Source organism: Pseudomonas sp. NPDC096917 (assembly GCF_044762555.1).
Classification (GTDB): Bacteria; Pseudomonadota; Gammaproteobacteria; order Pseudomonadales; family Pseudomonadaceae; genus Aquipseudomonas.
Genome location: NZ_JBIWEO010000012.1, coordinates 115,344 through 173,014, shown reverse-complemented (window position 1 = coordinate 173,014; position 57,671 = coordinate 115,344). Strand labels below are relative to the sequence as shown.

Sequence of the window (57,671 nt, the reverse complement as noted above, 5' to 3'; positions counted from 1 at the left end):
GCGCCACTAAAAAAGGCAGCCATGCCCCCAAGTGGCGGAACCGCAAACGCCATATCAGCACCATCCCGAGCATCACGCAGGCACGCTGAACCGGCACCTCAAAACCGGCCAGCAAGCCGTAGCCCAACGCCCCTGCAAAGGCCAGACCGCAGGCCCAAGGCAGCCATGGCAGACGCCGCGGCCACAGACCGTAACGCGCCAGCAAAGCGACCAGACCGTAAATCAACCCGGCAAACAGACCGATATGCTGGCCCGATATCACCAGTAAATGCACCGTGCCGGTCGCTTGCAGCAGCGCCCAGTCCTCGCGACTCAAGCCCGAGCCGTCGCCCATGACCAGCGCCGCCAGCCAAGGTGCTCGGCCATTGGCATCGCTGCGCAGCAACCGCTGACGCAAGCCGTCACGCCAGGCATGACGGGCTGGCGCCAATAGCTGGCCATCTTTGATGGTGCCTGTGGCACCCACTCGTTGCGCCAATAACCAGGCCTGAACATCAAAACCTTGAGGATTCAACAGCCCTTTGGCACGTTTGAGACTGACCGCCAGTCGCCAACGCTCGCCACTGTTGACCGGTGGCCCGCCGTACCAGCTCAGGCGCAGCGTAGAGGGCAGTTCAGCATGCCGTGATTGCGCGCCTTGTAACTCAAAGCGCACGGACATCCCTGAGCGCTGCGGCAAGCCGACAACCCGCCCCTCAACCCACAGCGTTCGACCATCCAGCGCGGGTGCCAAACGCTCATCCAGCGCCCACTGCCCCGAAACACAGGCCCACCCCAGCCCCAACAGAAACAATCCGGCCGGGTAAATGCGCAAGCCCAACAGCAGCAGTCCCGCTCCCAGCACCAACAGCACCCACTCAACGGCGGGTATCACCGGTAAAAAGCGCAACGCAATCAAACCCGACGCCAGCGCCAACATCCCTGTGTGCATAACTCGATCCAAAGTCATCCTTGCTTTCGGATTAGTCGTGAATACGCATCGCAGACTAAAAAATTGTCACAAAGTCTGAATAGTCACCCTGCAAAATTTGGGCATACTGCCCCCTTGCTCCGAGCGAGAAGCCTATGCCACGGCGGTTAATCAAACGTTTCATGCCAGATCCGGCCCGCATAAGGGAACACAAATCCTTACGCTTCTTGGGCACCCTGCTCCATGACCCTAACCTCTGGCACCTCAATCGCCATTCGGCCTCACGGGCGATGGCTGTGGGTATTTTTGCAGCCTTTATCCCCATCCCCTTCCAAATGCTGCTGGCCGCCTGCCTGGCGATCACGGTGCGCAGCAACATGCCGATATCGGTCAGCCTGGTGTGGCTGACCAACCCAATTACCATGCCCCCGGTTTTTTATTGCACCTACCAACTCGGCGCTTGGCTGATGGACGTCCCCCCGCGCAGCTTGCCCGATGAACTGACGTGGGAATGGATCAGCAGCCAGCTTTCGACCGTATGGCAGCCGTTTTTGTTGGGTTCAGTGGTGTGCGGCGTGGTGCTGGGAGGGGGGGCTTACGGCCTCACCATGCTGTACTGGCGATGGTGGGTGAATCGGCAATGGAAACGCCGGAAAAACAATCGAAAAGGTTAATGCGTCTGTAGCCGGTAGGAGCGAGCTGGCTTCGCGATCTTTAAAAGGATCAAAAGCTCGCTCCTACTGGTTTAATCCCCGGTTACTGACGCATCCCGCGACCGCTGACCAGCAGCTTCGCGCAAGCGATGTACAACACGACAGTCGCCACGACCATAAAGGTCAGTGCCACGCTGATCTTGATGTCCGAGACACCCAAAATGCCGTAGCGGAAGGCGTTGACCATATGCAGCACCGGGTTGGCCAGCGACACGGTTTGCCAAAACGGCGGCAGCAGGGTAATCGAGTAAAACACCCCGCCCAAGTAGGTCAATGGCGTCAGCACGAACGTCGGAATAATCGAAATATCGTCGAAGTTGCGGGCAAAGACGGCGTTAATGAAGCCCAGCAACGAGAAAATGGTCGCCGTCAGCACCACGACCACAATGGTCAGGCCCAAGTGATGCACTTGCAAATGGGTGAAAAACAGCGACAGCAGTGTCACGATCACCCCGACCATCAAACCGCGCAGAATACCGCCCACGGTAAAACCGATCAGAATGGTGTGCGGCGACACCGGCGATACCATCAACTCCTCAATGGAGCGCTGGAATTTGGCGCCGAAGAAGCTCGAGACCACATTACCGTAGGAGTTGGTGATGACTGACATCATGATCAAACCCGGCACGATGTACTCCATATAGGTGAAACCACCCATATCACCGATTTGTCGACCGATCAGGTTACCGAAGATGACAAAGTACAAAACCATGGTGATCGCAGGTGGCAGCAAGGTTTGCGGCCAAATGCGGGTAAAGCGGCGTACTTCACGATAAATGATGGTGTTTAACGCAATCAGGTTGGGGCGCAGCTCCGAGCTCATATCGCCACCTTCGTCAGGTTTTTCTCGACCAACGACACGAACAACTCCTCAAGGCGATTGGTTTTATTGCGCAGACTCACCACTTCGATGTGTTGCGCGGCCAATTGAGTGAACAAACCGGTAATGCCGACGACTTTGTCGACTTGTACTTCCAGTGTGGTGCCATCCAGCAATTGGCTCGGGTAACCGATCAAGTGCGGAGCGACCGCCAATGGATTTTTCAAATCAAGCAAGAAGGTCTCGACATGCAGCTGCCCCAGCAACTGGCGCATGCTGGTGTTTTCAACAATGGTGCCGTGGTCGATGATGCCGATGTTGCGGCACAACTGCTCAGCCTCTTCCAGGTAATGCGTGGTGAGGATGATGGTGGTGCCCTGCTCATTCAACTCAGTGAGAAAGGTCCACATCGAGCGACGCAGCTCAATGTCTACACCCGCCGTCGGCTCATCGAGAATCAGCAGACGCGGCTCATGCACCAGTGCACGGGCAATCATCAGACGGCGCTTCATGCCACCTGACAATGAACGCGAAGGCGTATCGCGCTTGTCCCAAAGCCCTAACTGCGTCAGGTACTTTTCGGCGCGTTCCTTGGCGATTTTTGCCGGAATACCGTAGTACCCCGCTTGGGTCACGACGATGTCGAAGGTCTTTTCAAACTGGTTGAAATTGAACTCCTGCGGCACCACGCCAATGCTGCGCTTAAGCGCAGCCGGATTACGGTCCAGGTCATGGCCAAAGATGTTCACCGTGCCACTGGTTTTGTTGACCAGGGTCGAGAGAATACCGATGGTCGTGGACTTGCCGGCTCCGTTAGGGCCAAGCAAGGCGAAAAAGTCACCTTCGGCAACATCCAGATCGATACCACTCAGGGCCTGGAAACCGTTGCCGTAGGTTTTGGTTAGCTGCCGTATGGACAGAGCGGAACTCATATCGGATTACGCACCAAGATGGGGGAAAGAGGGATGACTCAATAAGGGCGAACTGTCAGTAAGACAAGTCCGACAAAGCCGTTAAACACGTTGCATGGTGCTTGGCCTCGTCGCACAAGTACAGTCGCCCGTATTAATAATGGCTATTAAGTCAACGCAGTCATGACTGCATTGCGGTAGGCCGGACGCCGCTTCAAGCCCTCATACCAGGCTTGCAGATGCGGCAATGACGGGCGTTCGATGGGCATTTCGAACCAGGCGTAGATGAACGACCCCAGCGGGATGTCACCCATGCCGATTTCATCGCCCGACAGGTAAGGCTTTTCAGACAGCGCCTGTTCAGGGACAGCCAGCAACGCGGCGCAGGTTTTGATTGAGGCATTGATTTTGTCCCAATCCTGCTGCTCGGCCGGCGTGCGCAAGACACCCCAAAACACATCACGGAAGGCACCCGCGAAAGACGACGTGGTCCAGTCCATCCACTTGTCAGCCTGCGCACGTACCCGAACATCCGTCGGGTACCACGATGTATCCGATCCGTATTGAGCGCTCAGGTACCGCACGATGGTGTTCGATTCCCACAGCACAAAACCATCATCATCGATCACAGGGACTTGGCCATTGGGGTTCAACGCCCGGTATTCAGGGCTGTTTACCACTCCAAATGCACCACCCGCATCTTTTCGGACATACGGCAGCGCCAACTCTTCGATACACCACAGAGCTTTTCTGACATTTGACGAATTCTTGCGACCCCACACTTTCAGCATGATGCAACTCCTGATTGATAGACGCCGCAGCAGTCTACGCCGTGAAGATGAACTGCGCCTCTTGAACAGGGTCACTATTGAACGACCTGGCTCAAGAGTTGCGACTAAGCTCACATGGGTGCCCGCTTGGCTTCACGGAGGATTGGATATGCTTTTGTTGTGGATTGTGGTTTTGATCGTTGGCGTAGCCTGGTTGGCTCATCGCCGCGTTGCGCCCCTGACGGCGATTGCCGTGGTAGCGATTTACCTGCTGATAATGGACTTCTTCAGCCATGCGCCGATCTGGGTGTTGGTGCTGTTGTGGGTGTTGCTGGCAGCACCTGCGGCCTTGTTGTTATTGCCTGATCTGCGACGCAAGCTATTCACCGCCCCGTTGTTCAGCTGGTTTCAGAAAACGCTGCCGCCGATGTCGCAAACCGAACGCGATGCCATCGACGCGGGGACCGTATGGTGGGATGGCGAACTGTTCAGTGGTCGCCCTGACTGGAATCAGTTGCTGGCTTACCCCAAGGTGCAGTTGACCGAAGAAGAACAGGCGTTCATCGACGGCCCGACCGAAGAACTGTGCGCGATGGTCAGCGACTGGAAAATCGGCCAGGCGATGGATCTGCCCCCAGAGGCGTGGGCCCATATCAAAACCCACGGTTTCTTTGCACTGATCATTCCCAAGTCGTTCGGCGGCAAGGGGTTCTCGGCCTACGCCCACTCACAGGTCGCGATGAAACTCGCCACCCGCAGCGGCGACCTGGCATCGACCGTCATGGTACCCAACTCGCTCGGCCCGGCAGAATTGTTGCTGCACTACGGCACCGACGAACAGCGTAACCACTACCTGCCGCGTCTGGCCCGCGGCGATGACATTCCGTGTTTTGCTCTCACCGGCCCGTTGGCAGGTTCGGACGCAGGCGCGATGCCCGACACCGGGATCATTTGCAAAGGGCAATGGCAAGGCGAAGAAGTTATCGGTCTGCGCCTGAACTGGGAAAAGCGCTACATCACTCTCGGCCCCGTCGCCACCCTGCTCGGCCTGGCGTTCAAGGCACACGACCCTGAGCACTTGCTGGGCGACAAAGAGGACCTGGGCATCAGCCTGGCGCTGATCCCCACCGACACTCCCGGCGTTGAAATCGGCCGTCGACACTTGCCGCTGGGCGCCGCATTCATGAACGGCCCGAACTCCGGCAAAGACGTGTTTATCCCTCTCAGCTACCTGATTGGGGGCCAGGAGATGCTCGGTAAAGGCTGGATGATGCTGATGAATTGCCTGTCGGTCGGGCGTTCAATTTCGCTGCCGGCAGTCGGCACGGGCGCGGCCAAGTTCACCAGCCTGGTGACCGGGCAATACGCGCAGGTGCGCGAGCAATTCAATGTGCCGTTGGCGGCTTTTGAAGGCATTCAAGAAGCCTTGGCGCGCATTGGCGGTAACGCTTGGCTGATGGACAGCGCGCGCATGCTGACCGCAAACGCGGTGGATTTGGGCGAGAAACCCTCAGTGCTGTCGGCGATCCTCAAGTACCACCTGACCGAGCGCGGCCGCGAATGCATCAGCCATGCGATGGACGTGCACGGGGGCAAAGGCATCATCATGGGGCCTAACAACTACCTGGGCCGCAACTGGCAGGGCGCGCCGATTTTCATCACCGTGGAGGGGGCCAATATCCTGTCGCGCAACTTGATGATCTTTGGTCAGGGCGCGATACGCTGCCACCCGTTCGTGCTCAAGGAAATGGCCCTGGCCGCGCGTGAAGACCGAGATCAAGCCCTGATCGAGTTTGACGATCTATTGCTCAAACATATCGGCTTTGCCGTTAGCAACGCGGCCAGCACGCTGGTCTTGAACCTGGGTCTGGGACGCTTTGAACACGCCCCTGGCAACCCATTGAGCCAAGGCTACTTCCGTGCCTTGAATCGTCAGGCCGCGGCCTTTGCGCTGCTTGCCGACCTGAGCATGATGCTGCTGGGGGGCGAGCTTAAGCGCCGCGAGCGTTTGTCAGCGCGCCTGGGCGACGTTTTGAGCCATATGTACCTGGCCTCTGCCGCGCTCAAGCGTTATCACGACCTCGACTCACCCGAGTACCTCAATCCTCTGTTCCAGTGGGCCATGGAAGAAAGCCTTGGCCATTCGGAGCGGGCCCTGGACGAACTGCTGAAAAACTTCCCGAGTCGGCCTCTGGGCTTCTTGCTACGCGGGGTTGTGTTCCCGCTTGGCCGCCGCCACACCGGGCCATCCGATGCACTGGACGCGGAAGTCGCCGCCGTACTGGGCCGCGCCAAAGGCGATCCGACTCTGGAAGCGGTACTTGCAGGCTGCTACCGCCCGCAATCACCGGAAGACGCCGTGGGCGCCCTGCAACACGCGGCAGACCTGTTGAATGCGGCCCGTCCGCTGCACAAAAAACTCCACGAAGCGCTGAAAAGCGGTCAGCTCAAACCCGTACCGGGCGAATCGTCCATCGACACGGCGCTGAACGCAGGCGTGCTGCAAGCGGGCGAAGCTCAAACATTGCGTACTGCCGAAGCTGCTCGCCGCAAGGTGATTGATGTGGATGACTTCTCCAAAGAAGAACTCACTCACAGTGAAGGAAAAATACGCTAGCAGGACAGCGGGCGCACAGAGCTTTATACTCTCGCGCCCGTTTTGCTTTAGAGGACGCCGTGATGGCTACCAACGATCTCAACCATAACCTCGCCCTGCTCGATATGTTGCGCAGCATTCTGGTTGCTGTCGGTGATGCCGAACAGATTCCGGAAGAAAGCCACGCACTGTTTATCGAACGTTTCGATGAGATGAAGAGCGGTTTGCTGACCGATTTTGACAGCAGCCAATACTTGGGCCAGGACATCCTGTGCCAAGTGATTGAACGTTACCCACAAATCGGCCACCTGGTACCCCGTGACCTGTTGTGGTTTTTCGGCGGTGCGTGCTTTAACTACTTGTCCGATGAAGAGTTGAACATGTATGAAGCGCTGGAAGAGCGCCGCTATGAGGCCGAACAGAATGGCGAGCCGTTCGACTGGAATCAGGAAAAGCAGTTCATGGCGCTGCCCACCCACGAAGACAGCCCGCAACATTAATTGAACGACTGAATGCTCAAGACCTGTCCGGTGAACCGCGCAGGTCTTTTTTTTGCCACGAGCCCAATGCTGGCTCTTGCGCCAGGCGCTCCACCAGATAGTCGATAAACACCCGCATCTTGGGCGGCAAATAACGCGAAGGGCTGTGCACAAGCCACCCGCCGCCATGGTAGGACGCTATAAAGTTCCAGGCTGGCAGCACGTGCACAATCAGGCCCTGCTCCAGCGCCTGTCGCGCAGTGAAGTAAGGCAGGCTGCCAATTCCAATATGCTGCAACACCGCATCCAGCCTCACGCCCGTGTGATTGGCCGCGTAACGGCCCTTTACCCCGACCGTCACCGTTTTACTGCCTTGCTTGAATTTCCAGCGTGCATCCGCCGGGGTTTCCCCCAGATAAACACAACTGTGCTCACGTAAATCCTCGGGTTGCCGAGGCGTGCCGTGTTCCGCCAGATAGGCAGGCGTTGCGCACAGCAAGTGCTCGATTGCAAATAAATGGCGGCCCACCAGCCCTGGAGGCGGCTGATCGGTGATACGAATGCTCAAATCGACATTGTCATCAATCAGATCGACATGCCGGTCCTCCAGAATTAATTGCACATCGATCTTGGGATAGCGCCGCAAAAATTCGGGCATGTGCGGATGGACCACGTATCGGCCAACCGCCTTGGGCACGCTGACCCGGATCAACCCTTCAGCCTCCTGGGTGTAACGGCCACTGAGATCCATGACTGATTGTGCCGCCCCCACCACCTCCTGGCAGCGTTTGAACACCTCCTCGCCGGCATCGCTTAGACGCAGCTTGCGCGTGGTGCGCTGCAACAAACGAATCGCCAGGGCTTTCTCCAGACGGGCAACACTGCGACTGACAGCAGAAGGCGAAGTGTCCAGCTGACGAGCGGCTTCGGAAAAACTCCCGACCTGGACCACCCTCACGAAGATCACCATTTCAGCCAGTAATGAAAGCGGTAGATTTATGCTCACAACGCACAGGTCCATTGAAAAATTGACGGATTATCACGCACAGAGCCAAACCCTATACTAAAAACAGACAACGATCAGGACCACCCCATGACTCAACGCCTCTTTTTTACCAGTGACGCGCTCAGCGCCGATGTCGACGTCATTGACTGCACACCTTGTGAAGAAGGCTTTGCCGTCACCTTGCGGGCAACCCCTTTTCATCCTCAGGGCGGTGGACAACCGTGCGACATCGGCTACATTGGCGACGCCAAAGTGGTCAAGGTCTTGCAGCAGCAAGACAGCATCATGCATTACGTCACGCAGGCCATTGAAACGGGGCCCGCACGGGCAGAGGTTGATTGCGCGCGCCGAGAGTTGAACGCCCGCCTGCATTCCGCCGGGCATTTAATCGGTGTCTTCGGTGAGCAGGCGGGCTGGATACCGAGCAAAGCCCATCATTGGCCAGGTGAATGCCGGGTCAGCTTTACCCCCGGTGAACACGCACAACCCATCGACGCCCAGCAGATCCAGCAACGTCTGGAGCAATGGATCCGTGCTGATCTACCACGGCATGTGCGAGTGGATAACCAGCAGCGTGCTGTCCAATTTGGCGACTTGCCGAGTTATCCGTGTGGCGGCACCCATGTCAGCTCCCTGGCCACGTTGGGCGCCGTCAACGTTATCTCGGTTAACCTCAAGAAAGGCGTGTTATCGGTCCGTTATGACCTGAATTGACTATTCAGCCGATAAGAACAACTGCCTCGCCAAGTCGGGTTCCAGCTTGGCGCGGTAGACCGCGACGTAATCCTTGGAACTTTGAGCCTTGGCATAGAGTGATTTATCACTGAAGGTGCGCTGTTCAGCCGTTTTCAAATGCGCAACATCAAACTCATTGCTCGGGGTTTGCAGGGTCTTGTAATGGAAATGTGCATACCACAACTCTTTTCCCTGCAGATCCTTGACGACATATTCCTGAAGATAATCTTTTCTTTGACCTTTGGTTAAATGCTTCCTGGGCCCAATCCGGACAATCTCTATTGCATTCTGGTTTTTTAAATAGTCGACGTTGGCCCCCGTGGGTGGGAGGCGTTTGATAATACTGATACGCAGGTTACGACCCTCCTCTCTCAACCTGGCGGCCCCCTCTTTGAGGTTGTGGCTCAGCGCATTGGCACCCACTCTGCGCTCATCACTCAACGTCTCAACTTCGGCGCTGGTGGCCTGGACCATGCTGTCCATCTGCATGGCCACTTCCTCGAGTGACATTGCCTTGAACTCCAGGATTTCCTGGATTTCGACTGGAATCCTCGTAAATTCAGCGCTCGCGCGGGCGCTGGCTATCGCGTTTGTGAATTGCCCCAGCAATGTTCGGGCGTCGCTTTCAAGTTTGGTTAAGGTCTTGACATGAGTAGCTTGCAAGGTCGGTGGCCGTTGGGGCGCAATCTCCTCCCACTCTCCACTTTGCACCCTGCGATAGGAGTGCACTTTTAAGTTGTCCACCCCCTCAATGACATCGACAATCTCTTCTGCCGAGTCCGAGCTTGAATGGCGCAGCGTGCCGACCAGCAACTGTTTTTTATCGGTCTTGATAATGCGCTGCTTTTTTTTCGAACCCTGCCCGGAGGCATGATGACTGACCTTGCGACTCGGCCCCGGCCTCGGCTCATCAGGTTCGGAGGATGAACTTTCAGAGTCGATAATCACTGCCGCCATTTGGTATTCCGCATACTCGCGCAAGGTCTTGAGCACATTGATCATGGGCGCAAGGTATTCATTTCGTAAGTGCTCAGAATTTAACTCCAGCAGACTCTGGCACACGGCCTCTGTCGCGTCATAGCGCTGCAGTGCATTGTCCAAAAAAGCCAGATGTTCAGAGGTATAACCTTGTTGCTCACGCCCCAGGTTAAATTGAGACCATGCGGTATCTACCAGTGCGCCTTGGCCGAACAGGTCAAACGCCGATTGTTCTTCAGGTAACAGGTTTTCACTTCCTCGGCGTATCAGTAACTCACACAGCGTTTCTAAATAGGTCGGAGCCCAATGCCGATCAAAGTTTTTAGCATTGGGCCCGTTTACTATTTCCGCCAATGGGCTGCTTCTGGGCAGCGGCCTCTTTCCAACATGCTCCAACGCCTCAACTTCAATGAGAGAGTTTTTAAAAAGACGCTGCTCAACCCGCTCTGTGGTTTTCAGCTTTCCAACCCACTGTTCATAGGAGGCTGTCTGCCCACCTGCCATATCATCCAACACGCTCTTCAACGACGATTCATAATCAGGCAGAGAGTTACGCACGGGAAGTTCTCGCAAGTATTCTTCCAACATATTTTGAAACTTGAATGATCTGAGGGCCAGGCGTGCCCATCTTTCCTGGGTGTTCGCCTCATGATGATCAATGGCAATGACTTTATGCGCTGCATCCGTTAACCGATTAAGCTCTCCAATACTTTCCCGCCACTGGATCAATTCAAGCTCATACCGATCTAAACTTGCCTCTCTGCGCTCAGGGTTTGTCTCAAGCATTTTTTCCAGCGTATCTGCTGCCTTTGCTCGGCGACTCAGCTCGTTCTCTATCGTTTTTGCCTGATTCAACAACAACGTGACCTTTTCAACGTTTTTGGCCTGCTTCGCCAGAATCCTTTTATTAGGCCCGCCTCCGCGCAACCCCAACCGTAAATCAAGGTTCCACTCACCGGAAGGGCTGCTTTTAAGACGAGGACCTGTCGTTTGCGGGTCGTGCTCATTACGTATCACTACACCGTCTGCATCCGTACTGACGAAATACGTTTTACCCTCTAATTGCACACAGTACTGATCTTGAAGTTTGATCAACCCTTTTAGCCCGCCCTCCTCTATCCGCGTGCCTTGAGTCAAATCAACCTCCACTGCAAACGCATCCAGTGCAGCCTGCAGCGCAGGGGTCAGGCGCATTGACGAACTGAACCAGGAGTAATCCATGGCGGAGTACTCGGCGATGGTTTGCGGCGTATGGCGGTCAGGCAGTTTTTTCTGAATCAGCGCAGATGCCTCCAGGGTTAAGCCCGGCTCAGGCTTCTTGTCGTTGTAAACCGAGAGCATCGGTTCATCCAACGGCGCTTCATGGCGCCATTTTTCGTTGGCAGTGGCGCGAAAATTCAGCCCTTCGTGCAACAACGCCATGCTGATGTTGAACAGCAAGTCGACAACCGTTTGCATGGCTGCCTCTTTGTCACCTTCGAGTCGGGCCTGCAGGCCGTTATCAAGGCTTAGAAGTGTCTGAAAAATCCATGCAGCTTTCTGCAGGGGCCCGCTGATGAAAAAGGTCAAGCCATTGAACAGACTCCAACCGTAACGTTTGATCGAGGCCCAGCGCCGCTCAGAAGCCGACACCGTTTGTTTGTCTGCCAAGGTGATCAATGCCTGGGCATGAGCCTGATACATCGCCTCAAAGTAATCACCGACGATACGCTGAGTACTCAAACTCGCCGGGCTTCTGGGCAACAACGCTAAAAACCCTTCGTTCAACACACTCTCAAGGTGAGGCCGTTTGAAACCGCCGTCGGCATAAAAACCATGCGCGCTGTCTTCCATCCAAGCCAATACGCTTTCCTGAAGCTCACCCGGCTGTCCGATAGCTTCCAGCAGTGCGGCCCAGCTCGCAAACTCCAGCAGGGGGTCAGCCGTTAAAGGCCGATAAAGGATAAAAGGCCCGGCATCAAGATCATCGGGGCCCAGCAGATACATATTGGCCACAAGGTCAATGGCTGATCCTTCGTAAGCATGGAACCCCAAAGGCCGGACACAGACATTGCAATTATCCACTGCCAGCCCGTTATCAGGCCGCATGAGGCGCGCCACTGTTTGCCAGCCTTGAGCGGTAAATCCGGCTTGGACCTTGATTTTTTTCTCAAGAGCCAGCATCGACAATTGCACGCTGATCTGCGATTTGAATAAAGCCTGACGCTCGTCGAGTCCGGCTTCATCGTCAATCAACAAGCGTTTGATGAGTTCGATGTAATGGGTACTTATATCCAGCTCATCAATCAGGTTTTTAACGTAACTGCCTGTTAGCCACTGTGGCACCGGTCTATCCCGGCTGTCCTGAACGTCAACCAGCCCGACTGGCCATCCACCTCTATAGCTCAACGCGAAGTCGACAAGGGAGGTACGGGCTTCGTTGAACTGCGGCATTTGCAGGTTTTCAACGGTCAGTTCGACGACCTGAATGTTCGCCACATCGACCAGATCCTCGGGATGATCGAGATTAAGCCGCTGCGTCAGCATCTGCAGCGCATAGGTGGGTAAAGCATCAATGCCTTCAAGAAAGGTGCGGCCCTTGGTTTTTTGTTGCCAAAAAATGTGGGCCGACAACAACTCGCTGTATGACAACTGATCGTCGGGTTCAGCCTGCTGCAACCACGATGGCAAGTTCTCAATGACATGCTCAAGGTAGCTACGCTCTTGCGGATTAAAGAGCGGGATATGGCCCCCCGCATCATCCAGCGCCCGTACAAGCCGCGGCACACTCCAGCGTTCGGCTTGGGCGGTTTGCCCCAGTCTGGCAATCGTGTGCAGTTGCGCATCGATCAATGTCAGCGTCAGCGCTTCAAATACATCCCCCTCAGGCTCATACAGGGTCCATGTAAATAAAGACGCCTGAACTCGCTCACTGACATGTGGAATAAAACTGGCGCCCAACCATTGCAGTGAACGAAATTCCTCAACACCACGCTCAGGGCAATAGCTGAGAATAAAAGAGCGATCGGCCATATCCCGGGTGACGACCAATGTGCCCGGCAATTGAAAGCGCTGCGGCCCTGTTCTCTCTGTGCTTTGAATGTTGACCAGATAAGCGTGCAAAGGGGTTTCAAAAGAACGATTCAACCGCTCGGTTTTATCCGGGAATGCGCTGATAACGGCCAATGAAACCGCTTTTTCATTCGATAGCGCAGGCACACGGTTGCGATTGGAGGTTGTCGAGTTCAATCCCGCTTTCAGTGATCGAGACAGCCATTGAAAAGGACTCTGCTTACCTTCATGCCGCTCACTCCAAAACGCTGCCACGGCCTGTTGGTAGGCCCCGATCAGCATCGCTGAATGCTCATTGATAATGGCCTGCAAGCTGTCCATGCTCACTCGCTGAGCAGGCGGGTTCTCGGTATCGCGACTGGTTGTAAGACGGTGCTCGCCCTCTATCAACGTGAAGGGCGAGTCGTCTATGAACCGCTGAATCATGACCTCGTCCGGGGCCATAAAGCGATAATGCCGAGGCTGGGGGTTGTCGGAATCAAAAGCCGTCAACGGTTCTGCCAACGCTAAATCAGCAGCAGTGGCAAGCAATCCCGGGAATTTAGTGTCCAGTGCTTTTTTGAACACGTCTTTGACCACATCCTGAAAGCTGGGACGCGAGCCAAAATCCTCGGCTTTAAAACTGCTTAATACTGAATACGCCGCTATAAGATCGGGGGTTTTTGAGAGCTCGTTCATGGGGGTTCATCGCGTCAGTTAACAGAAAATGGCTTAGCCCATACCGTCGCGGCGACTAAGCCTGTTTCTGTGATTTAACGCATGAACGCCTTACCCAAGGTGGTAACGGGGTATGTTAATGGCGAGCGTGAGCGTGATGGCGTTGAACAAAACGGCCCACGTAATCATCGGCCGGAAACTGCAATATGTCTTGCGGGCTGCCGACTTGAATTAACTGCCCGTCCTTGAGTATCGCAATGCGGTGACCAATCCGCAGGGCTTCTTCCAGGTCGTGAGTGATAAAGACAATGGTCTTTTGCAGGGTGCGTTGCAGCTCAAGCAGTTGGTCTTGCATCTCGGCACGGATCAGCGGGTCGAGTGCACTGAAGGCTTCATCCATCAGGATGATGTCCGTATCAGTGGCCAGTGCACGCGCCAATCCCACGCGCTGGCGCATGCCCCCTGAGAGCTGGTGAATAAACGCCTGCTCGTACCCTTGCAACCCCACCATCGAGATCCAGTGCCGCGCACGCTCATGGCATTGCGCCTGGCTTTCGCCACGCACCTTCAAACCATAAGCCACGTTGTCCAGGACATTGCGATGGGGCAAAAGGCCAAAGCTTTGAAACACCATGCTGATTTTTTGCCGGCGAAATTGGCGCAAAGCCGGCATGTCGTACTCAAGGATGTTTTTGCCCTCCACCAGAATCTGGCCGCTGGTCGGGTCAATCAGGCGATTGAAATGGCGCACCAGCGTCGACTTGCCCGAGCCGGACAACCCCATGATGACGAATATCTCCCCCGCATGAATCGACAACGACAGGTCGTTGATAGCCACCACGCTGCCGGTTTCAGCCAATACCTCGTCCTTGCTTTTACCGGACTTGATCAGTGCCAGGGCTTCTTTTTCACGCTTGCCGAACACCTTGAATACGTTGCGTACATCAATCTTGGGGATCACACCGTCACTCATCTTTTGCACCATGCCGTGGCCGGCCATAGGCTTGGGTAATGCGGTCGATGACCACAGCCAAAATCACGATTGCCAGCCCGGCTTCAAGCCCTTTGCCTACGTTAAGCGTCTGAATGCCCACCAGCACGTCTTCGCCCAGACCACGGGCACCGATCATCGAGGCGATGACCACCATCGACAACGCCATCATGGTGGTCTGGTTAATACCGGCCATGATGCTCGGCAGGGCCAGCGGCAATTGCACGCCAAACAGTTGTTGCCAGGGGTTGGCGCCAAACGCGTTGATCGCCTCCATCACCTCACGATCAACCTGGCGCAAGCCCAGATCGGTGAGGCGGATCAGCGGCGGCACCGCATAAATCACGGTGGCAAAAATCGCCGGGACTTTGCCCAGTCCAAACAGCATCAACACGGGAATCAGATACACGAAGCTGGGCATGGTTTGCATGATGTCCAGCAGTGGCATCAACACCGAGCGCAGACGATTGCTGCGCGCTGCCAGAATGCCCAGCGGAATGGCGAGCAACACCGAAATCACCGTGGCCACCATCATCAGCGCCAGGGTTTGCATCAGCTTGTCCCATAGCCCGACTGCGCCGACCAAAAACAGCAAGCCGACGATCACCAACGTGCTGAGGACTTTGCGCGTGGCGTGCCAGGCAATCACCCCGATAATGAGTAACATCAGCCACCACGGGGTCATGCGTAGCAGGTTTTCGAGGTTAACAATGGCCCACAGCAAGGTGTCGGAGATGTGCCGAAACACATCCCCGTAGTGGCTGACCAGCGAGTCCACGGCGTCATTGACCCATCCAGCGATGGAAAACGTCAGGTTTTCAGGAAACATGCAGTACTCGTGTTCAGTGAATTAATTGGCTTTGAGCGCCGCGTCGACCTTTTGCGCGGCATCGGCGCTCACCCAGGAGCGCCAGATCTGCGGCTGTTCACGTAGAAAAGCTTCGGCGGCCTTGCGCGGTTCGATGCGTTTTTCGCTCATTTGGGCCAAGGTCTGGTTCAGCAGATCGATAGGGAAATCGACTTTTTCATAGAACTCGACCAACTGTGGGTACTGAGCCTTGAAAGGTCCAGATACGCCAATCGCCAGGTGCGCCGGCAACGAGCGGGTGCCTTTAGGGTTCGGGTTATTGACGTCAGCCAGGGTTTTCCAGGCTTCGGCATCAAACGGTGGCTCTTGCAACTTGATCAGCTTGTAGCGACCAATCAGCGGTGTCGGAGACCAGTAGTAGAACAACACCGGCTTGCCACGACGAATCGAGGAACTGATTTCGGCATCCAGCGCGGCGGCTGAGCCGGTGCGAAAGTTTACGAAATCCTTGTCCAGACCATACGCCTTGAGCTTCTGGCTGTTAACAATCTCGGAGGTCCAGCCGCTTGGGCTGTTCAGAAAACGCCCGCGACTCGGGTCTTCCTGGTCTCGGAACACGTCCTTGTAACGGGCGAGGTCGTTGACCGACTGCAAGTCCGGAGCCAAAGGCTTGATGCCTTTTTCCGGGTCGCCCTTGATCACAAACTCAGGCACCCACCAACCTTCGCTGGCGCCTTTGACGGTATCGCCCAAGCCATAAACCTTGCCTTCGGCCTGCGCCTTGATCCACACCGGACTGCGCCCTGCCCACTCTTCGCCAATCACCTGAATATCATTTTTGGCCAACGCGGCTTCTAGGCTGACGGTGCTCCCAGGTAAGGTATCGGTCGGAAAGCCGTAGCCCTTTTCAGTCAAAATACGCAGGACCTCGGTGATAAGACTGCCGCTTTCCCAGGTGATATCACCAAAGTGAATCGGCGCGGTTTTAGTGTCAGCCAACACCGGCTGGCTCAAGATCCCAAGTGCCAGCAGCGAGCCACCGAGCCATTTTTTAAGGTTATTCATACGGGTTCTCTTGTCATGAAAAGGGGCAAAAGTATAGGCCGCGTCATTTTCAGCGTAGCTGCGCAATCACCAGAGCGGCACAAAGGGTTAAACCAGCACGTCATAACCTGCCACGCGGGCCTCACGCTGATAGTCGAGAACGACCTGATAATCGGCTTCGCTGGCCGGCAGCACCTCCTGTAATCCCAAGGTGGCACTTACGTGTGGCAACTGCTGCAAGGCAAGGTTCATTGCCTCGCGAATGCGTTCTGCCTCAACACTGCCGCAGCTAAGCGCGGTGATGTATGGCAGGCTCGGGCTAAGTGCTGTACGCGCCACAATCCGCAGGCCCGCGACCTCGGTCGGTGCATAACGGGCCAGATAGGCGAAAGTCACACTGTCAATTGACGCAAGGTCTGCCCAACCTTCGCGTACCCAGCGCAAGCTTTGCTGATGGGCGCCGCTGATCGCCACCGAGGCAAAAAATCGCCCTGCCTGCTGCAAGGGCGCCAGCCGGTGGCGAAACAGGTTCATGCCGCTGTTGGAATGCCGATCATTGATCACCCCGCGGCTGCCTTTGAAATCGGCCAATTCAGTGCGCGGGTCGGTGTCACGGCCAACGATCACGCTGCAATGCATCCCCGCACTGCTGTCCGGCCATTCATAACGGGGGCGGCCCACCACCTGCACTTGTCCGCGCAACTGAGTCATTAGCGGGTAGCCACAGGTTTGGCTCAGCAGCAACGCTGGGGCACGGAACAGCGCCAGCAGCTCAAGCCCCTCGGCGTCGCGGCGACCGACCTGCAACAGTTCAAGAATGCGTGTCAGCCATTGCTCATTAGCCTCGCGCACCTGCGATGGGGCAACGTACATCAATAATGCTGCGTAACGGCCTGGCATGTGGCGCTCCTCAGGATTTATGTAAACGGGTGTTGCGGGCTGTCGATGGCCTGCACGCCATGGCGGCGAATCAACTCACCGTAGCCGTGAACCACATAGCCGCCACTGCGTTGCTGCCATTGCTCACGCCGTGCCTGATACACCCTGGGCATGTAAAACCACGGCAGACGCGGCAAGTCGTGGTGCACAAGATGCAGATTCAGATTAAGGAACAACCAGGTCCAGGGCCAACCGGCTTCATTGAGCACAGTGCGTTGTTGTGGCTGAGCAGCGGGACGGTGTTCATAAAAGGAACGGAGCATGCCGATTGACAGGACCGGCACAGTGACCAGAAACACGTATTGCCAAATGGCCACAACGCTGTAACGAGCAATGAACACACACATCAGCACGGTGAAAAAACCGTGGGTCAGCCACATCAGCCAAGCCTGGCGGTCACCTTGACGCAAACGATGCAGTTGTTCTGTCGCCATGTCGAACAAGGCCAGCGGCGGACCTACCAACAGGCGACCAAACACGGTTTTGTTGAGCCAGAGCAGGCAACGCAACCACTTTGAACTGTGTTGCCAGTCGGCGCGGTTCAGGTAGCGGCTTTCGGGATCGACACCGGGAATGGTCAAGTCGTGGTCGCGGTGATGCTGCAAGTGGCTGTCGCGGTACAGCGTGTAGGGATACCACAGGGCGAACGGGGCGTAGCCCAGCATTTTGTTAAGCCAAGCGAAGCGCGTGGGATGCCCGTGCAGTAATTCGTGCTGAACCGACATCCACACCACGACCACTGGAATCAGCAGCACGATGGTCCAACCGGCACCCAGTACCGGGCTGGCCAGCAGCAAAGCGAACCAGGCGCTGGGCACTGCGATCAAGAGTAGCCAGGTGGGCCACTGCGTACGCCCCGTGAACGTGTGAGACAGGGCCTGGATGTCTCGTTGCTGGGCGCTATCAAAATAATGCGACATCGGAAGGACTCAAAACAGGTTTGAATCCTTGTGTGGCGCGAGGCGTGATTTTCTTGCAGATTGTTTGGTTATTAGCTTAGAACGACTTGGCAGGCCAGCGAAACGCAAAAAGCAGCCCTAAGGCTGCTTTTTGAGTGTTTTTTGAAACTGCGCTGCTCCAAAAAACAAAATTTGGAGCGGGAAACGAGACTCGAACTCGCGACCCCGACCTTGGCAAGGTCGTGCTCTACCAACTGAGCTATTCCCGCAATAATGGCGTCCCCTAGGGGACTCGAACCCCTGTTACCGCCGTGAAAGGGCGGTGTCCTAGGCCACTAGACGAAGGGGACGTTGCCCAAAACGCACGCTGTGCATTTCAGTGCCAGCCGCAGCAACCGAAGTTGTCGCTCTGGCTTTTCACTCAACCCTGCCGAAGCAAAGCTGCTGTGACACAAAAAAAATCAGCCTGCGGCTGATCTTTCAGTCTTCTGGACTATGCGTAGCTCCAAAAAACAAAATTTGGAGCGGGAAACGAGACTCGAACTCGCGACCCCGACCTTGGCAAGGTCGTGCTCTACCAACTGAGCTATTCCCGCAATAATGGCGTCCCCTAGGGGACTCGAACCCCTGTTACCGCCGTGAAAGGGCGGTGTCCTAGGCCACTAGACGAAGGGGACGTTGCCCGAAACGTACATTGCACATTTCAGTGCCAACTACATTAACCGAAGTTACTGTTTTGGCTTTCACTCAACTTCGCCCTAGAGCAAAGCTGCTTAAAAATGGAGCGGGAAACGAGACTCGAACTCGCGACCCCGACCTTGGCAAGGTCGTGCTCTACCAACTGAGCTATTCCCGCAATGGCGTCCCCTAGGGGACTCGAACCCCTGTTACCGCCGTGAAAGGGCGGTGTCCTAGGCCACTAGACGAAGGGGACACGCTACAACTTCACTGGTTACATGCGTTTGGCTATTCGCTTTACGCTGCAATTGGCGCGCATTCTAGGGATGGTTTTGGAAGTCGTCAACCCCAATATGAAAATTTATTGAAATCAATGACTTCCCTCCTCTACAGGCTTTTTCTTACACCGTGCAGCGCCGGAGTCCTGACACCTATATTCCGGCATCCTACAAGGCGCTATGATTGGCAGGCTTGAGTGATGGCCATTTGCAGCTATTGGATCTCCACCTTTTAAGGGAGAGTCAAAAGCCTTGACCTCACCCAAACAACACTGCCAGAACATGCCTATAGAGCAGCACTGCCTTCAACACCATTCGCCGGCAGCCCCCCTGAAGAGGTTTTAACGTTGACGCCTTCCATGATCACCCTGCTTGTCGTCGCCGGGATCGTCCTTTTGGTCGCCATCGGTTACATGATCCACGTGGTGGAAAACAACAAAGTAGAAAAGGCTCGCCTGAAGGTTGAGCTCAATGACCGGATCCGCCGTTGCAGCGAGGTCAACGAGACCTTTCCTGGCCAACTGATGACATCGGCCCTCAAGCTGCTGCTGACACGCCTTGAACTCAACGCCACGCAGCGCCTGTTGCAATTGCAAAAATCCAGCGCCTCATTAAAGGCCCGGGTTGCCGAGCTTCAAGCACTGGTTGCATTAGGTGAGTCGATTCCGGTCAACAACCCTCCCCGCCCTATCCTGACCGAAGCCAGGGCGAAAGATGTGCGCTTTTTGCTCGAAACGCTGCACGGGCAAATCACCCGCGCCGCCAAGGATCGTGTACTGCCAGCCAACGAAGCCAAGCAGTGGCTCAAGGAGATCCGCCACTTGCTGGTGGCTCTGCATATAGAGTTCTTCAACAATCAGGGCCAGTTGGCGCTGCAACAAAACCAACCGGGGCAGGCGCGTCTGGCCTATGAGCGCGCCGTTCAGTATTTGCGCAAACAGCCTGATCTGACGCCGTATAGTGAATCGCTCAAAGCCTTTGAAGCCCAGTTGGCCCGTGCCAACGCCATCTTGACGAACAAACTCGTGCCCAACAGCGATGAAGTCAATGAACTGACCGAAGGCCTTAAAACCGACGAGGTCGATGGCGACTGGAAGAAGAAAGCCATTTACGACTAAAAAATATCTTACTCGGCAACAGCTGCAGGCACCCACGCGCAATCACGCAAGACGTTGCGGGCAGTCATCAGAAAGAATTCGAAAAGGCACCCAGAACGGGCAAAGGCAGTAAATACACAAAGGCAGCCGCGTGGGCTGCCTTTGTGTTTGACGTCAGGCTACCGGATTGATTGGCTTTTCCGGGTACCACACGTCGATCAGCGGGCTAACTTCAGCGTTGGTCAGCTCGGTGCGAGCTTTCAACCAGGCTTCAACAGCTGCACGCTGCTCTGCGCTGACCGAACCGCGCTTCTGCAGGCAAACCAGACCGTAGTCATCGCCGCCAACATAGCCCAGACCGTTAGCTTCCATGGCTTCTTTCAAGAAAGCGTCAAGGAATGCGTCGATAGCTTCTTCCGACAGGTCTTCTTTGAAATCCAGGTTCAGCTCAAAACCCAGCTCCTGAAATTCATCAACGCACAATTTTTTGCGCAGACGCTGGGAACGATTAGTAGCCATTGAACAATCCTCATAAGTAATTACGGGCGGCACTTTACCAGCTTAAGGCTGCGACTGCCCGGTTCCGTGTGAACGACTCATCGTTTTCTACTATAAATAAGCCATTGCCTGTAACACCCTAATGCACAAGCTCGATGACCTTCGGGCATAATGCCAACACGTTTATGACCATTGAGGGGCTTTTTTCATGCCCTCGTATTTTCCCCCTCGCCTGCAGGGTTTTACTTCAGATGATCAAATCTTTACGACCATTGCTACTGGCCAGCCTGTTTTTGCCGCTCGCCTTCGGCGCCAATGCCGCCCCCGTCAACACCACCCTGTCACCTAAAGTTCAACAAGCACTCAAGACCAACAAACTGCAAAACGATGCGCTATCGCTGGTGTTGCTGCCGCTCACCGGCCCCGGCACCCCTACCGTGTTCAATGCCGATGTGTCGATGAACCCGGCCTCCACCATGAAGCTGGTGACCACTTACGCGGCCCTCGAAATGCTCGGCCCGACCCATCAGTGGAAAACCGAGTTCTACACCGATGGCACGCTCAATAACGGGATCCTGCAAGGCAACCTTTATCTCAAGGGCGGTGGCGACCCCAAACTCAACATGGAAAAGCTCTGGCTGCTGATGCGCGACTTGCGCGCCAATGGCGTGCAGCAAGTGACCGGCGATCTGGTACTGGACCGCAATTTCTTCGAACAACCGCAGTTGCCGGTGTTCAACGATGACGGCAACGACGAAAACAAACCGTTTCTGGTTAAGCCCGACGCACTGATGGTCAACCTCAAGGCCCTGCGCTTTGTCGCGCGCAACGACTCCGGCAAGGTACTGGTCTCGGTCGAACCGCCGATTGCGAGCATTCGCATCGACAATCAGGTCAAGGCCATTAACGCCAAGCAATGCACAGGTGACGTGCGCTATAACCCTGTGCCGCAAGCGGACGGCTCTGTCTTGGTTACTGTCAGCGGCCAATTGGCGGACGGCTGCAACTCTCAGACATACCTGTCTTTGCTTGACCACGCGACCTACACCGCAGGCGCAGTGCGCGCCATCTGGAAAGAGCTGGGCGGCAGCATTCAAGGCCAGGACCGTCAGGCCAGCGTGCCAAAAAGCGCTAAATTGCTGGCTCGCGCCTACTCGCCGGATTTGGCCGAGATCATTCGCGACATCAATAAATACAGCAACAACACCATGGCCCAACAACTCTTCCTGAGCCTCGGCGCCCAGTTCCGCACGGACGCCGACGGTGACGACGCCAAGGCTGCACAACGTGTCGTGCGCCAATGGCTGGCCAAAAAGGGGATCACCGCGCCGCACCTGGTGATGGAAAACGGCTCCGGCCTGTCGCGCGCTGAACGTGTCAGCGCACGAGAGATGGCGCAAATGCTCCAGGCGGCCTGGAAAAGCCCTTACGCTGCCGAGTTCATCAGTTCCATGCCGATTGCCGGTAAAGACGGCACCATGCGCAAACGCCTGAAAACCACCGCCATGAACGGCCAGGCCCATATCAAGACTGGCACCCTGAACACCGTTCGCGCCATTTCGGGCTTTAGCCGCGACAGCAACGGCGACACCTGGGCCGTTGTCGCCATTCTGAACGACCCACGTCCTTGGGGTGCGTCCTCGATTCTCGACCAGGTATTGCTCGACTTGTACCGCCAACCTGCAGTCGCCAACACCGCGGTGTCCATCGCGCAGTAAGGTGAGGTGGGGGCCGGCTTGCCAGCTCCCACATCCTTGGCTTTAGCGCTGAGATTCGTATGTTTACAGGCAATAAAAAACGCCCCTGACCTTACGATCAGGGGCGTTTTTTTATACCTGTATCAACGGCCCTTAACGGGCCATGATTTTCCAGGCACGGTGGATTTTGCTGTTACGGGCAAAGTCCGGATCGATGGTGCTGGCAGTGATTTCCTCAACGGCGTAACGCGCCTCCAGGTGCTCATCCAGGATGAACTTGCGGAAGTTGTTCGAGAAGTACAACACACCGCCCGGCGCCAGACGCGCCATGGCCAGATCCAGCAATTGCACATGATCACGCTGGACGTCGAAGATGCCTTCCATACGCTTGGAGTTGGAGAAGGTCGGCGGATCAATGAAGATCAGGTCGTACTCTTCACGGCAGGCATCGAGCCACACCATCACATCGCCCTGCTCCAGACGGTTTTTGTCAGAAAAACCATTCAACGACAGGTTGCGACGCGCCCAGTCCAGATAGGTTTTCGACAAGTCGACGCTGGTGGTGCTGCGCGCACCGCCTTTGGCGGCATGCACGCTGGCGGTCGCGGTGTAGCAATACAGATTGAGGAAACGCTTGCCAGCGGCCTCTTTCTGAATCCGCATGCGCATCGGACGGTGATCCAGAAACAGACCGGTATCCAGGTAGTCGGTGAGGTTCACCAGCAGCTTCACGCCGCCTTCATTGACCTCGGTGAACTTGCCTTGCGCACTTTGCCGCTCGTACTGCTTGGTGCCGCTCTGACGCTCGCGACGCTTGACGATCACACGGCTCTTGTCGATGTTCAGCGCCTGCGGAATGGCCGCCAACGCATCGAACATACGGGCCGAGGCCTTTTCCGGATCAATGGATTTTGGCGCCGCGTATTCCTGGACGTGAACCCAGTCGTGGTACAGGTCAATAGCCATCGAATATTCAGGCATGTCAGCATCGTACACGCGGTAGCAATCAATGCCTTCACGCTTAACCCACTTGCCCAGCGCCTTGAGGTTCTTTTGCAGGCGGTTGGCAAACATCTGCCCGCCTTCGCTCAAGCGCGGCTGCTCGATCACTACCGGAGCCGGCTTGATCGGGTTGCCGTTCTTGTTGAATTTCTCGTATTTGGTCGGTGCTTCAATGTTCGACGGCAGGTCGGATTCGGCCTGCTCGCGCTCAGCCTGACGCTGCTCGGGGGTGCGACGCTCGCCCGTGACAAACTGGTCTGGCGTGACCTTGATCAACAGCAGCTTGCACGGCAACGCGCCGTTCCAGAACGAATACTGTTTGTGGCTGCGGATGCCCATGCGTTTGCCCAGATCCGGGGCTCCAGTAAACACAGCGGCCTCCCAGTTCAGACAGGCCTGACGCAGACGCTCGCCCAGGTTCTGGTAGAGGTAGAGCAAGCTCGCCTCATCACCCAGACGCTCGCCGTATGGAGGGTTGCAAATGACCAGACCTTTCTGGTTTTGATCAGGACGCGGCTCGAACGTCGCGACTTCGCCCTGGTAGATCTTGATCCAGTGGCTAAGCCCTGCACGCTCGATGTTATTGCGCGCCGGCTGAATCAGGCGCGGATCCGCTTCGTAGCCACGGATCCACAGTGGCGGCTTGGCCATGCCAACTTCCGCACGCTCAGTCGCTTCTTCGTGAAGTTTTTTCCAGATAGCCGGTACGTGACCCAGCCAGGCATCAAACCCCCAATGGATACGATTGAGGTTCGGTGCCATGTCGGCGGCGATCATCGCGCCTTCAACCAGGAACGTACCCACACCGCACATTGGGTCAGCCAGCGCTGCGCCTTCGGCGGCCATACGTGGCCAGCCGGCACGGATCAGAATCGCTGCCGCGAGGTTTTCTTTGAGCGGTGCCGCACCTTGCTGCAGACGGTAGCCACGCTGGTGCAAGCTGCTGCCAGACAAGTCGAGTGACAGAATCGCTTCGCCACGGTCCAGACGCAAATGGATGCGCAGGTCTGGGCTGAACTTATCAATCGACGGGCGCTCGCCCGACGGTGTGCGCAGCTTGTCGACGATGGCATCCTTGACCTTCAAGGCACCGAAGTGCGTGTTATCGATGCCCGAGCCGTGACCGCTGAATTCAACGGCCAGCGTGCCGTCCGGGACCATATGGTCATGCCATTCAACGTCCAGCACGCCGTGGTACAGGTCTTCAGCATCCTTCATCGGGAAGCGCTTGAGCACCAGCAGTACGCGGTTGGCCAGACGCGACCACAGGCACAGACGGTAGGCAGTTTCCATATCTGCCATGCCGCGAATGGCTGAGGTGTGCTCGCGGGCTTCCTCAAGACCAAGGCCGATAGCCTCCTCGAGGAGAAGGCCTTCAAGGCCTTTGGGGCAGGTAAGGAAGAGTTCGTAACGATCCGACATGGGATTCCTGAGCTTTAAGCTTTCTGTGAGGAGGCAACGCATTGCCTGCTCCGTTTTCAATCAAGCGCTTTTCTTGAAGAGCGCTCGTGTGGCACGAAACTGTGCCGTTCCACTTCAGCGACAGAACCCGGCCTGATGCCCGGTGAGTCTAGACGCTGAGGCAGTTCATTCATTGAGAAAAAATGGGTCATATGAAGACCCTTCGTCGAATAGTACCTGAGTAAAACGAGAGGCTATTCGCGACGGAGAATGAAACTCATCATCTTTGCAAGCGCTCGCCCTATCAGGCTTTGGCCCAATCCGAGCCAGTAAAAGCAGCCTTTCTTATGGCAGTAACACCATTATCGTTACGTCCTTATGACAAAACGATCATTCCATCCTCTGAGTGCTTTGGTTAGAACTGAACTCAGGTTGTCGCCGCACAGGTGATAACAAAAAGGCTCGCCACGCCGGCAGCGAGCACCCCAACGGCAGAACACTCTGCCCCGACCTCTGGTAGGTCGACGCTATATAAAACAGTCAACAAGTGAGGGCAACACCCTATGAGAAGACTTAAGCGTGATCCGTTGGAAAGAGCTTTTTTACGCGGATATCAATATGGCGTTCATGGTAAATCCCGTGAGCTTTGCCCTTTTACTCTACCGTCGGTACGCCAAGCCTGGATTAACGGCTGGCGCGAAGGACGCGGCGACAACTGGGACGGTATGACAGGCACTGCGGGCATCCACAGACTCAACGAACTTCACGCCGTCGGTTAGCGCCGGGCACCCAAACCACCACGTGACTGCAACGACTTAACCTTGCCGTCCTCTCCAGGCGGCGGGCTTCGGCCCAGGGGCTCCTTAGGGGAGCCCTTTTTTATGCCTGTTTTTTAGCGGCGCGGCTTATTAGTGACGGCCCAAAGATGAAATGGCGTCGACCGACTCACGAATCAAGGCCGGCCCTTTGTAGATGAACCCCGAGTAAATTTGTACCAGACTGGCGCCTGCGGCGATTTTCTCAGCCGCATGCTTGCCTTCAGTAATCCCGCCCGCAGCAATGATGGGCATCCGCCCCGCCAACTCAGCCGCCAGCACTTTGACTGTATGGGTGCTTTTTTCCAGCACCGGGGCGCCAGACAAACCGCCCGCTTCGTCACCGTGGGCCAAACCTTCTACGCCAACGCGGCTAAGCGTAGTGTTGGTCGCAATAACGGCGTCCATACCGGTCTCTAGCAGCGCCTGAGCCACGAGGACGGTTTCCTCGTCCGTCATGTCAGGTGCGATCTTGATTGCCAGCGGTACGCGCTTACCGTGGCGCTGCGTGAGCTCGTTCTGACGAAGCTGTAAGGCTTCAAGCAATTGCTTGAGCGAATCACCAAACTGCAAGCTGCGCAGGCCCGGCGTGTTGGGCGAGCTGACGTTGACGGTCACGTAGCTGGCGTGGGCGTATACCTTGTCCAGGCAAATCAGGTAATCGTCAACGGCACGCTCCACCGGCGTGTCGAAATTCTTGCCGATATTGATCCCCAGGATGCCGGTGTATTTGGCCGCCTGTACGCGGCTTAACAGATGATCAACGCCAAGGTTGTTAAACCCCATGCGATTGATGATGGCCTGCGCTTCAGGCAATCGAAAAATACGCGGCTTTGGATTACCCGGCTGAGGACGCGGGGTCACCGTACCGACTTCAACAAAGCCAAAACCCAATTGGGCGAAGCCATCGATGGCTGCACCGTTTTTGTCCAGACCCGCGGCCAGACCGACCGGGTTTGGAAAGTTCAAGCCCATGACCGTGACTGGCAGCTTCGCCGGTGCCTTGCACAACAAACCATTGAGCCCCAAACGGCCACCCGCACCGATCAAGTCCAGCGACAGATCGTGAGAGGCTTCGGGGGAAAGTTTGAAAAGCAGCTGGCGGGCCAGGTTATACATGGGCGCAATGGACTCGAAGGGTAACGGAAAGAGGTCGCAATTATAGCTGCGACGCCCGGTAAATCACAGGCAAAGAAAAACCCGGCCTAAGCCGGGTTTTTCTGATCAGGCTGGCTAAAAATTACTTAGCTTGAGCTTGAACAACTGCTTCTACGCGACGGTTCAGAGCACGACCTTCATCAGTCGAGTTGGTAGCGATTGGATCAGCTTTACCGTGACCAACTGCGTCTACACGACCAGCCGAAACACCTTGCTGAACCAGAGCTTGACGAACAGAGTCAGCACGACGCTGCGACAGCTTCAGGTTGTAAGCATCGGTACCGACGCTGTCAGTGTAACCATTCACAGTAGTGTTGGTCGCAGGGTACTGCTGCATGAACTGAGCAACGTTCTTGATGTCAGGCATGTACTGAGGCTTAACAACTGCTTTGTCGAAGTCGAACTTAACGTCCAGTTCAACCTTAACAACTTCAGCGATCGGCGCTTCTGGCTCTGGCTCAGCGATTGGTGCTGGAGCTGGAACTGGAGCCGGGGCTACTTTGCCGCCGCTGCCGCCGAAGTTAACACCCAGGCCAACGGTAGGAGCGTAGTCCCACTTGCCGTTGTCCAGTTTGTAGTCAGCTTCAACGCCTGCACGGGCGAACAAGTTGTCAGTGATGTACCACTTAACACCTGCGCCAGCAGTCAGGAAAGTCGACTTGTCGCGACCGCTGTGGCCGTCAGCTTCTACGTTGGTCATGCTCTTGTGAGCAACACCACCGGAAACGTATGGACGCAGTGCGTCACCTACGGTACCGAAGTGGTACTGAGCGTTCAGACCAAAGTTGTCGCCTTGGATTTTCTGATTGCCAGTGCCGTCGTTCGAACGGGTGTGGTTAGTCTTGTCGTAGGTCAGGTTCAACGAGACGTCGTCGGTCAGGAAGTAACCGATCGATGCGCCTGGGTTGTAACCGTCTTCTACGTGCTTGACGCTGTCGTTGTACTGTTTTTTGTAGAACAGTTCACCCTCGACCGCGCCTTGGCCTTGTGCCAGGGCACCGAACGAAGTTGCGGCTACAAAGGAACCAATGGCAATGCCCAAGGTGTTTTTCAGTTTCATCCGTTAAATCCCCATCTGGTGATTGTAAAGCAGTCCCACATACCGGGGGACAACTCGGCGGCAAGTCTATCAGACCTTACCTACACGTAGATCCATTTGCACTGAACTAAGTTTCAGCAATACCTGCAAATTTCTCACGCAATTTGTCAAGAGCACGCTTGTATCTCATCTTTGTCGCGCTCAAACCCATATGCATTATGTCCGCGATTTCCTGAAATTCCAGTTCTGCGACAAAACGCAGCACTAAAATTTCACGATCAATCGGATTTACATGCACCAGCCAGCGATCAAGTCCGCCCTTTTCCTCAGGTTTCGGCGCCTTTTCCTCAGACGCTTCCTCGAGGGGATCAATACTTAATGCGTCCATCAAGCGACGCTTTCGCCGTTCCTTCCGATACTGTGTGATGCATTCGTTATAGGTGATGCTATATAGCCATGTCTTGAATTTCGACTTTCCCTCGAAATTTTTCAAGCCGTACAGCACCTTTAGCATCACTTCCTGACAGACATCGTCAGCGTCTCTATCGTTCCCTAAATACCTTGAACAAACGTTGAACAAAGTGCGCTGATAGCGACGCATCAATTCTTCATAAGCACGCGTGACGTGAAACAACTCATCATGCGCGCGCGCAACCAACTCCTCATCAGAGAGCTCGCGGGGGTCGTAGCGCATGGATAGCGATTGGGCTTTATTCAAAACGAGTCGTGCCGACAGTCAGGTCAATGGCCACCGTATCAACCTCAGAAGCAGGCGTTTTCAAGGCGGCATACATTAGCAGGGTTTGCCGCATTAGCGGCTTGTCACGTGCTGCTCCAGCAAGATCCGATTGGAAATGGAGACTAGCTCACCTTCCTCGGTCAGCAACGTGGTTTTAACCGTGCCGATCTCTTCGATCTGCCCTTCGACCTCGCCAACTCGCACTTCTTGCCCCACCTGATACAACTCACGCACATAGATCCCGGCAAGAATCTGCCCGGCAATTTCACGACTTCCCAACCCCATCGCCAAGGCAACAGCCAGACCAACGGTAATCAACACAATCACAATCACATGGTTCAGCAGGTCGGTTTTGACCTCTAGCTGGCTGATTGCGACCGAAATACTGATGATGATGACCAAGCCCTGAGCCACTCGACCCAGGCCGCTTGCATAATCAAAGCCAACGCTCTCGGCAGCGCCGCGCACCAGACCATTGAGCAGTTGTGCGACCAGCACACCCGCCAACAACACTAGCAGCGCGCCAAAAACCTTGGGTAAATAAACCGTAAAAATATCCAGTGCCGCAGAAACGCGATCCAGCCCCAGCGATTGAGCCGCTGACACCAGAAAGACCAGCAGGATGAACCAATAGACAATTTTTCCGATCAGGGTCGAGATCGGCACCTTGATGCCCACGCGCGCCAGGATCTTGGTCAGGCCCGTGCCACCCATGAGGCGATCAAGGCCCAGTTTGGCAAGCAATTTCGACAGCAAGGTATCAAGCAGTTTGGCAACCACGAAACCTAGCAGTACGACCACCAGCGCCCCGAACAGGTTTGGGATGAAGTTGGCAATTTTAGTCCACAAGGCAGTCATTGCCGTGACCAGACTCTGGGTCCAGAGATCAAGTTCCATGTTCAATCAGCCTTATCAACAGGGCGAGCAGCAGGTTTGCGCCGCGAAACGGGCGCAATATGCGCGGAACCGCTGTTCAAAGCAATCGTCAGTGCTTGCATCCAGCGACCCGGCAGACTGAATAGGTCACCCGCGCCAACCTGTCGGTTGGCGGTTTTCAGAACTCGGCCCAAACACGCATCGTCGTCTCGGGTGGACGATGGCGCTTTGAGCATTTCACGTAACGACTGTTCAAACGGATCGTGCATAAGCACCTCTCGATATGTCTGTGAAAGACGCAGGCAACTTTCATCGGGTCACATGTCCCGCACTCAAAGCCACTGCAAACGTCGATAAAACCACCACTGCCCCACACCAATAATCAGCATCACGACGCACATCACGGTAAAGCCATAAGGGTTGTTGGAGAACGGCACACCACCCACGTTAATCCCCAGCAAGCCCGTGATAAATGTAATCGGCAAGAAGATCCCAGTGAGCACACCAAAGCGGTACATGATGCGACTCATGCGCACGTTCAAACGACGATCTACAGCCTCAAGGACCAGCCCCACGCGCTCGCGGGTCAGTTCCAGCTCTTCCAGATAGCGCGTCAGACTGTTGTTGAGTTCGTTCCAGTAATCCGCCACATCGCTGCTGAACCACGGTAATTTTGTGCGCGTAAGCTGACCGAAAATATCCCGCTGGGGAGCCAGAAAACGGCGCAGGCCTGCTGCTCTGCGGCGGATCTGCAAGATAGCGCTGTGCTCGGGTGCATACCGTTCGTCGGCATCTATCTTATCTTCTTCCTCATCGACAATTTCAGACAGCTCACCGATCAAATCCTGGACTTTAAGCGTCAGGTACTGAGCGAGGTACAGTATCAATTCTGCGGGGTTTTTCGGACCTTCGCCCTGCTCGAAGTCACTCAACATTTCATCAATCGCACGCAGTGGGCGAAAACGCAACGAAATGACCCGCTGCGAGCTGCCGAAAATACGTAGCGACACCATGTCTTCCGGCTCGGCACCCGGATTGAGGTTTACACCGCGCAAAAACAGCAACAGCTCGTTGTTGGGCAATGGCAGTAACCGTGGACGGGTGTTTTCCTCAAGCAGCAAGTCGCAACTGAAGTCGCTTAAACCGCTCGAAGTGCGCAGCCAGCTCTGGGTTTGCGGGTGACTGCGATCCCAGTGCAACCAAAGGCTTTCGTGGCTTTTGAGCTCAAGATCATTAAGGTCGGTACGCGAAATGGCCCGCGCACCGCCTTCACCGTCCAACAGCAGGGCATGCACCAGCCCCCACTGCGCGTTGTCTTCCTCAAACATCCGTGATCCTTGTCGTCAAAGCGTTTAGTCAGGCATTTTCAGCGCAGACGGCGAAATAATAACGCCATTGTTATCTGCGTAAATGAATTCTCCCGGGCGGAACGTGACACCTGCAAACGTCACCGCCACGTTTAAATCACCAATCCCGCGCTTGTCGGTCTTCAGCGGGTGACTGGCCAAGGCCTGAACGCCAAGGTCTGTTTGCGCTATGACGTCCACGTCGCGAATGCAGCCGTAGATCACCAATCCTTCCCAGCCATTCTTGGCCGCTTTTTCAGCCAGCATGTCGCCCAGCAATGCCCGGCGCAGGGAACCACCACCATCAACCACCAAGACCTTGCCATTGCCCTTAAGCTCGACCTGGTCTTTGACCAGCGAGTTATCTTCAAAGCATTTGATGGTCACAATCTCGCCACCAAAGGAATCACGCCCGCCAAAGTTGCTGAACATGGGCTCCAGCACCTGCACCAGCTCAGGGTAGGCATCGCACAAATCGGGAGTGATGTAGTGGTTCATGAAAAAGCTCCTGTTTAGGGTAGGCGCAACGAAGGTTGTTAACGTTATAGACGTTCAGCTGGAAGCTGGCTTTATAGGTGGATCCAAGAACCAATCAGCCAATCACTCACAAAATATGACTAAAACAAGGCAGCGCGTCACATGGTAGCCGCAACCTTTGCCATCCGAAACCCCGACGACACTTATCAGCGCTTCTCAACCTGCGCCAACCAGTCACGCACCAATGGCCACACTTCTTGCTGAGCCGCCGGGCTCACCAACATCTCGACATGACCAAAGTCGCTGCTAAATGTCTGCCCGCGCGCCAAAGAGATGAATGTACGCTGCGCAGAGCCTAGCTGGTCATACAATGTGCGGCACGCCCACGGAGGCGTTACCCGATCACCTTGCGCAGCGACAACCAGTGCAGGCAGTTGAAGCTCGGCCAGCCCAGCCCACCAATCGCGCTCAGCGTCTTTGAAACGGCCCAGAAAGCCATTCCAGCGCAAGGTCTCCAGGGCAATACTGACAGGCTCGTCTTCCGGCCCGCGCTTGAGCCGTGTACCTGACAAGTGCGTAAAACGCTTTAGCAGTAGATAAGCGCACCCTTGCACCGGCGGAATTTTCAGTAACCAGTAACGGCGATTGATCTGACAGCCGAAAAACGCGACCGAGGCCACGTCATTCGCGTCCAGATACTGACCACCGAGGGCCGCAGCCAGACTGATAGCCCCTTGAGAGTGGCCGATCCAGTGCGGGGCTTGCCCACTCTGCTCTTGCACAAACGCATTAATGGCCGGCAAATCGTAGCGGGCATAGTCGGCCACGCTATTTTTGGCCCAGTGAATATTGCGCGACGACAGACCATGGCCACGCATTTCCGGTAGCCACACATCAAAGCCTGCACGCGCCAAAAACGCGCCCAGCCCAACCCCTTTGGGCGAGTACCAGAAACGTCGATTGGAAAAGCTGCCGTGCAACAGGATTACCGGCACACCCCGCACCTGACTGGCGTCGGCCATGCCCAGGCGGGTGACCACCAACTCCACGGAAATATCCGGACTGTTAGCGGGTTTCAAGCGATAAACGTCTTCGCTCAGATCCCCCCGACGCTCAGCGCTAATCAGGGCAACGGGAAAAAGATGACTGCTGCTTTGCATAATGCTCTTGCACAAAAAAGGGCGAATCCACATCGGAACTCGCCCTAAAACTGCTTATAAAGAGCAGAACTGCCTGATGGCAACCCTGCCCCTCTCTCAACGACTCAAGCTTGCGCTTGACCTTCAGCCAGGAAGAACCAGGTTTCCAGCACGGAATCCGGGTTCAACGACACGCTTTCAATGCCCTGCTCCATCAACCACAGCGCCAGATCCGGATGGTCGGATGGCCCTTGGCCGCAAATACCGATGTACTTGCCGGCCTTGTTGCACGCCTGAATAGCGTTGGACAGCAGCTTTTTAACCGCCGGGTTACGCTCGTCGAACAAGTGCGCGATCACACCCGAGTCACGGTCCAGGCCCAGGGTCAACTGAGTCAGGTCGTTGGAGCCGATCGAGAAGCCGTCGAAGAATTCAAGGAACTCTTCAGCCAGAATCGCGTTGGACGGCAGTTCACACATCATGATGATGCGCAGACCGTTTTCACCGCGCTTGAGGCCGTTTTCAGCCAGCAAGTCGATCACCTGGCTCGCTTCGCCCAAGGTACGCACGAATGGCACCATGATTTCGACGTTGGTAAAGCCCATGTCATTGCGTACACGCTTAAGGGCGCGGCATTCGAGCTCGAAGCAATCACGGAAGTTTTCGCTGATGTAACGCGAAGCACCGCGGAAGCCCAGCATCGGGTTTTCTTCTTCCGGCTCGTACAGCTTGCCGCCGATCAGGTTCGCGTATTCGTTGGACTTAAAGTCCGACAAACGCACGATCACCTTCTTCGGGGTAAACGCGCCAGCGAGGGTGCTGATGCCTTCAACCAGTTTGTCGACGTAGAAATCGACTGGATCGTGGTAGCCCGCGATGCGCTTGTCGACGCTGTCTTTGATTTCTTGCGGCAAACCTTCGTAGTTCAGCAGCGCCTTTGGGTGCACACCGATCATACGGTTGATGATGAACTCCAGACGGGCCAGGCCCACACCGGCGTTCGGCAACTGTGCAAAGTCAAACGCACGGTCAGGGTTACCGACGTTCATCATGATTTTGAACGGCAGTTCCGGCATGGCATCAACAGAGTTTTTCTTGATGTCAAAGCCCAGCTCGCCTTCAAAGATGAAACCGGTGTCGCCTTCGGCACAGGAAACCGTCACGCCCTGGCCGTCTTTCAACAGCTGAGTGGCATTACCGCAACCCACGACCGCCGGAATGCCCAGCTCGCGCGCGATGATCGCTGCGTGGCAGGTACGTCCGCCACGGTTGGTCACGATGGCGCTGGCGCGTTTCATTACCGGTTCCCAGTCCGGGTCGGTCATGTCCGATACCAGCACGTCGCCCGGCTGGACCTTGTCCATCTCGGACACGTCTTTAATGATGCGAACCTTGCCCGCGCCAATACGCTGGCCAATCGCGCGACCTTCCACCAGCACAGTGCCGGTTTCTTTGAGCAGGTAGCGCTCCATCACGTTGGCCTGGGTGCGGCTTTTCACGGTTTCAGGACGGGCCTGAACGATGTACAGCTTGCCATCATCGCCGTCTTTGGCCCACTCGATGTCCATCGGGCACTTGTAGTGCTTCTCGATGATCATCGCTTGCTTGGCCAGTTCGCTGACTTCAGCGTCGGTCAGGCAGAAACGCTCGCGATCGGCCTTGTCAACGTCGATTACCTTGACCGACTTACCGGCCTTGGCTTCGTCACCGTAGATCATCTTGATGGCTTTGCTGCCCAGATTGCGGCGCAGAATCGCAGGGCGACCGGCTTCCAGGGTTTGCTTGTGGACGTAGAACTCGTCCGGGTTTACCGCACCTTGTACGACGGTTTCGCCCAGGCCGTATGCGCCGGTGATAAACACCACGTCACGGAAGCCCGATTCAGTGTCCAGGGTGAACATCACACCCGCGGTGCCGGTTTCGGAGCGCACCATGCGCTGCACACCTGCCGACAGGGCGACCAGTTTGTGGTCAAAGCCCTGGTGCACGCGGTAAGAAATCGCACGGTCGTTGAACAAGGAGGCAAACACCTCTTTGGCCGCACGAATCACGTTTTCAACGCCACGGATGTTCAGGAAGGTTTCTTGCTGACCGGCAAAGGAAGCGTCCGGCAAGTCTTCGGCGGTGGCCGAGGAACGCACGGCGACGGCCATGTCCGGGTTGCCTTGAGACAGGGTGGCAAAGGCAGTGCGAATTTCAGCGTTGAGTTTCTCAGGGAACTCAGCCTCCATGATCCATTGACGGATCTGGGCGCCGGTCTTGGCCAGGGCATTCACGTCATCAACATCCAGCGCATCCAGCGCTGCATGAATCTGCTCGTTCAAGCCACTCAGCTCAAGAAAATCACGGTAAGCCTGGGAAGTCGTTGCAAAACCACCGGGAACCGAAACGCCAGCGCCTGCCAGGTTGCTGATCATCTCGCCGAGGGATGCGTTCTTGCCCCCTACGTGCTCTACATCATGGACGCCGAGCTTATCGAGGGAAACTACGTACTCTACCAAGGTGATCTCTCCACTAACTGTGTTGGGAAAAGCTCAGGGCGCTGGACACTCATCTCTGGAGCATCTCAGCGTTTGTGGCCTGGACCTGGAAAATAAGTGACACTGCCTGCCATTCAGGGCGACAAAATCGCGCCTATCATATCCAAGAAACGTCACCAGCTTAAGGCCCAAGGCGCAAATGAAACGATCTGCTTTCTTTATTTCCGACGGCACCGGCATTACGGCCGAAACCCTCGGTCAGAGTTTGTTGGCACAATTTGAAAACGTGACCTTCAGCAAATTCACACGCCCATATATCGATAGCGTGGAAAAAGCGCGGTTGATGGTACAACAAATCGATAACGCCGCCGAAAAAGACGGCGTTCGCCCGATCATCTTCGACACCATCGTGAATCAGGATATTCGCGAGATCCTGGCCACTTCCAATGGTTTTACGATCGACATCTTTTCCAGTTTCCTGGCGCCACTTGAGCAAGAACTCGCTGAACACTCTTCATACTCGGTCGGTAAATCGCACTCTATTAGCCATAACTCCAACTATATGGAGCGTATCGAGGCGGTGAACTTTGCCCTCGACAACGATGACGGCGCGCGCACCCACAAATACGACAAGGCCGATCTGATTCTGGTGGGCGTGTCGCGTTGCGGCAAAACGCCGACCTGCTTGTACATGGCCATGCAATTTGGCATTCGCGCGGCCAACTACCCGTTAACCGAAGACGACATGGAAAACCTGAAGTTGTCACCCGCCCTGCGCGAGCACAAACACAAACTGTTCGGCCTGACCATCGACCCTGACCGTTTGACTGCCATTCGTAACGAGCGCAAACCCAATAGTCGCTACTCAAGTTTTGCCCAGTGCGAATTTGAAGTCCGCGAAGTTGAGCGCCTGTTCCAGCGCGAAAACATCCCGCATATCAACTCCACACACTTCTCGGTTGAAGAAATCTCGGCCAAGATTCTGGTCGAGAAAGGCGTAGAGCGGCGCTTCAAATGAATCACCTGTAGCCGCTGCCGAAGGCTGCAATAAGGACCGCAGGGCCTTTGAGCTCAGCGAGCTTGAAGGCACGACTGCTTCGCGCCCCCTCGCAGCTTTCGGCAGCAGCGACAGATACCCTGTTAGATCACCAGTAAATCGACAAATGTGTGAACCGGCGTTTCTTCAAGTACAGCCTGGTCTTTGCACAGATCAAAAATCTGCTGGCAGCGCTGGCCTACGAAGCGCGTCGCCAGGTTGGCCTTGAACTTGTCTTCCAGCAGCGGAATGCCCTCTGCCCGGCGCCGACGATGGCCAATCGGGTATTCCACCACCACTTGCGCAGTACGGGTCCCGTCCTTGAAAAACACCTGTATCGCATTGGCGATGGAACGTTTATCAGCCTCCAGATATTCGCGGGTGTAGCGCGGCTCCTCGACGATGACCATTTTCTCGCGCAATTGATCGATGATCGGATGCGCTGCGTGGAAGTCATCTTCGTACTGCTCGGCCACCAGATTGCCAAACACCAGCGGCACGGCGGTCATGTATTGAATGCAGTGATCACGATCCGCCGCGTTGGCCAATTTGCCTTGCTTGGAAATAATCCGAATCGCTGATTCGTGGGTTGTAATCACAATTGTGTCGATCTCGTGCAGGCGATCCTTCACCTGCGGGTGCAGCGTCACTGCCGCCTCGCATGCCGTTTGCGCATGGAACTCGGCCGGAAAACTGATTTTGAACAGCACGTTTTCCATCACATACGTGCCGTAAGGCTGCGACAGGCGGAACTGACGCTGGCCTTCAGGCTTGAGCGCCAGGTCCTTGTTGGTGTGGCTGAACAGCACGTCGTAAAAGCCCCACTGCGGTGCCGTCAGCACGCCCGGAATGCCCATCTCACCGCGCAGCGCAATATCGGCCAGGCGCACGCCCCGGCTGGATGCATCGCCCGCCGCCCAGGATTTGCGCGACCCGGCATTCGGCGCGTGGCGATACGTACGCAATGCCTGACCATCAACAAACGCATGGGACAACGCCGACAATAACTGCTCGCGGTTAGCGCCCATCAACTTGGCGCACACCGCCGTGGAGGCGACCTTGACCAGCAATACGTGATCCAGCCCGACACGATTAAAGGCGTTTTCCAGGGCAATTACGCCTTGAATCTCGTGTGCCATGATCATCGCTTCAAGCACCGCACGCACCTTCAACGGCGCCTCGCCGTTGACCACGCGCTTTTGCGAAAGGTGGTCGGCTACCGCCAGAATCCCCCCTAGATTGTCCGAAGGATGCCCCCATTCCGCCGCCAACCAAGTGTCGTTGTAATCCAGCCAACGCACGATGCAACCGATGTCCCACGCAGCTTTCACCGGATCGAGGCGAAACGAGGTGCCAGGAACCCGAGCACCAAACGGCACCACCGTGCCTTCGACAATCGGACCAAGGTGTTTGGTGCATTCGGGAAAGCGCAGCGCCAGCAAGCCACACCCCAACGTGTCCATCAGGCAGTTACGGGCGGTGTTCAGGGCTTCCTGGGACGTGATGCGATAGTTCAGGACGTAGTCGGCAATGTCCTGCAAAACCTGGTCATAGTCGGGACGGTTGTTGAGGTCGACGTTGGCGCTCATGTGGATTGACTCCAATTGGGTGAGTGAGTGTCGTGCTCCATCCTCAGGGTCATCGTGCAGGTCTGAATGCCCGCTCTGAAATACAGTCTTGCCTTTGTGGGAGCGGGTTTGCTCGCGATAGCATCACCGCGACTCATCAGCGAAACCAAGTCGCCTGCATCGCGAGCAAGCCCGCTCCCTGAAGGGTTTTAACCCACCTTAAAAACTATCGCCCGGCACCCGCACCCAGCCTTCCATCAAGACCCGCGCACTGCGGCTCATGATGGCTTTGGTCACGGTCCATTCCCCATCAACCTGCTGCGCTTGAGCGCCTACGCGCAAAGTGCCCGACGGGTGACCAAAACGCACAGCGTTGCGCAATTCCCCGCCCGCCGCCAGGTTAACCAAAGTGCCCGGGATGGCTGCTGCCGTGCCAATCGCAACGGCCGCAGTACCCATCATCGCGTGGTGCAATTTGCCCATCGACAAGGCCCGCACCAACAAGTCCACACTTTGCGCGCTCACCGGCTTACCGCTCGAGGACACGTAATCCACAGGCCCGGCCACAAACGCGACTTTGGGCGTGTGCTGGCGCTTGGCCGCATCTTCCAGCGTGTCGATCAAGCCCATGCGCAACGCACCATGGGCACGAATGGTTTCGAACATGGCCAGGGCTTTCGGGTCGCTGTTGATGTCGTTTTGCAATTCTGCACCGGTGTAACCGATGGCGTGCGCGTTGACGAAAATCGTCGGGATACCGGCATTGATCATCGTCACTTTCAAGTTGCCCACGCCGGGGACTTCAAGCTCGTCCACCAGATTGCCGGTAGGGAACATCGAGCCACCCGCGCCTTCTTCATCGGCTGCCGGATTGAGGAATTCGAGTTGAACTTCTGCCGCAGCAAACGTCACGCCATCCAGTTCGAAGTCACCGGTTTCCTGCACCGCACCCTCGGTGATCGGCACATGCGCAATGATGGTTTTGCTGATATTGGCTTGCCAGATACGCACCACTGCGGTGCCGTTGCGCGGGATGCGACTCGCGTCGACCAGGCCGCTGCTGATGGCAAACGAGCCCACCGCCGCCGACAGATTGCCGCAGTTGCCGCTCCAGTCCACAAAAGGCTTGTCGATCGAGACCTGGCCAAACAGGTAGTCGACGTCATGATCCGCTTGCAGGCTTTTGCTGACGATCACCGTTTTGCTGGTGCTGGAGGTGGCGGCGCCCATGCCGTCGATTTGCTTCTCGTAGGGGTCCGGGCTGCCGATCACCCGCAGCAACAACGCATCACGGGCCGCCCCCGGCACCTGAGCCTTTGCCGGTAAGTCGAGCAGGCTGAAGAACACGCCCTTACTGGTGCCACCGCGCATGTATGTCGCGGGGATTTTGATTTGCGCTGCATAAGCCATAAAGCACAGTCCTCAAGAGCCTTACGGGGGCTGCTGCAAGATCAAAAGATCGCAACCTGCGGCAGCCCCCACAGGGATTTATGCGGTAGCCGATTCCAGGAAATCCTGGGCAAAGCGCTGCAATACACCGCCTGCTTCATAAATCGACACTTCTTCAGCGGTATCGAGGCGGCATGTCACCGGCACCTCGACACGCTCACCATTTTTGCGGGTGATCACCAGCGTCAACGTGGCACGCGGGGTGCGCTCACCGACGACGTCGTAGGTTTCGCTGCCGTCAATCTGCAGGGTTTTGCGATCAGTGCCCGGCATAAACTCCAGCGGCAATACGCCCATGCCCACCAGGTTGGTGCGGTGAATACGCTCAAAGCCCTCAGCGGCAATCGCTTCAACCCCGGCCAGCCGCACGCCCTTGGCGGCCCAGTCACGGGACGAGCCCTGACCGTAGTCGGCACCGGCGATGATGATCAGCGGCTGTTTGCGGTCCATGTAGGTTTCAATTGCTTCCCACATGCGCATCACCTGGCCTTCAGGCTCAAGACGGGTCAACGAACCCTGCTTGACCTTGCCGTTCTCGATCACCATTTCGTTGAACAGTTTCGGGTTGGCGAAGGTCGCACGCTGGGCCGTCAAGTGGTCGCCACGGTGGGTGGCGTAGGAGTTGAAGTCGACTTCCGGCAGGCCCATTTTCGCTAGGTATTCGCCAGCGGCGCTGTCGAGCATGATCGCGTTGGAGGGCGACAAGTGATCGGTTGTGATGTTGTCTGGCAGCACGGCCAAGGGGCGCATGCCTTTAAGCGCACGCGCACCGGCCAGCGCGCCTTCCCAGTAAGGCGGACGGCGAATGTAGGTGCTTTGCGCACGCCAGTCGTACAGCGGCTCGACTTTCGGGCCGGTGTCCTCATGGATCGCGAACATCGGAATGTAGACCTGACGGAATTGTTCCGGCTTCACCGACGCCTTGACCACTGCGTCGATTTCTTCGTCGCTTGGCCAGATGTCCTTCAGGCGGATCTCATTGCCATTGGCATCAAGGCCCAGCACGTCTTTTTCGATGTCGAAACGGATGGTCCCGGCAATCGCATAAGCCACCACCAATGGCGGAGAGGCCAAAAATGCTTGCTTGGCGTACGGGTGAATGCGTCCGTCAAAGTTGCGGTTACCCGACAACACTGCCGTGGCGTAAAGGTCACGGTCGATGATTTCCTGCTGAATCACAGGGTCCAACGCACCCGACATGCCGTTGCACGTGGTGCAGGCAAAGGCCACAACACCAAAGCCCAGTTGCTCCAGCTCGTGCGTCAGGCCGGCTTCGTCCAGGTACAGGGCAACGGTTTTCGAGCCCGGTGCCAGCGATGATTTGACCCATGGCTTGCGGGTCAGCCCCAATTTGTTGGCGTTACGCGCAATCAACCCCGCCGCAATCACGTTGCGCGGGTTGCTGGTGTTGGTGCAACTGGTGATGGCGGCAATAATCACCGCGCCATCGGGCATTTGCCCCGGCACGTCGTCCCACTGCCCGGCGATGCCTTTGGCTGCCAGGTCGCTGGTCGCAACGCGGGCATGCGGGTTGCTCGGGCCGGCCATGTTGCGCACCACCGACGACAGGTCAAAGCTCAGGCCGCGCTCGTATTGCGCGCCCTTGAGGCTTTCAGCCCACAGGCCGCTGACCTTGGCGTAGTTCTCGACCAACTGCACTTGCTGGTCTTCACGCCCCGTTAGCTTGAGGTAGTCAATGGTTTGCTGGTCGATAAAGAACATCGCTGCCGTGGCGCCGTACTCCGGGGCCATGTTGGAGATGGTTGCGCGGTCGCCCAGGGTCAGCGCCGCTGCGCCTTCGCCGAAGAATTCCAGCCAGGCACCCACGACTTTCTGTTTGCGCAGGAATTCGGTCAGCGCCAGCACCATGTCGGTGGCGGTGATGCCCGGCTGCAGTTTGCCGGTCAGCTCAACGCCGACGATTTCTGGCAGACGCATCCACGATGCGCGGCCCAGCATCACGCTTTCGGCTTCCAGGCCGCCGACGCCGATGGCGATCACGCCCAGCGAGTCGACGTGCGGGGTGTGGCTGTCAGTGCCGACGCAAGTGTCCGGAAAAGCCACGCCATCGCGCACCTGAATCACCGGAGACATTTTCTCCAGGTTGATCTGGTGCATGATGCCGTTGCCCGGCGGGATCACATCCACGTTTTTGAAGGCTTTTTTGGTCCACTCAATAAAGTGGAAACGGTCTTCATTGCGGCGATCTTCGATGGCGCGGTTCTTTTCAAACGCCTCGGGATCGTAACCGCCACACTCAACGGCCAGCGAGTGATCGACGATCAACTGAGTCGGCACCACGGGGTTGACTTGCGCCGGGTCGCCACCTTGCAGTGCGATCGCATCACGCAGGCCCGCGAGGTCAACCAGTGCGGTCTGACCCAGAATGTCGTGACACACAACGCGTGCTGGAAACCATGGAAAATCGAGATCGCGCTTGCGCTCGATCAGCTGGCTCAGCGAAGCATTCAGGGTGGCCGGATCGCAGCGTCGCACCAGGTTTTCAGCCAGTACGCGAGCGGTATAAGGCAGGGTGTCATAAGCACCGGGTTTGATCGCATCGACCGCCGCACGGGTGTCGAAGTAATCCAGCCGGGTGCCTGGCAGTGTTTTGCGAAATTCAGTATTCATGGGTGCGGGACTCGATCACGGTTAAGTCTGAGAACACTCTTCCCCCCTGTAGGAGCAAGCTTGCTCCTACAGGGGGGAAGGCGCCCTGCTGGTCAGCGACGCTCGATTGGCACGAACTTGCGCTGTTCAACGCCGATGTACTCGGCGCTTGGGCGGATGATGCGATTGTTGGCGCGCTGTTCGAACACGTGCGCGGCCCAGCCGGTCAGGCGCGAGCACACAAAAATGGGGGTGAACAGCTTGGTTGGAATCCCCATGAAGTGATACGCCGAGGCATGGTAGAAGTCGGCATTCGGGAACAGCTTCTTTTGCTCCCACATGGTTTTGTCGATGGCTTCGGACACCGGAAACAACACGGTATCGCCCACTTCTTGCGCCAGTTTTTTCGACCAGCCCTTGATCACCTCGTTACGCGGGTCGCTGTCTTTATAGATCGCATGGCCAAAGCCCATGATCTTGTCTTTGCGCGCCAACATGCCGAGGGTGCCCTGCACCGCTTCTTCAGCCGAGCCAAAGCGCTCGATCATTTCCATGGCCGCTTCATTGGCGCCGCCGTGCAGTGGGCCGCGCAACGAACCGATGGCCGCCGTGATGCACGAATACAGGTCAGACAGGGTCGAGGCACAGACGCGCGCGGTGAATGTGGAGGCGTTGAACTCGTGCTCGGCATAAAGGATCAGCGACACGTTCATCACTTTGACGTGCAACTCGCTCGGCTTTTTATCGTGCAGCAAGTGCAGGAAGTGCCCCCCAATCGACGCTTCATCGCTCACGCAGTTGATACGTTTGCCGTCGTGGCTGAAGCGATACCAGTAGCACATGATCGCGGGGAAGGCGGCCAGCAGGCGATTGGTCTTGTCCAGTTGCTCGGAAAAGTCTTTCTCTGGCTCCAGGTTGCCCAGGAACGAACAGCCGGTACGCATCACGTCCATCGGGTGCGCGTCAGCCGGGATGCGCTCCAGCACTTCTTTCAACGCCTGGGGCAAATCACGCAGGGTTTTGAGCTTGGCCGTGTAATCAGCCAGCTCGGCTTTGGTAGGCAGTTCGCCGTACAGCAGCAGGTAAGCTACTTCTTCGAACTGGGCATCTGCTGCCAGCTCACGGACGTCATAACCACGATAAGTGAGGCCCGCGCCTTCTTGACCTACGGTCGACAGGGCCGTTTGCCCGGCCACCTGGCCGCGTAATCCGGCACCACTCAATACTTTTGCTTCGGCCATTGCGCTCTCCAATCTTGAATTTGTTAGGGATTCGGCAAGTCTTTGTCGCTTCAATAAGCTTCGTAGCCGTTGACGAGTCTTGCGAGGCTACGTCCGAGCGCGAAGCGGTCGCAAACCAGACAACGTGCTCATCCAGGCATATTGAGCCTTCCGGTTTACGACTGCTGCGCAGAGCTCGTCAGCTGCTACGGGTACTGTTTTGTTACTTCTTGCTCGCAAACAACGCATCGAGCTTTTGTTCAAATTCGTGGTAGTTGATGGCGTCGTACAGCTCCATGCGGGTTTGCATGGTGTCGATCACGTTTTGTTGGGTGCCGTCGCGGCGGATGGCGGTGTAGACATTTTCGGCCGCCTTATTCATCGCGCGGAACGCCGACAGCGGGTACAGCGCCAGGGAAACATCCGCGCCAGCCAATTGTTCGGTGGTGTACAGCGGGGTCGCACCAAACTCGGTGATGTTAGCCAGAATCGGCGCTTTCACCCGATTGGCGAACAGTTTGTACATTTCAAGCTCGGTGATGGCTTCTGGAAACACCATGTCGGCACCGGCCTCAACACACGCCGCTGCACGCTCAAGGGCAGACTCCAGCCCTTCTACCGCCAACGCATCAGTACGCGCCATGATCACAAAGCTGTCGTCGGTCCGCGCATCAACCGCCGCTTTGATGCGGTCGACCATTTCTTGCAGCGAGACGATTTCTTTGTTCGGACGATGACCACAACGCTTGGCGCCGACCTGGTCTTCGATATGAATCGCGGCGGCCCCAAACTTGATCATCGATTTAACAGTGCGAGACACGTTGAAAAACGACGAACCAAAGCCGGTGTCCACGTCGACCAACAGCGGCAGGTCGCACACGTCAGTAATGCGGCGCACGTCAGTCAGTACGTCGTCCAGGCCCGTAATGCCAAGGTCCGGCACGCCCAGCGAGCCTGCAGCAACGCCGCCGCCCGACAGATAAATCGCCTTGAAGCCGGCACGCTTGGCCAGCAAGGCATGGTTGGCGTTGATCGCGCCGACCACTTGCAAGGGGTGTTCGCTGGCGACTGCATCACGGAAACGCTGGCCTGGACTGTTTTTATTGCTCATGACTCACCTCGTGGAGTGGCTGTCTGCTGGGCGCTGTCTTGGTAGTGACGCGCAATATTGCGTTTCGAGGCGCCGATATGTCGGCGCATCAACAACTCGGCCAGTTCGCCGTCGCGATCGGCAATGGCATCGAGAATGCGGTGATGCTCGGCAAACGCCTGGTGCGGGCGATTGGGGGTGGCAGAAAACTGGATGCGGTACATGCGCACCAGTTGATAGAGCTCACCGCAGAGCATTTGGGTCAGCGTGCGATTACCGCTGCCTTGAATAATTTTGTAATGAAAATCGAAGTCGCCTTCTTGCTGGTAGTAGCCGACACCCGCCTGAAACGCCTCATCGCGCTCATGGGTTTCGAGCACCCGGCGCAACTCTGCAATGTCTTCATCGCTCATGCGCTCGGCGGCCAAACGACAGGCCATGCCTTCAAGAGACTCGCGGATTTCGTAGAGTTCGATCAGTTCAGCGTGGCTTAAAGAGACCACCCGAGCCCCTACATGCGGGACGCGTACCAGCAAACGCTGACCTTCAAGACGGTGGATGGCCTCACGCAATGGGCCGCGGCTGATGCCGTAGGTACGCGCCAGCTCAGGTTCGGAGATTTTGCTGCCAGGGGCGATTTCGCCTTTGACAATAGCCGCCTGAATACGCCGAAAGACGTTCTCGGAAAGGGTTTCCGAATCGTCCTGGGCAACCATGACCGGCTCCAGTGTTTGCAGCATATTGTCGACACCTTCAAAATCAATAGCGCCAAAACTAGCGATTTAAGCGCTATCAGTCAAAGGTTAAATTGATATTGTCGACAATCTACCTATTCGACCTTAGTTCTATCGAGTCGGTGGTGGCAGGCACCTGACCCACCTCAACGCTGGCGCCATAAAACCATCATGTTAGAATGCCGACCGCATCCGCCCTGCCCCTTTCATCAGGCAGCCGCACGAGGAAACTTGCACCCCAGCCAGTCGCCTTGAACTGTAGATTGCAAGAGACCACGCTTGGATTTATGAAACTCACTGCCTTTTTTACCCTTCTATGTCTGCTGTGTTTGCCGGGGCTGACCCTTGCCGGCGAAAAAACCGTGTATGGCCTTAATGAATACGCAGAACTGGCTGGAATTGACCTGCTGGTCGCCGCCAAACTCGACACCGGCGCCAAAACCGCCTCGCTGAGTGCCCGCGACATAAAACGCTTCAAGCGCGATGGCGAGAGCTGGGTGCGCTTTTATCTGGCCATCGACGATGCCCACTCGCACCCTATCGAGCGTCCGCTGGCCCGCGTCAGCAAGATCAAACGCCGCTCCGGCGACTACGACCCGCAGGCTGACAAGAACTACACCTCGCGCCCGGTTATTGCCCTGCAAATCTGCATGGGCAAAGCTTTACGCACCATCGAAGTGAACTTGACCGACCGAAGTGCGTTCCAATACCCGCTGTTGATTGGCTCCGAAGCGCTAAAACGCTTTGATGCGCTGGTCGACCCAAGTCTTAAATACGCTGCTGGCAAACCTGCCTGCGTCGCCAACGCTCAAACCGCAGAGTAATTGAAATGCGCGCGCTCACCCTTCACCTGAAAATCTTGATCACCATCCTTGTGGTGCTGGGGATTTCGATTACCGCTTATCAAATCTTTGTCATCGGCATCCCTGTGACCGAAGACGCGACCGACGACCTGTGGAATATCGACGCCAAAGTCGAATTCGTGGCCAACGCCAAAGATCCGGTCAAGATCCAGATGTTCGTCCCGCCACTGAACCGTGACTACGTCAGCCTCAACGAAAGCTTTATCTCGAATAACTACGGGGTGAGCGTCAATCGGGTCGATGGCAACCGCAAAGTCACTTGGTCGGCGCGCCGGGTCAGTGGCAAGCAAACCCTGTACTACCGCCTGGTGTTGACCAAGCGCTATTCGGGCGACAAAACCAAGGCCAAAGGTCCGGTGTTCCGCGACAGCATTGCGGTCGAAGGCCCGGAAAAAATCGCCGCCGAAGCGCTGCTGGCGCCGATTCGCCAGCACTCTGCCGACGTCGAGACCTTTATCAGCGAGACCATCAAGCGGGTTAACAACCTGAATGATGACAACGTGAAACTGCTCCTGGCGGGCGACCCGTCTACCCCGCACAAAGCCCAGATCATCGAACTGCTGCTGTCGATTGCCCACGTCCCCATGGAACGCGTCCACACCATTCGCCTGGTGGCCGATCAACCGCAAAACCCTGAACTGTGGCTGCGCAGCTTCAACGGTAACGACTGGCTGTATTTCAACCCGGAAACCGGCGAACAAGGCCTGCCGTCTGACCGTCTGCTGTGGTGGATCGGCGACGAGCCAATGGTCACGGTTGACGGCGGCAAAAAACCTAACGTGACCTTCAGCCTCAACAACAGCGAAATGAACGCCATTCGCCTGGCCAAGCTGACGGACGAAAATACCGACGCCAACTTCCTTGAGTACTCGCTGTACGGCTTGCCACTGCAAACCCAGCAGACCTTCATGATCATGGTGATGATCCCGATTGGCGTGCTGGTGATTCTGGTGTTGCGCAACCTGATCGGCTTGCAGACCCTCGGCACGTTTACCCCCGTTCTGATTGCCCTGGCGTTCCGCGAAACCCAGTTGGAGTTTGGCATTATCCTGTTTACGGTGATAACAGCCCTCGGATTGATGCTGCGCTCTTACCTTGAACACCTGAAACTGCAAATGCTGCCGCGGCTCTCCGTTGTACTGACCTTCGTGGTGATACTGATCGCGGCCATCAGCCTGTTCAGCCATAAGCTGGGCCTGGAACGCGGGCTTTCTGTGGCGCTGTTCCCGATGGTGATTCTCACCATGACCATCGAGCGACTCTCGATCACATGGGAAGAGCGCGGGGGTGGCCACGCGATGAAAGTCGCTATCGGCACCCTGTTTGCAGCCACGCTGGCGTATCTGGTCATGAGCATCCCTGAACTGGTGTACTTCGTCTTCACCTTCCCGGCGGTGCTGTTGATTCTGGTAGGTTTCATGCTGGCCATGGGTCGCTATCGCGGCTATCGCCTGACTGAACTGGTGCGTTTCAAGGCATTCTTGAAGGCTGATTCCTGATGTTTGGCTTGTGGAAGACCTGGAAGGCCCTGGAAGCCAGGGGCATCATGGGGATCAATCGGCGCAATGCGGACTACGTACTCAAGTACAACAAACGCAGCCTGTACCCGATCGTGGATGACAAGATCATCACCAAAGAGCGCGCGATCAAGGCAGGTATTCACGTGCCGGAAATGTACGGTGTGATCTCCACCGAGAAAGAAATCGAAAAACTCGACGACATCATCGGGGGCCGCAGCGACTTCGTGATCAAGCCTGCGCAAGGTGCGGGCGGCGATGGCATTTTGGTGATCGCGGACCGCTTCGAAGATCGTTTTCGCACGGTCTCGGGCAAGATCATCAGCCACGAAGAAATCGAGCATCAGATTTCCAGCATTCTGACCGGCCTCTACTCGCTGGGCGGTCACCGCGACAGGGCTCTGATCGAATACCGTGTAACACCCGACCAGATCTTCAAAAGCATCAGCTACGAAGGCGTGCCGGACATTCGCATCATTGTGCTGATGGGCTACCCGGTGATGGCCATGTTGCGCTTGCCGACCCGTCAGTCGGGCGGCAAGGCCAACCTGCACCAAGGTGCGATTGGCGTAGGCGTCGACTTGGCAACCGGTCTGACCCTGCGCGGCACCTGGCTGAACAACATCATCAGCAAACACCCGGACACCACCCATGCTGTGGACGGCGTGCAACTGCCCAACTGGGACGGCTTCATGAAGCTGGCGGCCGGTTGTTATGAACTGTGCGGCCTGGGCTACATCGGCGTCGACATGGTGCTCGATCAGGACAAAGGCCCGCTGATTCTTGAACTCAACGCCCGCCCAGGCTTGAACATCCAGATCGCCAACGACTGCGGCCTGACCTTGCGCACCCATGCCATAGAAGCGCACCTGGAAGAGCTGGCGGCCAAAGGCATCCAGGAAACCGTGGAAGAACGCGTGCGCTTTGCCCAAGAGCTGTTTGGACATACTCATCAGAACAAGCAATGACCTGATCACAATGGCTTTTGTGGGGGCGGGCTTGCTCGCGATACAAGCGACGCGGAATGTCAGGCGATGTGCGTCAATCCTATCGCGAGCAAGCCCGCCCCCAAAGGTTTCGACATAGATTTGCGGTCCTACACAAGACTACAATCAGCACCCCGCCCCGATGGCTGATTGGCTTCGCATGTTGACCTGTTCTGTACATCCCCTGCCTTACCATCCCGACCCTGCCCACTACTTTGCAGCGATTCGCCATGCACCTGGCGCCGTGCTGCTGGACAGCGGCCGCCCCATCGCAGATCGCGGACGTTATGACCTGCTGAGCGCGTGGCCAATTGAAGCGTTCGCGGTACAGCCAGAAGAGTCAGGCGGTAGTTTTTTGCAGCGCCTGCGCGGTGCTTTGAAGCAACTGGGCAATGCACAACTGCCCGCACCTTACGAACTGCCTTTTGTCGGCGGACTCATCGGCTATCTGAGCTACGACTTCGGCCGCCAACTCGAACACCTGCCTGCACAATCGCTCAATGACCTGCAATTGCCGGATGCACAGCTCGGCCTGTATACCTGGGCACTGGTCAGCGACCATCACGCAGCGACCAGCCAGTTGGTGTTTCACCCAAGCCTGGCGACCACCGAGCGCGAGCGACTGATTCAACTGTTCACCCAGCCCGTGTCGCCAAAGTCCGGCGCGTTCTCACTCAAACACCCGATGCAGCCCGACATCAGCGCCGAACACTATCAGCATGCGTTGCAAAAAATTCAGCACTACATCCAGGCGGGCGACTGTTATCAGGTCAACTACACCCAGCGTTTCAGCGCTCCGTGCGAAGGCGATGCCTGGACCGCCTATTGCGCGCTGCGTACCGCTTGCCCGACGCCGTTTTCGGGCTTTATCAGCCTGCCCGAAGACGCTGCGATTTTGAGCCTGTCCCCTGAGCGCTTCGTGCATGTCAGCGACAATCAGGTCGAAACCCGCCCGATCAAAGGCACTCGCCCACGCGGCAAAGACAGCGCCGAAGATGCTGCGAACGCCGCCCAATTGTTGGCCAGCGCCAAGGATCGCGCCGAAAACCTGATGATCGTCGATTTGTTGCGCAATGATCTGGGGCGAACCTGCCGCACAGGTTCGGTCAGCGTGCCGCAACTGATCACCCTCGAAAGCTACCCCAACGTTCACCACCTGGTAAGCAGCGTCATCGGCGAACTGGCCGACGGCAAAGACGCGCTGGACCTGATCGGCGACAGCTTTCCAGGCGGCTCGATCACGGGTGCGCCGAAAATCCGGGCGATGCAAATCATTGACGAATTGGAACCGACGCGCCGCAGTATTTACTGCGGCTCGCTGCTGTACCTCGATGTACGCGGAGAAATGGACAGCTCAATCGCCATTCGCAGCCTGTTGATCAAAGACGGGCGCGTGAATTGCTGGGGCGGCGGCGGGATCGTGGCCGACTCCGACTGGCAGGATGAATATCAGGAATCGATCACCAAAGTGAAGGTCTTGCTCGATACGCTGCAAACCCTGTAGCTCACGGTTTTTGTTACCATCCGCCCCACTAGAGAGCGCCAAGCGCCATTTACTGTAGGAAGCCGCCTGATGAGCCATCCGTTCGACGTCGCCGAAACCGCCGCGGCATATGCCAACAAGTCCCCGCAAGACATTCTCAAACTCGCCTTTGAACATTTTGGCGACGAACTCTGGATCTCGTTCAGCGGTGCCGAAGATGTGGTGCTGGTGGACATGGCCTGGAAGATCAACAAGAACGTCAAAGTGTTCAGCCTGGACACCGGGCGCCTGCACCCCGAAACCTACCGTTTTATTGAGCAAGTGCGCGATCACTATAAGATTCAGATCGAGCTGATCTCACCGGACCAACGCAAACTTGAGCCGTTCGTCAAAGAAAAAGGCTTGTTCAGCTTTTACAAAGACGGCCACGGCGAATGCTGCGGCGTCCGCAAAATCGAACCTCTGCGCCGCAAGCTGTCGACTGTGCGGGCATGGGCGACTGGCCAGCGCCGCGACCAAAGCCCTGGCACGCGCAGCCAGGTAGCAGCACTGGAACTCGACGGCGCGTTCTCGACGCCGGAGCGAGCGCTGTACAAGTTCAACCCGCTGGCGCAAATGACCAGCGAGGACGTGTGGGGTTACATCCGCATGCTGGAATTGCCCTATAACAGCCTGCACGAGCGCGGTTTTATCAGCATCGGCTGCGAGCCCTGCACCCGTCCGGTACTGCCAAACCAGCACGAGCGCGAAGGACGCTGGTGGTGGGAAGAAGCCACGCAAAAAGAATGCGGGCTGCATGCTGGAAACCTGATCGCCAAAAAGTAAAGCCATACACGCGGGAGCTGACGCAAGCTGCGATATTTGATCTTTAAAATCAAAAGATCGCAGCCTGCGGCAGCGACAGCGACAGCGACAGACACCTCAATAAAAAACACGCACACAAAAAAGCCTGCACTAGGCAGGCTTTTTTGCGTGTCACAAGCGTTCAAGGGGCTTGTGACTCAAATATGGCGCAGCGGACGGGACTCGAACCCGCGACCCCCGGCGTGACAGGCCGGTATTCTAACCGACTGAACTACCGCTGCGCGTAACACTGAAAGCGAATGGTGGGTGATGACGGGATCGAACCGCCGACCCTCTGCTTGTAAGGCAGATGCTCTCCCAGCTGAGCTAATCACCCTTTCACTTCACTCTCGTTGCGGGGCGCATTCTCTCACACTTTTTGTGTAAGTGGTTGTTTTTATTCAAGTTTTTTTCAAAACCATTTAAAAACCACCGTTTCCAACGCCCTGCACCTTTGATTCAACAGCGAACTGCAGAACCGAAGCCTTTCAAGAAAAAGCCCGCATTCAGCGGGCTTCCCCCAACCATAAGCGCTCAACGTGCTTATGGTAAAAATATGGCGCAGCGGACGGGACTCGAACCCGCGACCCCCGGCGTGACAGGCCGGTATTCTAACCGACTGAACTACCGCTGCGCGTAACACTGTGAGCGAATGGTGGGTGATGACGGGATCGAACCGCCGACCCTCTGCTTGTAAGGCAGATGCTCTCCCAGCTGAGCTAATCACCCTTTCACTCTCGGTGTGGCGCGCATTCTACGGAGCGACCTATAGTCTGGCAAGCACTTTTTAAAATAATTTTCTTATGCACGACAAAGGCTTAGCGCAGGGTTGGCCTATTCAGCTTATCAAGCGAATAATGCCGTCTTTGTATAAAGGAGTGATTCACCCCATGTGGTTCAAAAACCTGCTTATCTATCGCCTGACCCAAGATCTGCCTTTTGATGCGCAGGTGCTGGAAACGGCACTGGCCACCAAGCCGGCCCGCCCGTGTGCAAGCCAGGAATTAGCCACCTACGGTTTCGTCGCCCCTTTCGGTAAAGGTGAAGACGCCCCTCTGGTTCACGCCAGCCAAGACTTCTTGCTGATTGCCGCCCGTAAAGAAGAACGCATCCTGCCAGGGAGCGTGGTGCGCGATGCATTAAAGGAGAAGGTCGAAGAGATCGAAGCCGAACAAATGCGCAAGGTCTATAAGAAGGAGCGTGATCAGCTCAAAGATGAAATCATCCAGGCCTTCTTGCCGCGCGCCTTTATTCGTCGCTCGGCGACCTTTGCCGCCATCGCGCCAAAGCAGGGCCTGATTCTGGTTAACGCTTCCAGCCCTAAACGCGCCGAAGACCTGCTGTCCACGTTGCGCGAAGTGCTCGGCTCGCTGCCGGTTCGCCCGCTGGCCGTTAAAATTGCGCCGAGTGCGGTGATGACCGAATGGGTTAAAACCCAAAAAGCTGCCGACAACTTCTTTGTGCTCGATGAGTGCGAGCTGCGCGACACCCACGAAGATGGCGGGATTATCCGCTGCAAGCGTCAAGACCTGACCAGCGATGAAATCCAACTGCACCTGAGCACTGGCAAAGTCGTGACTCAATTGTCGCTGGCCTGGCAAGACAAACTGTCGTTCGTGCTGGACGACAAACTGGTCGTCAAACGGCTGAAGTTTGAAGACCTGCTGCAAGATGAAGCCGAGCAAAACGGCGGCGACGACGATCTGGGCCAACAGGACGCCAGCTTCACATTAATGATGCTGACCTTCGGCGAGTTCTTGCCACAGCTGTTTGAAGCGCTGGGCGGCGAGGAGATTCCTCAAGGAATCTAAGCCTCCAAACGACGTGCATGGGAGCTGGCTTGCCTGCGATTGCATCACCTCGACACATTTGAAACACCGAGGTGGCTTCATCGCTGGCAAGTCAGGCGCCCACGACTTTCATGCCTGCCACACACCATAATCATAAAAAGGAACACCATGCGCGCACTCGCTGCCTTAAGCCGCTTTGTCGGTAATACCTTTGCTTATTGGGTTCTGATTTTTGCCGTGCTAGCGTTTCTTGAGCCCGCCTGGTTCGCTGGCCTTAAAGGCTACATCGTGCCCCTGCTGGGTTTGGTGATGTTCGGCATGGGCCTGACCCTCAAACTCGATGACTTCGCCGAAGTCGCCCGCCATCCGTGGCGCGTCGCACTGGGCGTGGTTGCTCATTTCGTGATCATGCCCGGCGTGGCGTGGTTGCTTTGCCAAATGTTTCACTTACCGCCCGAAATCGCTGTCGGCGTCATTCTGGTTGGCTGCTGCCCAAGTGGCACCTCTTCTAATGTCATGACCTGGCTGGCCCGAGGCGATCTCGCGCTGTCAGTCGCCATTGCCGCTGTGACCACCCTCCTCGCACCGCTGCTGACACCTGCCCTGATTTGGCTGCTGGCCTCAGCCTGGCTACCGGTTTCGTTCATGGAGTTGTTCTGGTCGATCTTGCAAGTGGTGCTGCTGCCAATTGTGCTCGGAGTATTGGCTCAGCGGCTGCTGGGTGCACGGGTTCGTTTCGCGGTCGAGGTGCTGCCGCTGGTGTCGGTGATCAGCATCGTGATTATCGTCGCCGCTGTCGTCGCTGCCAGCCAGGCACAAATCGCCAAGTCGGGCCTGTTGATCATGGCCGTGGTCATGCTGCACAACAGCTTTGGCTACTTGCTCGGCTACTTCACCGGGCGCCTGTTCAAACTGCCGTTGGCGCAACGTAAATCCCTGGCGCTGGAAGTCGGCATGCAGAACTCAGGGCTGGGCGCCGCATTGGCCAGCGCGCACTTCTCGCCTCTGGCAGCCGTGCCCAGCGCGCTGTTTAGCGTGTGGCACAACATCTCGGGCGCGCTGCTGTCGACGTACTTTCGTCGAATGAGCGAAAAAGAGGATCGCCTGGCTGCGGAAAAACCTGCCATCGACTGAAAAATCGGGGTTGAACGTCAGAAAAATCGTGGGCACTATAATGCGCACGGCGGGGACGACCCCGCGACTCATCGAGTGATTAATCTGGGGACGACCCCATCAATGGATGGAGGCAACCATGCCCTGGATTATCCTGTTTTTCGCCGGTCTGTTTGAGGTTGGCTGGGCCGTCGGCCTGAAGTACACCGAGGGCTTTACCCGCCCAATGCCTACGGCGCTCACAATTGCCGCCATGGTTTGCAGCCTTGGGCTGCTCGGCCTGGCGATGAAAGAGTTACCGCTGGGCACCGCCTACGCCATCTGGACGGGCGTTGGCGCAGTCGGCACAGTTATCGCCGGGATCATCCTGTTTGGTGAGTCCATGGCGCTGTTCCGACTGGCCAGCGTTGCTCTGATTATTGCCGGCCTGGTGGGCCTGAAGATGAGCGCATAACCACGTAAACCGTGTAGCCGCTTCCGCAGGCTGCGATGGGCTGCAAAGCAACCCTGAACGATGAAGGCTCCTCGGACCTTATCGAAGCCTTCGCCAGCGGTTACACGTTCTGGCCACGCAACTCGGTCACCCGCTCACGCAGCAGCTTTTGCGTGGCGTCGCTGGCCGCTATCGGCGCCCCGGCCACCAGCGTTACCCGTGACCACAAGCGATGGAACACGCCTTTGTTCGGGTCACGACTGAAGAAACTGCCCCACAAGCCTTGCAACGCCATCGGAATCACCGGCACCGGCGTCTGCTCCAGAATGCGCGTCACCCCTGCCTTGAACTCACTGATCTGGCCATCGCTGGTTAACTTGCCCTCCGGAAAGATGCACACCAACTCGCCATCGTTCAGGTACTCGGCAATCTTTTTGAATGCACGCTCATAAATCGCTTCATCTTCAGCACGCCCAGCAATCGGAATCGTACCGGCAGTGCGGAAGATAAAGTTGAGCACCGGCAGATTGTAGATTTTGTAATACATCACAAAGCGAATTGGCCGACGCACTGCGCCGCCTATCAAGAGCGCATCGACAAACGACACGTGGTTGCACACCAATAGGGCCGCGCCCTCATCCGGAATCGCCTCCAGGTTTTTGTGTTGCACGCGGTACATGGAATGGCTGAGCAGCCAAATCATGAAGCGCATGCTGAATTCGGGAACGATTTTGAAGATGTAGGTGTTCACCGCGATGTTCAGCAACGACACCACCAGGAACAACTCGGGAATCGTCAGCTTGGCCACATTCAGCAACAGGATGGTGACGATTGCCGATACCACCATAAACAGCGCGTTAAGGATGTTGTTGGCCGCAATCACCCGCGCCCGGTCGCTTTCAGCGGTGCGCGACTGAATCAGCGCATACAGCGGCACAATATAGAAACCACCGAACACGCCCAGCCCCAGAATATCCAACAGCACCCACCACGCCTGGCTGAACCCCAGCACACCGAGCCAGTCATTGGCCTGGATGTTTTGTGGCATGTGCCCCGAGTGCCACCACAGCAGCAGACCAAACACCGTCAGGCCGAACGAGCCAAACGGCACCAGACCGATCTCAACCTTACGCCCCGACAGCTTTTCGCAGAGCATCGAGCCCAAGGCAATACCGACCGAAAATACCGTGAGAATCAGCGTGACCACGGTTTCATCGCCGTACAGCCACTCTTTGGCGTAGGCCGGGATTTGCGTGAGATAAATCGCACCAACAAACCAGAACCACGAGTTGCCGACCACAGATCTCGAAACCGCAGGCGTCTGATTCAGGCCCATTCGCAACGTAGCCCAGGACTCGCTGAAGATGTTCCAGTTGAGCCGCAGCTGCGGCGTATCAGCCGGTGCTCGCGGAATGGCACGACTGGCCAGATAACCGAGCACGGCGACCGAGATGATCACCACCGACACAATGACCGTGTAATGGCTCGAAGAAAGCATGATTCCCGCGCCAATGGTGCCCGCCAGAATCGACAGAAAGGTGCCCATTTCCACCAAGCCGTTACCGCCCACCAGCTCATCTTCATGCAGGGTCTGCGGCAAAATCGAATACTTCACCGGTCCGAACAGTGCCGAATGGGTGCCCATAGCAAACAGCGCGACCAGCATCAATGCCAAATGATCGAACGCAAAGCCAATGGCACCGACCACCATGATCGCGATTTCGCCCAATTTGATCAGGCGTATCAGTTGGTCCTTGGGGTATTTTTCGCCAAATTGCCCAGCCAGTGCCGAGAATAAAAAGAACGGCACAATAAAGAGTAGCGCGCAGAGGTTGATCCAAATCCCACGGTCCCCTTCGATGCTCAGCTTATAAAGGATGGCGAGAATCAGCGATTGTTTGAACAGGTTGTCATTGAGCGCGCCCAGGGACTGGGTCACGAAGAACGGCAGGAAGCGGCGCTTCCCAAGCAAGCTGAACTGCGAAGGGTGACTCATCTTCCATGTACTCACGTTGCGCAGGAGGCTTTCTCATTGGAGTGTGGTTTTAACACTCAGGGCACAACCTTACTCAGGTTCTGTCACGAATAACGTCATATTCGGCGCTTTCGTACAGAACCTGAGTACCTGGACTACTTCTTAAGGCCTGCGATGCAAGGTGACACAAAAAGATCACCGCGCCAGGCACCTTTGACCGTGCGTGCGCCGACAATCAGCCACATCAGCGCCAGCATCAGCACCAGCAGACAACCGAGGACATCGAAGAAGCTCAGGTGCAACACGTGCCCCAGACGCAAGGTGGCCAACGAGTACACACCCAGCGGGAAGGTAAAGGCCCACCACCCCAGGTTGAACGGGATACCGGCGCGCAAATAACGCACCGTGATCAGCACCGCCATCGAAATCCACCACAGGCCAAAGCCCCACAGCGCGACGCCAGAAATCAGTCCAAAACCTTGGGCGATGTCACCGATCCCGGCAAACCCGTTGGCGGCAAAGATCGCCGGCGAATCAGCCCCCAACAGCAATAAACCCAAAGCGCCGGTACCAATCGGCCCCAAGGCCAGCCAACTCGACGCCGCCATGCTTTCGTGAGGCAACTTATGCAGCGCCATGCGCAGCATCAGAATGGTCAAAATGCTGAACGCCACGGGGACCGAAAACGCCCACAACACATAGCTGGTGATCAGCACATGGAACTGCACCACCGGGTCCGTCAGATGCGGCGCCAGCAACCCACCGCTGGCCGCCGCCACTTCGGCCGCGACCAAAGGCAACAGCCAAACGGCGGTCATCTGGTCAATGCTGTGTTCCTGACGGGTGAACATCATGTAGGGAATCATCACCCCGAACACCAGCGACATGGCCACATCGAGCCACCACAACACGTGTGCGACCTGCACCATGTCGCTGCCCCAGCGGGCCACGCCGAAGAGCAGAAAGCCGTTGATGATGGTCGCCAGCCCCATGGGGATGGTGCCGAAAAACATTGACACGGTGGAGTGACCGAAAATCCGCCGGGCCTCATCGAAATACATCACCCAACGTGCGCCATAAAGCACGCAGAACAGAATGAACAAGCCGATATTGAACAACCACAGCCCTTCGGCAAACGCCTGCAGGCCGGGAATTTGTACCGGCAACTGAGCCAGCGCCAGCGCCAAAACCCCAGTCCCCATGGTGGCGGCAAACCAGTTCGGGGTGAACTGACGAATCACCTCACGCGGATGCTGCAAGTGGCTAAAGGGCCGAAAACCGGCTTTGGCAGTGTTTGGGCAAGTCATGGGTTCCTCCTGTTCCTCGTATGAGGTCATTCAAGAGTAGAACTGAATCGAATATCTATATAACGGGTAATTTCTCTATGTGTTATCAGTTTTACCTATATATGACCCAGGTTTTATCCCTTCAAGCCTTGCTCAGCGCGGCAACCCGTCTCAACAACAGGATGAGCAACGCCCCCAGCACTAGCACAATCAACATCACGCTGCGGACGCTGCCTAAAAGGCACCTGCGTGCAGATTCACATAGCTCAATTGCAGATCATCCTGAGTCGCCACCGCGCCAGCGTTGACACCTTGCCCAGCATTGATCGTCTGTTGAACGTGATCGTCGCCCCGGTGGTTTTTCGCATTTTGTTTGCCGAAACGCCGTTGACACTTGAACAACTGAACGAACAAATCGACCTGGCCCTTCGCCCCTGACTGAATGCCTGCGACGCTTGGCCGCGCTCAGACCAACGTCGACGTGCCGCGGCTCAAACATCATGCGAGACTAGACTTCCGCAGCGGGATTGCTCGGGTCTTTTTACGCGCAGGAGTCTTCATGTCGTTGTCCAGCGGGCTTATCGCAGCCGTCGCCCTGGCCTACATGGCCATTATGTTTGCCATTGCCTTTTATGGTGACCGGCGCAG

Annotated in this window: 48 protein-coding genes and 10 tRNA genes (2 of these 58 cut by a window edge); 18 read left to right on the top strand and 40 right to left on the bottom strand. The window is 56.4% G+C overall.

Annotated features, from left to right (window positions below; genetic code table 11):
* Window positions 1–919 carry the 5' end (the start) of a DNA internalization-related competence protein ComEC/Rec2 gene (locus ACIQYF_RS16095; protein WP_402863664.1) on the bottom strand. It extends 1,286 nt beyond the left edge of the window, so 919 of the gene's 2,205 nt are visible here — the first part of the coding sequence; its start codon is at window positions 917–919; the stop codon falls past the left edge of the window.
* A 146-nt stretch (window positions 920–1,065) separates the two neighbouring features.
* On the opposite strand from ACIQYF_RS16095, the gene ACIQYF_RS16090 reads away from it, so the two are divergent.
* Window positions 1,066–1,584, top strand: coding sequence for a DUF2062 domain-containing protein (locus tag ACIQYF_RS16090; RefSeq protein WP_402863632.1), 519 nt, complete (start codon window positions 1,066–1,068; stop codon window positions 1,582–1,584).
* A gap of 82 nt (window positions 1,585–1,666) precedes the next feature.
* On the opposite strand, the gene ACIQYF_RS16085 is transcribed toward ACIQYF_RS16090, so the two are convergent.
* The 3 genes from ACIQYF_RS16085 to ACIQYF_RS16075 form a co-directional block, all read right to left on the bottom strand.
* Complete coding sequence (locus ACIQYF_RS16085; protein ID WP_402863629.1) at window positions 1,667–2,446, bottom strand: ABC transporter permease; 780 nt, start codon at window positions 2,444–2,446, stop codon at window positions 1,667–1,669.
* The gene (locus ACIQYF_RS16080) at window positions 2,443–3,375 is read right to left on the bottom strand and encodes an ABC transporter ATP-binding protein (RefSeq protein WP_402863626.1); all 933 of its coding nucleotides are present in this window, start codon (window positions 3,373–3,375) and stop codon (window positions 2,443–2,445) included. Before ACIQYF_RS16080 ends, ACIQYF_RS16085 begins: the two co-directional genes overlap by 4 nt.
* Before the next feature lie 146 nt (window positions 3,376–3,521).
* The gene (locus tag ACIQYF_RS16075; protein ID WP_402863623.1) at window positions 3,522–4,145 is read right to left on the bottom strand and encodes a glutathione S-transferase; all 624 of its coding nucleotides are present in this window, start codon (window positions 4,143–4,145) and stop codon (window positions 3,522–3,524) included.
* 148 nt (window positions 4,146–4,293) lie between these two features.
* Here ACIQYF_RS16075 and ACIQYF_RS16070 point away from each other — a divergent pair, with 148 nt between their 5' ends.
* The gene (locus ACIQYF_RS16070) at window positions 4,294–6,741 is read left to right on the top strand and encodes an acyl-CoA dehydrogenase (protein ID WP_402863620.1); all 2,448 of its coding nucleotides are present in this window, start codon (window positions 4,294–4,296) and stop codon (window positions 6,739–6,741) included.
* A gap of 62 nt (window positions 6,742–6,803) precedes the next feature.
* Window positions 6,804–7,220, top strand: coding sequence for a PA2817 family protein (locus tag ACIQYF_RS16065; RefSeq protein ID WP_402863617.1), 417 nt, complete (start codon window positions 6,804–6,806; stop codon window positions 7,218–7,220).
* A gap of 16 nt (window positions 7,221–7,236) precedes the next feature.
* On the opposite strand, the gene ACIQYF_RS16060 is transcribed toward ACIQYF_RS16065, so the two are convergent.
* Window positions 7,237–8,205: a LysR family transcriptional regulator gene (locus ACIQYF_RS16060; protein ID WP_402863614.1), complete on the bottom strand. Its 969-nt coding sequence runs from the start codon at window positions 8,203–8,205 to the stop codon at window positions 7,237–7,239.
* Between the two features lie 87 nt (window positions 8,206–8,292).
* Between ACIQYF_RS16060 and ACIQYF_RS16055 the strand changes: the two genes are divergently transcribed.
* Window positions 8,293–8,919 carry an alanyl-tRNA editing protein gene (locus ACIQYF_RS16055; RefSeq protein WP_402863611.1) on the top strand — a complete coding sequence of 209 codons (627 nt, stop codon included), beginning with the start codon at window positions 8,293–8,295 and terminating at the stop codon, window positions 8,917–8,919.
* Here the strand turns inward: ACIQYF_RS16055 and ACIQYF_RS16050 are convergent, their stop codons facing one another.
* From ACIQYF_RS16050 to ACIQYF_RS15995, 12 genes are all read right to left on the bottom strand, one after another.
* Window positions 8,920–13,647: a dermonecrotic toxin domain-containing protein gene (locus tag ACIQYF_RS16050; protein ID WP_402863608.1), complete on the bottom strand. Its 4,728-nt coding sequence runs from the start codon at window positions 13,645–13,647 to the stop codon at window positions 8,920–8,922.
* Between the two features lie 115 nt (window positions 13,648–13,762).
* Entirely contained in the window at window positions 13,763–14,599 is an 837-nt protein-coding gene (locus ACIQYF_RS16045) for a glycine betaine/L-proline ABC transporter ATP-binding protein (RefSeq protein ID WP_402863605.1), read from the bottom strand.
* A complete protein-coding gene (locus tag ACIQYF_RS16040; protein WP_402863602.1) occupies window positions 14,592–15,446 on the bottom strand; it encodes an ABC transporter permease in 855 nt (284 codons plus the stop codon). The genes ACIQYF_RS16045 and ACIQYF_RS16040 overlap by 8 nt, the downstream gene beginning before the upstream one ends.
* Window positions 15,447–15,467: 21 nt before the next feature.
* On the bottom strand, window positions 15,468–16,490 hold the full coding sequence (locus ACIQYF_RS16035) for an ABC transporter substrate-binding protein (protein ID WP_402863599.1): 1,023 nt from the start codon (window positions 16,488–16,490) through the stop codon (window positions 15,468–15,470).
* A gap of 87 nt (window positions 16,491–16,577) precedes the next feature.
* A complete protein-coding gene (locus tag ACIQYF_RS16030; protein ID WP_402863596.1) occupies window positions 16,578–17,369 on the bottom strand; it encodes a phosphate/phosphite/phosphonate ABC transporter substrate-binding protein in 792 nt (263 codons plus the stop codon).
* A gap of 17 nt (window positions 17,370–17,386) precedes the next feature.
* Entirely contained in the window at window positions 17,387–18,328 is a 942-nt protein-coding gene (locus tag ACIQYF_RS16025; RefSeq protein ID WP_402863593.1) for a fatty acid desaturase, read from the bottom strand.
* Between the two features lie 172 nt (window positions 18,329–18,500).
* A tRNA-Gly gene (locus ACIQYF_RS16020) sits at window positions 18,501–18,576 on the bottom strand.
* Window positions 18,577–18,581: 5 nt separating this feature from the next.
* A tRNA-Glu gene (locus tag ACIQYF_RS16015) sits at window positions 18,582–18,657 on the bottom strand.
* A gap of 170 nt (window positions 18,658–18,827) precedes the next feature.
* Window positions 18,828–18,903: transfer RNA gene (locus ACIQYF_RS16010), tRNA-Gly, on the bottom strand.
* A gap of 5 nt (window positions 18,904–18,908) precedes the next feature.
* Window positions 18,909–18,984: transfer RNA gene (locus ACIQYF_RS16005), tRNA-Glu, on the bottom strand.
* A gap of 103 nt (window positions 18,985–19,087) precedes the next feature.
* Window positions 19,088–19,163, bottom strand: a tRNA-Gly gene (locus ACIQYF_RS16000).
* Window positions 19,164–19,165: 2 nt separating this feature from the next.
* Window positions 19,166–19,241 (bottom strand) — tRNA-Glu (locus ACIQYF_RS15995).
* Window positions 19,242–19,622: 381 nt separating this feature from the next.
* Between ACIQYF_RS15995 and ACIQYF_RS15990 the strand changes: the two genes are divergently transcribed.
* Window positions 19,623–20,381 (top strand): hypothetical protein, encoded by a 759-nt coding sequence (locus ACIQYF_RS15990; protein ID WP_402863590.1) that lies wholly within the window; start codon window positions 19,623–19,625, stop codon window positions 20,379–20,381.
* Between the two features lie 153 nt (window positions 20,382–20,534).
* Here the strand turns inward: ACIQYF_RS15990 and ACIQYF_RS15985 are convergent, their stop codons facing one another.
* Window positions 20,535–20,879, bottom strand: a complete 345-nt coding sequence (locus ACIQYF_RS15985; RefSeq protein ID WP_019408000.1) for a YggL family protein — start codon at window positions 20,877–20,879, stop codon at window positions 20,535–20,537.
* A gap of 230 nt (window positions 20,880–21,109) precedes the next feature.
* On the opposite strand from ACIQYF_RS15985, the gene dacB reads away from it, so the two are divergent.
* Entirely contained in the window at window positions 21,110–22,576 is a 1,467-nt protein-coding gene (dacB, locus tag ACIQYF_RS15980; protein ID WP_402863585.1) for a D-alanyl-D-alanine carboxypeptidase/D-alanyl-D-alanine-endopeptidase, read from the top strand.
* A gap of 132 nt (window positions 22,577–22,708) precedes the next feature.
* Here dacB and rlmKL read toward each other — a convergent pair whose 3' ends face one another.
* Window positions 22,709–24,979, bottom strand: coding sequence for a bifunctional 23S rRNA (guanine(2069)-N(7))-methyltransferase RlmK/23S rRNA (guanine(2445)-N(2))-methyltransferase RlmL (gene rlmKL / locus ACIQYF_RS15975; RefSeq protein WP_402863582.1), 2,271 nt, complete (start codon window positions 24,977–24,979; stop codon window positions 22,709–22,711).
* Window positions 24,980–25,521: 542 nt separating this feature from the next.
* Here rlmKL and rmf point away from each other — a divergent pair.
* Complete coding sequence (gene rmf / locus ACIQYF_RS15970; RefSeq protein WP_002553055.1) at window positions 25,522–25,737, top strand: ribosome modulation factor; 216 nt, start codon at window positions 25,522–25,524, stop codon at window positions 25,735–25,737.
* A gap of 129 nt (window positions 25,738–25,866) precedes the next feature.
* Here the strand turns inward: rmf and ACIQYF_RS15965 are convergent, their stop codons facing one another.
* The 9 genes from ACIQYF_RS15965 to ppsA form a co-directional block, all read right to left on the bottom strand.
* Window positions 25,867–26,892 carry a quinone-dependent dihydroorotate dehydrogenase gene (locus tag ACIQYF_RS15965; protein ID WP_402863578.1) on the bottom strand — a complete coding sequence of 342 codons (1,026 nt, stop codon included), beginning with the start codon at window positions 26,890–26,892 and terminating at the stop codon, window positions 25,867–25,869.
* Window positions 26,893–27,013: 121 nt separating this feature from the next.
* Entirely contained in the window at window positions 27,014–27,991 is a 978-nt protein-coding gene (locus ACIQYF_RS15960) for an OmpA family protein (protein WP_402863575.1), read from the bottom strand.
* Between the two features lie 106 nt (window positions 27,992–28,097).
* Window positions 28,098–28,688 carry an RNA polymerase sigma factor SigX gene (sigX, locus tag ACIQYF_RS15955; protein ID WP_029612359.1) on the bottom strand — a complete coding sequence of 197 codons (591 nt, stop codon included), beginning with the start codon at window positions 28,686–28,688 and terminating at the stop codon, window positions 28,098–28,100.
* 93 nt (window positions 28,689–28,781) lie between these two features.
* Complete coding sequence (locus tag ACIQYF_RS15950) at window positions 28,782–29,606, bottom strand: mechanosensitive ion channel family protein (RefSeq protein WP_019407993.1); 825 nt, start codon at window positions 29,604–29,606, stop codon at window positions 28,782–28,784.
* Between the two features lie 2 nt (window positions 29,607–29,608).
* Window positions 29,609–29,854 (bottom strand): hypothetical protein, encoded by a 246-nt coding sequence (locus ACIQYF_RS15945; protein ID WP_019407992.1) that lies wholly within the window; start codon window positions 29,852–29,854, stop codon window positions 29,609–29,611.
* 63 nt (window positions 29,855–29,917) lie between these two features.
* The gene (locus ACIQYF_RS15940) at window positions 29,918–30,913 is read right to left on the bottom strand and encodes a zinc transporter ZntB (RefSeq protein ID WP_402863570.1); all 996 of its coding nucleotides are present in this window, start codon (window positions 30,911–30,913) and stop codon (window positions 29,918–29,920) included.
* A 24-nt stretch (window positions 30,914–30,937) separates the two neighbouring features.
* Window positions 30,938–31,429 (bottom strand): ribonuclease E activity regulator RraA, encoded by a 492-nt coding sequence (gene rraA, locus ACIQYF_RS15935; RefSeq protein WP_019407990.1) that lies wholly within the window; start codon window positions 31,427–31,429, stop codon window positions 30,938–30,940.
* Between the two features lie 185 nt (window positions 31,430–31,614).
* Entirely contained in the window at window positions 31,615–32,568 is a 954-nt protein-coding gene (locus ACIQYF_RS15930; protein WP_402863566.1) for an alpha/beta fold hydrolase, read from the bottom strand.
* 104 nt (window positions 32,569–32,672) lie between these two features.
* A complete protein-coding gene (gene ppsA, locus ACIQYF_RS15925; RefSeq protein WP_402863563.1) occupies window positions 32,673–35,048 on the bottom strand; it encodes a phosphoenolpyruvate synthase in 2,376 nt (791 codons plus the stop codon).
* Between the two features lie 178 nt (window positions 35,049–35,226).
* On the opposite strand from ppsA, the gene ACIQYF_RS15920 reads away from it, so the two are divergent.
* On the top strand, window positions 35,227–36,045 hold the full coding sequence (locus tag ACIQYF_RS15920; RefSeq protein WP_402863560.1) for a pyruvate, water dikinase regulatory protein: 819 nt from the start codon (window positions 35,227–35,229) through the stop codon (window positions 36,043–36,045).
* Window positions 36,046–36,167: 122 nt separating this feature from the next.
* Here the strand turns inward: ACIQYF_RS15920 and prpD are convergent, their stop codons facing one another.
* From prpD to ACIQYF_RS15890, 6 genes are all read right to left on the bottom strand, one after another.
* Entirely contained in the window at window positions 36,168–37,652 is a 1,485-nt protein-coding gene (gene prpD, locus ACIQYF_RS15915; protein WP_402863557.1) for a 2-methylcitrate dehydratase, read from the bottom strand.
* Window positions 37,653–37,850: 198 nt separating this feature from the next.
* A complete protein-coding gene (gene prpF, locus ACIQYF_RS15910) occupies window positions 37,851–39,041 on the bottom strand; it encodes a 2-methylaconitate cis-trans isomerase PrpF (protein ID WP_402863554.1) in 1,191 nt (396 codons plus the stop codon).
* Between the two features lie 78 nt (window positions 39,042–39,119).
* A complete protein-coding gene (acnD, locus tag ACIQYF_RS15905) occupies window positions 39,120–41,711 on the bottom strand; it encodes a Fe/S-dependent 2-methylisocitrate dehydratase AcnD (RefSeq protein ID WP_402863551.1) in 2,592 nt (863 codons plus the stop codon).
* 92 nt (window positions 41,712–41,803) lie between these two features.
* Window positions 41,804–42,931 carry a 2-methylcitrate synthase gene (prpC, locus tag ACIQYF_RS15900; RefSeq protein WP_402863548.1) on the bottom strand — a complete coding sequence of 376 codons (1,128 nt, stop codon included), beginning with the start codon at window positions 42,929–42,931 and terminating at the stop codon, window positions 41,804–41,806.
* A 202-nt stretch (window positions 42,932–43,133) separates the two neighbouring features.
* Window positions 43,134–44,021 carry a methylisocitrate lyase gene (gene prpB, locus ACIQYF_RS15895; protein WP_402863545.1) on the bottom strand — a complete coding sequence of 296 codons (888 nt, stop codon included), beginning with the start codon at window positions 44,019–44,021 and terminating at the stop codon, window positions 43,134–43,136.
* Window positions 44,018–44,740, bottom strand: a complete 723-nt coding sequence (locus ACIQYF_RS15890) for a GntR family transcriptional regulator (protein WP_402863542.1) — start codon at window positions 44,738–44,740, stop codon at window positions 44,018–44,020. Before ACIQYF_RS15890 ends, prpB begins: the two co-directional genes overlap by 4 nt.
* A 281-nt stretch (window positions 44,741–45,021) precedes the next feature.
* On the opposite strand from ACIQYF_RS15890, the gene ACIQYF_RS15885 reads away from it, so the two are divergent.
* The 5 genes from ACIQYF_RS15885 to ACIQYF_RS15865 all read left to right on the top strand — a co-directional run bounded on the left by ACIQYF_RS15885 (window position 45,022) and on the right by ACIQYF_RS15865 (window position 50,408).
* Window positions 45,022–45,558 carry an ATP-dependent zinc protease gene (locus ACIQYF_RS15885; protein WP_402863539.1) on the top strand — a complete coding sequence of 179 codons (537 nt, stop codon included), beginning with the start codon at window positions 45,022–45,024 and terminating at the stop codon, window positions 45,556–45,558.
* A gap of 5 nt (window positions 45,559–45,563) precedes the next feature.
* Window positions 45,564–47,096, top strand: a complete 1,533-nt coding sequence (locus tag ACIQYF_RS15880) for an inactive transglutaminase family protein (RefSeq protein WP_402863536.1) — start codon at window positions 45,564–45,566, stop codon at window positions 47,094–47,096.
* The gene (locus tag ACIQYF_RS15875) at window positions 47,096–48,082 is read left to right on the top strand and encodes an alpha-L-glutamate ligase-like protein (RefSeq protein ID WP_402863533.1); all 987 of its coding nucleotides are present in this window, start codon (window positions 47,096–47,098) and stop codon (window positions 48,080–48,082) included. The genes ACIQYF_RS15880 and ACIQYF_RS15875 overlap by 1 nt, the downstream gene beginning before the upstream one ends.
* A 178-nt stretch (window positions 48,083–48,260) precedes the next feature.
* Window positions 48,261–49,604, top strand: a complete 1,344-nt coding sequence (gene pabB, locus ACIQYF_RS15870) for an aminodeoxychorismate synthase component I (RefSeq protein ID WP_402863530.1) — start codon at window positions 48,261–48,263, stop codon at window positions 49,602–49,604.
* A gap of 69 nt (window positions 49,605–49,673) precedes the next feature.
* Entirely contained in the window at window positions 49,674–50,408 is a 735-nt protein-coding gene (locus ACIQYF_RS15865; protein ID WP_402863527.1) for a phosphoadenylyl-sulfate reductase, read from the top strand.
* Window positions 50,409–50,591: 183 nt separating this feature from the next.
* Here the strand turns inward: ACIQYF_RS15865 and ACIQYF_RS15860 are convergent.
* The 4 genes from ACIQYF_RS15860 to ACIQYF_RS15845 all read right to left on the bottom strand — a co-directional run bounded on the left by ACIQYF_RS15860 (window position 50,592) and on the right by ACIQYF_RS15845 (window position 51,155).
* A tRNA-Asp gene (locus ACIQYF_RS15860) sits at window positions 50,592–50,668 on the bottom strand.
* A gap of 19 nt (window positions 50,669–50,687) precedes the next feature.
* Window positions 50,688–50,763, bottom strand: a tRNA-Val gene (locus ACIQYF_RS15855).
* Window positions 50,764–50,983: 220 nt separating this feature from the next.
* Window positions 50,984–51,060 (bottom strand) — tRNA-Asp (locus ACIQYF_RS15850).
* 19 nt (window positions 51,061–51,079) lie between these two features.
* Window positions 51,080–51,155, bottom strand: a tRNA-Val gene (locus tag ACIQYF_RS15845).
* A 161-nt stretch (window positions 51,156–51,316) separates the two neighbouring features.
* Here ACIQYF_RS15845 and rdgC point away from each other — a divergent pair.
* The 3 genes from rdgC to sugE all read left to right on the top strand — a co-directional run bounded on the left by rdgC (window position 51,317) and on the right by sugE (window position 53,783).
* Window positions 51,317–52,237, top strand: a complete 921-nt coding sequence (rdgC, locus tag ACIQYF_RS15840) for a recombination-associated protein RdgC (RefSeq protein ID WP_402863524.1) — start codon at window positions 51,317–51,319, stop codon at window positions 52,235–52,237.
* A gap of 147 nt (window positions 52,238–52,384) precedes the next feature.
* Window positions 52,385–53,350 (top strand): bile acid:sodium symporter family protein, encoded by a 966-nt coding sequence (locus ACIQYF_RS15835; RefSeq protein WP_402863521.1) that lies wholly within the window; start codon window positions 52,385–52,387, stop codon window positions 53,348–53,350.
* Between the two features lie 118 nt (window positions 53,351–53,468).
* The gene (sugE, locus tag ACIQYF_RS15830; RefSeq protein WP_402863518.1) at window positions 53,469–53,783 is read left to right on the top strand and encodes a quaternary ammonium compound efflux SMR transporter SugE; all 315 of its coding nucleotides are present in this window, start codon (window positions 53,469–53,471) and stop codon (window positions 53,781–53,783) included.
* Between the two features lie 100 nt (window positions 53,784–53,883).
* On the opposite strand, the gene ACIQYF_RS15825 is transcribed toward sugE, so the two are convergent.
* Together ACIQYF_RS15825 and ACIQYF_RS15820 are read right to left on the bottom strand one after the other, a co-directional pair.
* Window positions 53,884–55,758, bottom strand: coding sequence for an MFS transporter (locus ACIQYF_RS15825; protein WP_402863515.1), 1,875 nt, complete (start codon window positions 55,756–55,758; stop codon window positions 53,884–53,886).
* A 134-nt stretch (window positions 55,759–55,892) separates the two neighbouring features.
* Entirely contained in the window at window positions 55,893–57,044 is a 1,152-nt protein-coding gene (locus tag ACIQYF_RS15820; protein WP_402863512.1) for a TDT family transporter, read from the bottom strand.
* Window positions 57,045–57,272: 228 nt separating this feature from the next.
* Between ACIQYF_RS15820 and ACIQYF_RS15815 the strand changes: the two genes are divergently transcribed.
* Together ACIQYF_RS15815 and ACIQYF_RS15810 are read left to right on the top strand one after the other, a co-directional pair.
* Complete coding sequence (locus ACIQYF_RS15815) at window positions 57,273–57,461, top strand: hypothetical protein (RefSeq protein ID WP_402863509.1); 189 nt, start codon at window positions 57,273–57,275, stop codon at window positions 57,459–57,461.
* A 121-nt stretch (window positions 57,462–57,582) separates the two neighbouring features.
* A protein-coding gene (locus tag ACIQYF_RS15810) for a NahK/ErcS family hybrid sensor histidine kinase/response regulator (protein WP_402863506.1) crosses the window boundary here: on the top strand, window positions 57,583–57,671 show its beginning. 3,379 nt of this gene lie beyond the right edge of the window; the window shows 89 of its 3,468 coding nt (coding positions 1–89); its start codon is at window positions 57,583–57,585; its stop codon lies beyond the right edge, outside the window.

Bases quoted from the DNA above. Each gene is read 5' to 3' on its own strand.
- ACIQYF_RS16090 (WP_402863632.1), top strand. From the start codon at position 1,066: ATGCCACGGCGGTTAATCAAACGTTTCATGCCAGATCCGGCCCGCATA.
- ACIQYF_RS16085 (WP_402863629.1), bottom strand. From the start codon at position 2,446: ATGAGCTCGGAGCTGCGCCCCAACCTGATTGCGTTAAACACCATCATT.
- ACIQYF_RS16080 (WP_402863626.1), bottom strand. From the start codon at position 3,375: ATGAGTTCCGCTCTGTCCATACGGCAGCTAACCAAAACCTACGGCAAC.
- ACIQYF_RS16075 (WP_402863623.1), bottom strand. From the start codon at position 4,145: ATGCTGAAAGTGTGGGGTCGCAAGAATTCGTCAAATGTCAGAAAAGCT.
- ACIQYF_RS16070 (WP_402863620.1), top strand. From the start codon at position 4,294: ATGCTTTTGTTGTGGATTGTGGTTTTGATCGTTGGCGTAGCCTGGTTG.
- ACIQYF_RS16065 (WP_402863617.1), top strand. From the start codon at position 6,804: ATGGCTACCAACGATCTCAACCATAACCTCGCCCTGCTCGATATGTTG.
- ACIQYF_RS16055 (WP_402863611.1), top strand. From the start codon at position 8,293: ATGACTCAACGCCTCTTTTTTACCAGTGACGCGCTCAGCGCCGATGTC.
- ACIQYF_RS16050 (WP_402863608.1), bottom strand. From the start codon at position 13,647: ATGAACGAGCTCTCAAAAACCCCCGATCTTATAGCGGCGTATTCAGTA.
- ACIQYF_RS16045 (WP_402863605.1), bottom strand. From the start codon at position 14,599: ATGAGTGACGGTGTGATCCCCAAGATTGATGTACGCAACGTATTCAAG.
- ACIQYF_RS16040 (WP_402863602.1), bottom strand. From the start codon at position 15,446: ATGTTTCCTGAAAACCTGACGTTTTCCATCGCTGGATGGGTCAATGAC.
- ACIQYF_RS16035 (WP_402863599.1), bottom strand. From the start codon at position 16,490: ATGAATAACCTTAAAAAATGGCTCGGTGGCTCGCTGCTGGCACTTGGG.
- ACIQYF_RS16030 (WP_402863596.1), bottom strand. From the start codon at position 17,369: ATGCCAGGCCGTTACGCAGCATTATTGATGTACGTTGCCCCATCGCAG.
- ACIQYF_RS16025 (WP_402863593.1), bottom strand. From the start codon at position 18,328: ATGTCGCATTATTTTGATAGCGCCCAGCAACGAGACATCCAGGCCCTG.
- ACIQYF_RS15990 (WP_402863590.1), top strand. From the start codon at position 19,623: ATGATCACCCTGCTTGTCGTCGCCGGGATCGTCCTTTTGGTCGCCATC.
- ACIQYF_RS15985 (WP_019408000.1), bottom strand. From the start codon at position 20,879: ATGGCTACTAATCGTTCCCAGCGTCTGCGCAAAAAATTGTGCGTTGAT.
- dacB (WP_402863585.1), top strand. From the start codon at position 21,110: ATGATCAAATCTTTACGACCATTGCTACTGGCCAGCCTGTTTTTGCCG.
- rlmKL (WP_402863582.1), bottom strand. From the start codon at position 24,979: ATGTCGGATCGTTACGAACTCTTCCTTACCTGCCCCAAAGGCCTTGAA.
- rmf (WP_002553055.1), top strand. From the start codon at position 25,522: ATGAGAAGACTTAAGCGTGATCCGTTGGAAAGAGCTTTTTTACGCGGA.
- ACIQYF_RS15965 (WP_402863578.1), bottom strand. From the start codon at position 26,892: ATGTATAACCTGGCCCGCCAGCTGCTTTTCAAACTTTCCCCCGAAGCC.
- ACIQYF_RS15960 (WP_402863575.1), bottom strand. From the start codon at position 27,991: ATGAAACTGAAAAACACCTTGGGCATTGCCATTGGTTCCTTTGTAGCC.
- ACIQYF_RS15950 (WP_019407993.1), bottom strand. From the start codon at position 29,606: ATGGAACTTGATCTCTGGACCCAGAGTCTGGTCACGGCAATGACTGCC.
- ACIQYF_RS15945 (WP_019407992.1), bottom strand. From the start codon at position 29,854: ATGCACGATCCGTTTGAACAGTCGTTACGTGAAATGCTCAAAGCGCCA.
- ACIQYF_RS15940 (WP_402863570.1), bottom strand. From the start codon at position 30,913: ATGTTTGAGGAAGACAACGCGCAGTGGGGGCTGGTGCATGCCCTGCTG.
- rraA (WP_019407990.1), bottom strand. From the start codon at position 31,429: ATGAACCACTACATCACTCCCGATTTGTGCGATGCCTACCCTGAGCTG.
- ACIQYF_RS15930 (WP_402863566.1), bottom strand. From the start codon at position 32,568: ATGCAAAGCAGCAGTCATCTTTTTCCCGTTGCCCTGATTAGCGCTGAG.
- ACIQYF_RS15920 (WP_402863560.1), top strand. From the start codon at position 35,227: ATGAAACGATCTGCTTTCTTTATTTCCGACGGCACCGGCATTACGGCC.
- prpD (WP_402863557.1), bottom strand. From the start codon at position 37,652: ATGAGCGCCAACGTCGACCTCAACAACCGTCCCGACTATGACCAGGTT.
- prpF (WP_402863554.1), bottom strand. From the start codon at position 39,041: ATGGCTTATGCAGCGCAAATCAAAATCCCCGCGACATACATGCGCGGT.
- acnD (WP_402863551.1), bottom strand. From the start codon at position 41,711: ATGAATACTGAATTTCGCAAAACACTGCCAGGCACCCGGCTGGATTAC.
- prpC (WP_402863548.1), bottom strand. From the start codon at position 42,931: ATGGCCGAAGCAAAAGTATTGAGTGGTGCCGGATTACGCGGCCAGGTG.
- prpB (WP_402863545.1), bottom strand. From the start codon at position 44,021: ATGAGCAATAAAAACAGTCCAGGCCAGCGTTTCCGTGATGCAGTCGCC.
- ACIQYF_RS15890 (WP_402863542.1), bottom strand. From the start codon at position 44,740: ATGCTGCAAACACTGGAGCCGGTCATGGTTGCCCAGGACGATTCGGAA.
- ACIQYF_RS15885 (WP_402863539.1), top strand. From the start codon at position 45,022: ATGAAACTCACTGCCTTTTTTACCCTTCTATGTCTGCTGTGTTTGCCG.
- ACIQYF_RS15880 (WP_402863536.1), top strand. From the start codon at position 45,564: ATGCGCGCGCTCACCCTTCACCTGAAAATCTTGATCACCATCCTTGTG.
- ACIQYF_RS15875 (WP_402863533.1), top strand. From the start codon at position 47,096: ATGTTTGGCTTGTGGAAGACCTGGAAGGCCCTGGAAGCCAGGGGCATC.
- pabB (WP_402863530.1), top strand. From the start codon at position 48,261: ATGTTGACCTGTTCTGTACATCCCCTGCCTTACCATCCCGACCCTGCC.
- ACIQYF_RS15865 (WP_402863527.1), top strand. From the start codon at position 49,674: ATGAGCCATCCGTTCGACGTCGCCGAAACCGCCGCGGCATATGCCAAC.
- rdgC (WP_402863524.1), top strand. From the start codon at position 51,317: ATGTGGTTCAAAAACCTGCTTATCTATCGCCTGACCCAAGATCTGCCT.
- ACIQYF_RS15835 (WP_402863521.1), top strand. From the start codon at position 52,385: ATGCGCGCACTCGCTGCCTTAAGCCGCTTTGTCGGTAATACCTTTGCT.
- sugE (WP_402863518.1), top strand. From the start codon at position 53,469: ATGCCCTGGATTATCCTGTTTTTCGCCGGTCTGTTTGAGGTTGGCTGG.
- ACIQYF_RS15825 (WP_402863515.1), bottom strand. From the start codon at position 55,758: ATGAGTCACCCTTCGCAGTTCAGCTTGCTTGGGAAGCGCCGCTTCCTG.
- ACIQYF_RS15820 (WP_402863512.1), bottom strand. From the start codon at position 57,044: ATGACTTGCCCAAACACTGCCAAAGCCGGTTTTCGGCCCTTTAGCCAC.